This is a genomic window from Caulobacter sp. GW821-FHT09A05 (assembly GCF_059418465.1).
Genome location: NZ_JBWKPX010000014.1, coordinates 30088 through 84336 on the forward strand (window position 1 = coordinate 30088; position 54249 = coordinate 84336).

The following is a 54249-nucleotide window of genomic DNA, read 5'->3' on the forward strand; positions in this document are numbered from 1 at the left end:
CGGCGAGGGCTGAAACAGCGCCCCGCGACGAGGAGGCGGCTTATGGCAGAGCGCCTTGCGGTTGGCAAGCGGTCAAAGCGGGGTTGTTGGGGATGAAACCCCCTCAGTCGCTTCGCGACAGCTCCCCCAGAGGGGGAGCAGCCCGCACGGCGTAGATCCTCCCCCTCTGGGGGAGGTGGCCCGAAGGGCCGGAGGGGGTTGCGCGAACGATCGTTTTGCCCGTCAATCGCCGTTCGTTTCGGGGGACTTGAGCGTCTTGCGTCTGTTCGTGTTCGGATTGGGCTATGTCGGCCAGGCCTTCGCCGAGGCGCTGATGGCCCGGGGCTGGAGCGTCGCGGCGACGGCGCGCGACGCCGAGCGCGCGGCCCAGCTGCGCGCCCAGAGGATCGAGCCCGTCGACGCCGACGACCGCGCCGCCATGACGACCGCCCTGACCGGCGTCAACGCCGTGCTGGTCACCGCCCCGCCCACCGCCGAGGGCTGTCCCGGCCTGGAGGCGACGATTCCCGCCCTGGCGGCCGCCCAGGCCTTCCCCGACTGGATCGGCTACCTGTCGACCACCGGCGTCTACGGCGACTTCGAGGGGCGCTGGGTGTTCGAGAGCTCGCCCCTGAAGGCCCAGTCGGTCGAGGGCGCGCGCCGCGTCGGGGCCGAGCGCGACTGGCGCCAGGTCGGGCGCGGCATGGGCCTGACGGTGACCACCTTCCGCCTGCCCGGCATCTACGGCCCCGGCCGCAGCGCCCTGGACCGTCTGCGGGCCGGCGAGGGGCGCCGCATCGTCAAGCCGGGCCAGGTGTTCAGCCGCATCCACCTGGAGGACATCGTCTCGGGCCTGCTGGCCTCGCTGGACCGCCCCCGGGCCGGCGGCGTCTACAACCTGGTCGACGACGAGCCGGCCCCGCCCCAGGACGTGATGGAGCACGCCGCCAGCCTGCTGGGCGTCCCGGTGCCGCCCGACCTGCCGTTCAACGAGCTGGGCCTGTCGCCCGCCACCCGCCGCTTCTACGCCGAGAACAAGCGCGTCTCGAACGCCCTGGCCAAGGCCGAGCTGGGCTGGCGGCCGAAATATCCGACCTATCGCGAGGGGCTGGCGGCGATCCTGGCGGCGGGGGGATAGGTGCGCGGCCTTGCCCTTTCAGCTATGCTGGCGACATGAAGGCCCGACTGTCAGCAAATGACGTGGATCAAGCTCGCCAGCGTCGGCTGGGCGCCATGCGGTTGCAGGAGATCGAGGGCAACCCGCTGTCGAGCGATGACATCGCGATGTTCGAGATGTTCGAGCGCGAAGCCTGGTCGCACGACCGGCGCCTAGCTTACATCCTCGCGGCGGTGGCGCCGCTACCGGCCGAGTGAACGGACGAGACCCTTACCTCCACTCCTTCCACCCGGTGCTCAGAAATAAACTTGGCATTTTAGACACCCATCGATTGGCGCAAGTCGAGCGACGCTTGGTGACGCAACGCATCGCCGAGGGACCGCCCTCGGGCTTGTTCGACTTGGCGCATCTGCGCGCCATACACCGTCACCTGTTCCAGGATATCTATGACTGGGCTGGAGAAGTCCGGACCGTCGAGATCGCCAAGGACGGCCATCAGTTCCAGTTTCGGCGCTTCATCGCGATCGGCATGGCCGATATCCACCACAGACTCGTAGCGGCGGACTTTCTACGCGGCTTGACTCGATGGAACTTCGCCCAGGCGGCGGGCGTCATCATCGGCGACTTGAACTACGTGCACCCGTTTCGGGACGGCAACGGTCGAACTCAATTGCAGTACCTCGACGGATTGGCGCGGCAGGCCGGTCATCCGCTTGAGCTTGCGCGGCTGTCGCCCGAGGGCTGGCTGGCGGCCTCCCAGGCGGCGTACAACGGCGACTATCGGTTGATGGTCGATGAAATCGACAGGGCTGCCGGCGGCTAACCTCATTCCTCCTCCGCGCTCGCCCACGGCGCCGGCGCCAGCGCCTCCAGGTTCGGGGCGCCGCGCAGGCGGGCGGCGCGGGCCAGACGGCGGGAGACCAGGTCGCCCTCCCCGTCCAGTTCGACCAGCGACCGCGCCTCGGCCACCGCCGCGACCAGCCGCTCCAGGTCCTGGGGCCGCGACAGCCGGTGGTCGCCGTCCTTGACCAGGGTGAAGACCACGTCGTCCGAGGTCAGGCCGTTGGCCAGCTCCAGGGCGTGGGTCCAGGGCACGTCCGGATCCGCCCCGCCCTGCAGCACCCGCACCGGAACGTCGATGGGCACGGGTCCCGGCAGGATCGACCACCGCGCCCCGTCCTCCAGCAGGTCGCGGGTGATCGGATAGCCGCCGTCGTCGTACTCGGACGGCCGGATCCAGCGGCCGTCGCGAGCGATCGCCGCCCTGGCCTCTTCGGACAGTTCGGGGGCCATCAGCTTCTCGGTGAAGTCCGGCGCGGGGGCGACCAGCACCAGGGCCTTGACCCGGTCGGGGCGCGCGATCGCGGCCAGGCAAGCCAGCCAGCCGCCCATCGACGAGCCCACCAGAACCAGGGGCCCTTCGGTCAGCGTGTCGATCACCGCCAGGGCGTCCTCGCGCCAGCGGGTGATCGTGCCGTCCTCGAAGGCGCCGTCCGACTCGCCGTGGCCGAAATAGTCGAAGCGCAGGTAGCCGCCGCCGGTCGCCCGGGCCTGGTCGGCCAGGACCTGGGCCTTGGTTCCGGTCATATCCGAGTGGAATCCGCCGAGCCATACAACCGTGGGACGGTTTCCGGTAATCTCGCGGTACGCCAACCGCAGATTGTCGTCGCGAACGAGGTGCTGAAGGGAATCGGTCATGGCGCGGCCTTGTTCGTTTCGGTAACTACGACCCCTCAAACCTCGTTAGGGCGCCGCGTGTCCATCCTCCCCGAAGATTTCACGCTTTTACAGGTGACTCCGGAACTGGAAACCGGCGGCGCCGAGCAGACGACCATCGACGTGGCCCACGGCGTGATCGCCCAGGGCGGCAGGGCCCTGGTCGCCACCAAGGGCGGGCGCATGGCCGCGCGGCTGGAGGCCGACGGCGGCCGCCTGGCCCAGATGCCGGCCCAGTCGAAGAACCCGCTGATCATGCTGGGCAACGCCGCGCGGATGATCGACCTGATCCGCCGCGAGAAGGTAACCCTGGTCCACGCCCGCTCGCGCGCCCCGGCCTTCAGCGCCCTGTGGGCCGCCCATGCGACCAAGGTGCCGTTCGTGGCCACCTATCACGGGGTCTACAACGCCAAGTCCAACCTCAAGCGCTGGTACAACGCGGTGATGACCAAGGGCGACCTGGTGATCGCCAATTCGGAATATACCCGCGCCCATGTGATCGCCGAGCACGGCATCCCCGCCGATCGCGTGGTGGCCATCCCGCGCGGCGTCGACCTGACCCGCTTCGAGCCGGGCCTGGTCTCGGCCGAGCGGGTCAGGGCGCTGCGCGAGGCCTGGGGCGTCCAGGCCGAGGACCGCCGGCTGAAGGTGCTGCTGGCCGGCCGCCTGACCCGCTGGAAGGGCCAGGCCCTGGTCATCGAGGCCATGGCGCGGCTGAAGGCGGTCTCCGACACCCGCGTCCTGCTGCTGTTGGTCGGCGACGACCAGGGGCGCAAGGCCTATCGCGCCGAGCTGGAGCACATGATCGCCCAGGCCGGGCTGCAGGACAGCGTCCGGCTGGTGGGCCATTGCGACGACATGCCGGCCGCCTATCTGGTGGCTGACCTGGCCATCGCCCCCTCGCTGGAGCCCGAGGCCTTCGGCCGCACGGCGGTCGAGCCGCAGGTGATGGGCAAGCCGGTGATGGCCGCCAACCACGGCGCGGCGCGCGAGACGGTGGTCGACGGCGAGACCGGCTGGCTGGTCGCCCCGGGCGACGTCGAGGCCTGGGCCGCCGCCCTGTCCAACGCCTGCGAGTCGGGGGCCGCCCGGCGCCAGGCCATGGGCATGGCCGCCCGCGCGCGCGCCCGGAAACTGTATTCGGTTGACGCGATGGTCGAAGCAACGCTCAAGGTCTACGCACGCGTTCTGGAGACGAAGAGTTGAGCAAGGAAATCAAGAAGGTCCTGGTCATCAAGCTGGGCGCCCTCGGCGATTTCGTTCTGGCCCTGGCGGCGATGAAGAAGATCCGCGAAGCCCATCCGCGCGCCAAGATCACGTTGCTCACCACCCCGCCCTTCGAGGCCCTGGCCAAGCTGTCGCCCTACTTCAACAGCGTCGAGACCGACGGCCGGCCCAGCGACTTCGGCGACCTGACCGCGATGCTGGGGCGCCTGCGCGAGGCCCGCTACGACCGCGTCTACGACCTGCAGACCAACAGCCGCACCAACTGGTACTTCCAGGCCCTGCGGCCGTTCCCGCCGCAATGGTCGGGCATCGCGGCGGGCTGCGCCCTGCCCCAGCGCGGCAAGGCCCGCTACCACATGCACACCCTGGAACGGCAGGCCGACCAGCTGAAGCAGGCGGGCATCTGGCCCGACGCCCCGACCGAGCCGGGCGGCGCCCCGGCCCCGGACCTGTCCTGGATCCTGCGCCGGACCAAGGAGCCGCGCCCCGTGGCGGGCGCCCCGGCCCCGCGTCCCTACGTGCTGCTGGTGCCGGGCGGCTCGGCCCACCGGCCCGAGAAGCGCTGGCCGACGGAAAGCTACGCCCAGCTGGCGGCCCTGCTCAAGGCGCGGGGGCTGGACATCGTGGTCATCGGCGGCCCGCAGGAAAGCGCCATGGCCCGCCAGATCCAGAAGGCCGTGAGCCAGGCCCGCGACCTGACCGGCCGCACCGACTTCGCCCAGCTGGCCGTGCTGGGCGCCAAGGCGGCCCTGGCCGTCGGCAACGACACCGGCCCGACCCACCTGCTGGCCGCCGCCGGAGCCCCGACCATCGCCCTGTTCTCCGACGCCTCGGATCCCGCGCTGTGCGGCCCGCGCGGCCACGTGACGGTGATCCGCTCGCCGGACCTGAAGGCCCTGCCGGTCAGCACCGTGGCCAGCGCGGCGATCTCGCTGCTGCCGCACTGATAAATCCTCCTCCGTGGGCAGGGCTATCGCCTATGGATTTGCTCTGAAAAGATCTGTCATCCCGGACAAGCTCGGCGAAGCCGGGCGCCGATCCGGGACCGCCGGAAGCTCTGAGCTCACGCCCCGGTCCCGGATCTTCGCGCTGCGCGCTCGTCCGGGATGACAATCGTTTTGAGGCATAGGCGATAGCTCTCCCCGGTGGGGAGGACCTACTCAATACCCCTCGTACCGCCCCGGCTTGTGGTAGGCGATGATCACCGCGCTCAGCGCCACGGCCGAGAGGATCGACAGCAGCAGCTTGTCCCAACTGATCACCGCGAAGGCCGCGGCGACGATCAGGCAGTCGGACGCCATCTGCACCTTGCCGGCGCTGATCCCACGCTTCTCGTGGAGCCACAGGGCCAAGACCCCGATCCCGCCGACGCTGGACTTGTGCCGCGCCAGGGCCAGGATGCCCATGCCGATGATCGTGCCGCCGAAGATCGCGGCGAACAGCGGATCGACCGTGGTGATCTTCAGCCAGGCCGGCAGGCCCAGGGCCAGGCCGGCCAGCAGCAGGTTGGTGACCAGGGTCTTGCCGGTGAACACCCAGCCCAGGGCGCGCTGGGCCAGCACGTAGAACGGTATGTTCAGCAGGAAGAACAGCACCCCGACCGGCCAGTGGGTCAGGTAGGAGAGGATCAGCGCCACCCCCGCCATCCCGCCCGTGGTCAGGCCGGCGGCCTTCAGCAGGGTCAGGCCCACGGCGATGAAGCTGGAGCCGATCAGCAGGGCGTGGACGTCCTCGATCGGGGTATGGCGGGCGGCGGAGGGCGGCGTGCTCATGGAGAGGTAAAACGGGTCGCGGCTGGAGGGGAAGGTCGGCCCGACCCCGGCGTTTCGCTCCCCGGATCCCTTGTCGGCGCGCCCAACGCCTTAAAAGGCGGGCCTTGGACACGCATGCGCCTTGATAGCGCGGGACTCCTTCGTCATATATCACTTGCGAACGCGGCGTCCCCCGGACTCCGCGCGAACTCATTCAACGATACGCCTCCGGATCATCAGGTCCGGCGGCAAAAAGCCCTTGAACAACACCGGAGCCGCCCTATTCGCCGTCCTATGCAAACGCCGCCCGTCAAGGATGGTCCGCGTATCAACGAAGACATTCGGGTCCCCCGCGTCCTGCTGATCGACCAGAACGGCGAGAAGCAAGGCGAGATGCCGATTTCCGCCGCCCTCGAAGCGGCAGAGGAAGCTGGCCTGGACCTGGTCGAGATCGTGCCGAACGCGAACCCTCCGGTCTGCAAGATCCTGGACTACGGCAAGTTCAAGTTCCAGGAGCAGAAGAAGAAGAACGAGGCTCGCAAGCGGCAGAAGATCGTCGAGCTCAAGGAAATCAAGCTGCGTCCCAACATCGACATTCACGACTACGACGTGAAGGCCAAGTCGATGCACCGGTTCTTCGAGGAAGGCGACAAGGTCAAGGTGACCCTGCGCTTCCGCGGCCGGGAAATGGCGCACCCCGAACTGGGCATGAAGCTGCTGCTCAAGGTCAAGGCCGACTTCGAAGAAGTGGCCAAGGTCGAGTACGAGCCGCGCATGGAAGGCCGCCAGATGATCATGATCCTGGCCCCGCGCTAGAGGATCGGCGCTTCCGCCAAGCTTTTCGAGACGCCCCGGCCCGCAAGGCCGGGGCGTTTTTCTTGCCCCCTCGCGCAACCGGACGATGCGAAACAAGCTCGACAGTAAGGCGAGCTTTGCTAATTTACGCGGAGTTTGGGGGATCTACGCGTGTTGAAGAGTGGGTTGGCCGCCGCGACGGCCGGTTTCGTCATGACCGCGGCCGTTTGCGCCAGCGCCGCGTCGACGGCGATCCCAGCGCTTTCGGTCTATGGCGGCCTGCCGAACCTGGAACAGGTGGAAATCTCGCCCGACGGCAAGCTTCTGGCCATTTCCGTCACCGACGGCGAGAAGCGGATGATGGTGATCCGCGAGGCGGTGGAAGGCGGCAAGGCGCTGGCCGCCCTGAACTTCGGCGACAAGAAGCTGCGCGCCCTGCAATGGGCGGGGTCCGAGCATGTGCTCGTCACCACCTCGATGGCGGCCGAGGTGTTTGGTCTGGCCGGGCCGAAACGCGAATACCTGATGGGGTTCGACTACAATCTGGTCACCCACAAGCAAACCGCGCTGATGGCCAACCAGGAAAACGCGATGAACGTGATCCTCGAGACGCCGGACGTCCGGTTTATCGACGGCGCGCCCTACGCCTTTGTCGAGGGCGTGCATTTCAACGACAATCGCGGCTGGAACACGCTCTACAAGGTCAACCTTAAGACCGGCGTCACCCGGATGCTGGACAGCGGCGGAAGCGACGACACCGACGACTGGCTGGTCTCGCCCGAGGGGCAGCCGCTGGCCCAGTCGCTCTACGACCAGAAGCAGGGCGCCTGGAGCCTCAGGATCAAGACCGCCAAGGGCTGGATCACGGCGGAGAAGACCATCTCCAAGATGGGCTCCCGCGGGCTCAGCGGCATCGGCCGCGACGGCAAGACCGTGCTGGTCTGGATGAACGACGGCGAAGACACCGACAAGACTGTGCTGCATGAATACGCCCTCGACGGCAGCCATGCCGTCGTGCCCGACAGCGACACCTATGACAGCCTGATTCACGCGCCGGACGGCTCCCGCCTGGTGGGCGGTTTCAGCCTGGTGGGGGACGAGCGCCGCTACACCTTCTTCGACGCCAAGGCCCAGGCCAGTTGGAACGCCGTGGTCAAGGCCTTCGCCGGCGATCAGGTTTCCCTGATCTCGTGGTCCGACGACCGGCGCAAAGTGGTGGTCCAGGTCGATTCCCCGACCATGGGCCCCGCCTACGCCCTGGTCGATCTCGACGCCAAGAGCGCCCGCTTCCTCGCCGAAGTCTACAAGGACCTGACGCCCGAGGGCGTGTCGGAGGTCAAGCCGATCAAGTACAAGGCGGCCGACGGCCTGGAGATCACCGGCTACCTGACCTTGCCGCGTGGCAGGGCGGCCAAGGACCTGCCGTTGGTGGTCCTGCCGCACGGCGGTCCGGAAGGCCGCGACACCCTGGGCTTCGACTGGTGGAGCCAGGCCCTGGCCTCGCGCGGCTATGCGGTGCTGCAACCCAATTTCCGAGGCTCGGAAGGCTTTGGCTGGAAGTTCGTCCAGGCCGGCTTCGGCCAATGGGGCAAGGCCATGCAGACCGACCTGTCGGACGGTGTGCGCTTCCTGGCCAAGCAGGGGACGATCGATCCCAAGCGCGTCTGCATCGTCGGCGCCAGCTATGGCGGCTACGCCGCCCTGGCGGGCGCGACGATGGACCGCGGCGTCTATCGCTGCGCCGCCTCGGTAGCCGGGCCCGCCGACCTGAAGCGGATGCTGGTCGACAGCAACAGCCGCTTCGAATCCAGCAACAACTCGACCTTGCGTTACTGGCTGCGGTTCATGGGGGCCGACGGCCTCAAGGACCCCGACCTGGCCGCGATTTCGCCGGCCAAACTCGCCGACAAGGTCGAGATCCCCCTGCTGCTGATCCACGGCAAGGACGACACCGTCGTGCCCTATGTCCAGAGCACGATCATGGCCAGCGCCATGAAGAAGGCCGGCAAGCCGGTCGAGCTGGTCACCCTGCCCAGCGAGGACCACTGGCTGTCGCGCGGCGCCACCCGCCTGCAGATGCTGACCTCCGTGGTCGGCTTCCTGGAGAAGAACAACCCGCCGAACTGAGGGGACCGACTCGGAGGATCGCCGCCTGAAATTTCAGATAGCGGTCGCCACGGCGGGCGATGAGGCGTAAACCGCGCCGCCTGATGACTACGCCGACCGCTCCGCCCGCCCCGACCGCCGTGAAGACGCCGGACGCCAGTCCGCGCGCGCTCTATGTCCTGCTGCTGGTGGTGTTCATCAACCTGGTGGGCTTCGGCCTGGTCATCCCGCTCCTGCCCTTCTACGCCAAGTCGCTGAACGCCGGCCCCTGGCAGGTGACGGCGATGTTCTCGGCCTATTCGCTGGGGCAGTTCATCGCCGAGCCGTTCTGGGGACGCCTCAGCGACCGCATCGGCCGCCGGCCGGTGCTGATCGTCACCATCCTGGCCAACACCCTGTCCTACGTGGCCCTGGCCTTCGCCCCCAACATCGCCTGGGCCTTCGCCATCCGCCTGGCCAGCGGCTTCGGCAGCGGCAACATCTCGACGATCCAGGGCTACATGGCCGACGTCACCCCGCCGGAGAAGCGCGCCAGCCGCATGGGCCTGCTGGGCGCGGCGTTCGGCATGGGCTTCGTGGTCGGCCCCACCCTGGGCGGTCTGCTGCCGGGCCTGGCCAAGGCCTTCGGCCATTCCGACACCGGGCGCCTGGCCTTCCAGATCCCGTTGCTGGCCGCCGCCGCCCTGGCCGCCGTCGCCGCCCTGGGCGTCTTCCTGTTCGTGGTCGAGAGCCGCGCGCCCAGCCACAAGGACGCCCCCGTGGAGCGCCGGCGCGATCACCTGGCCGCCGCGGCCGGCCATCCGGTGCTGTCGCGGGTGCTGCTGGTGACCCTGATCTCCACCGCCGCCTTCGCCGGCATGGAATCGGTGTTCGGCCTGTGGACCCAGGCCCGGTTCGACTGGGGTCCCAGGCAGGTGGGCCTGTGCTTCGCGGTGATCGGGATCATCGCCTCGGTCGGCCAGGGCCTGATCACCGGCCGGCTGGCGCGGCGGTTCGGCGAGGCCAGGGTGCTGACCGCCGGCCTGGCGATCATCGCCGTCAGCCTGAGCCTGACGCCGCTCGTCCCCACCCCGGCCTTCGTGCCGTTGGTCGTGGGCTGCACCGCGTTCGGCCAGTCGCTGGTCTTCCCCTGCGTGGCCGCCCTGATCTCGCGCGCCACCCCGTCCGACAAGCAGGGCGCCATGCTGGGCCTGAACATGGCCGCCGGCTCGCTGGCCCGAATGGCCGGACCGATGCTGGCCGGGCCGTTGTTCGGCCTGGCGATCGGCGGTCCCTACTGGCTGGGCGCGGTGCTGATGCTGCCGGCGATCGCCTTCGCCTGGACGATCGAAAGCCGGGTCAATGCCGCCGCGTGACCCTCGACAGCTTCACCGTGCGTCGCTAATCCTTGCACGTTGAGTTGGGGGTTCTGCATGTTGAAGTTGTTCGCCGGCGTCGCCTTGACGGCGCTGGTTTCGTCGGCCACGGCCCTGGCCGGGCCGCTCGAAGCCTACGGCCGCCTGCCGGCGATCTCGGACGTCGAAATCTCGAGCGACGGCGCCAACCTAGCCTATATCGCCCATGACGGCGGAGCCAGCCGGGTCATCATCCAGCCGCTGAACGGCGGAGAGGTGCAGTCCGTCGACTTCGGCAAGGTCAAGATGCGCGGAGTGATGTGGGCTGATCCTGGACACGTAGTGGCCTTGGTCTCGCGCACCGGCTCGGTCGAGAACCAGACCTGGGTTGGCGAAATGTTCCAGGCCACGAGCATCAACATCAAGACTGGCGCCTCGGTCCAATTGCCTAAGAAGGCGTATGAGACCGTCCAGAACATTCTCAGCTCCAATCCGGTGGGCGGCGTGGTCGGCGGCAAGCCGACGGTGTTCGCCCAGCTCTATGCGGGCGAGCAGACCAATTCCTGGCAGGCCGGGCGTTTCGACCTCTACCGCATCGATCCGGACACCGGCATCGCGGCGATGGTGCAGATGGGCGACATCGACACGACCGAATATCTGTTCAAGACCGACGCGACGGTGGTGGCGCGCACGCGTTACCACCGCGACAATTCTCGCTGGACCATGGAGTTGCGCAAGGATGGCAAGTGGGTCGAGGCCTACGCCGCCACCGCGCCGATCGACGGCCCCTCGATGCTGGGCCTGTCGCTCGACGAGAAGTCGGTGGTGATGTCCATCTTCGACGGCCAATCCAAGGACTACCGACTGGCCAACATCGACATCGCCACCGGCAAGCTGGGCGAGGTCTATGGCCCGAACGAACCCTTTGAGATGATCTATGACAACGCCAACCACGTCATCGGTCGCGTCACCGAAGCCGGCTACAAGCAGTACGCGTTCGACGAGCCGCGACTAGCCGCGGCGTGGGGCATGATCACGGGCGTCTTTCCAGGCCGCCAGCTGACCCTGTCGTCGCATACCGCCGACTATTCGAAGATCGTGTTCTATGCGGAGGGCACCGGCGAGCCGGGCGGCTACTACCTGCTCGACATGAACGCCAAGAAGCTCAGCAAGGTCGGCGCGGCCTATCCGGGCCTGACCGGCGCCGATGTCGCCGAGGTGCGGGCGATAACCTACAAGGCCGCCGACGGCCTGCTGATCCACGCCTACCTCACCCTGCCCCAAGGCAGGGCCGCCAAGGACCTTCCGCTAATTGTCTTCCCACACGGCGGCCCCGAGGCGCGCGACGAGGCCGCCTTCGACTGGTGGTCCCAAGCCATGGCCTCGCGCGGCTACGCGGTGCTGCAGCCTAACTTTCGTGGCTCGACCGGCTACGGCGAGAGCTTCATTCGCGCGGGCGACGGCGAGTGGGGCGGCAAGATGCAGACCGACCTGTCGGACGGCGTACGCTTCCTGGCCAGCAAGGGCCTCGTCGACCCCAAGCGCGTATGCATCGTCGGCGGCAGCTACGGTGGCTACGCAGCCCTGGCCGGCATCACGCTGGACAAGGGCGTCTACCGTTGCGCGGCCTCGGTGGCAGGCATCAGCGACGTGTCCGAGCTGATCAAGTTCGACACCCTGCGCAACGGCGAGGAGAGCACGATCGTGCGCTATCGCAAGCGCTGGTTCGGCGTCGCCTCGATCTCGGACCCCAAACTGGACGCGCGTTCGCCCGCCCGCCACGCCGCCCAGGCCGACGGCCCAGTGCTGCTGATCCATGGCAAGGACGACACACGCGTGCAGTACAGCCAGAGCACCGCCATGCGCGCGGCCCTGGAAAAGGCGGGCAAGCCTGTGGAGTTCGTCACTCTCCGCGAGGAGGATCACTTCTTGTCGCGGGAAGCCACGCGGCAGCAGATGCTGGCGACGCTGATCGCCTTCCTCGAGAAGAACAACCCGCCGACCTAGCTGGATTGCTCCGCCATCGGAGCGCGGAGACGGCGCTTGCCTTCTCCGCCCCTTTCCCGTACTAACCCCGCCTTTCCGGAACCGCCTGGCCAGTTTGGCATGCCATGGCGGTTCGTCATGCTATCTCAAGAGGACGGGGCCGGAAGGCTCCGACGCGAAATGCCTAAGTTGAAGACGAAGTCGGGCGCTAAGAAGCGCTTCAAGATCACCGCCACGGGCAAGCTGAAAGCCGGCGTCGCCGGCAAGCGCCACCGTCTGATCGGCCACAACGGCAAGTACATCCGCCAAAACCGCGGAACGAAGGTGATGAGCGAGGCTGACGCCAAGACCATCCGTTCGTACCTGCCCTACGGCCTTTAAGAGGAGCGCTGACACATGGCTCGCGTTAAACGTGGCGTCACCGCCCACGCCAAGCACAAGAAGGTTCTTGAACAGGCGAAGGGCTTCTACGGCCGCCGCAAGAACACCATCCGCACCGCCAAGGCCGCCGTCGACAAGGCCGGCCAGTACGCGTACCGCGACCGCAAGGTGCGCAAGCGCGCCTTCCGCTCGCTGTGGATCCAACGCATCAACGCCGGCGCTCGCGTCGAGGGTTTCACCTACTCGCAGTTTATCCACGGCCTGGACGTGGCGGGTATCGTGATCGACCGCAAGGTCCTCTCGGACATCGCGGGCAACGACCCGGTCGCGTTCAAGGCCATCGCCGACAAGGTCCGCGCCGCCCTGGCCGCTTAAGGTCTTCCATCGGGTCCGTCCCGATTGCGATCTGAAGAGCCCTCCGGCGCGAGCCGGAGGGCTTTTTGCTGCGCGTCGTGCGGCGAAAAACCCCCTCCGGCCCTTCGGGCCACCTCCCCCAACGGGGGAGGATCTAGCGCGACGGATGCTCCCCCTCTGGGGGAGCTGTCGCGAAGCGACTGAGGGGGTCTCGCACCCCCGCCCCAAATCCTCTAGACGGAACCCCGTCATGACCGATCTCACCACTCTCGAAGCCGACGTGCTGGCGCAAGTCGCCGCCGCCGGCGATCTCGCCGCCCTGGACGCCGTGCGCGTCGCCGCCCTGGGCAAGACCGGCTCGATCTCGGGCCTGCTCAAGACCCTGGGCGCGATGAGCCCCGACGAGCGCAAGGAGCGCGGCGCGGCGATCAACCTCCTGCGCGACCGCGCCCAGGCGGCGCTGAACGACAGGAAGGCCGCGCTGGAAGCCGCCGCCCTCGACGCGCGCCTGGCCAGCGAGACCCTGGACCTGACCCTGCCCGCCCCGCGCCGCCGCAAGGGCGGCGTCCATCCGACCATGCAGACCATGGACGAGATGATCGCCATCTTCGCCGAGATGGGCTTCGCGGTCGCCGAAGGTCCGGACATCGAGGACGACTTCCACAACTTCACGGCCCTGAACTTCCCCGAGAAGCACCCGGCCCGCGAGATGCACGACACCTTCTTCTTCAACCCGAAGGAGTCGGGCGAGCGCATGCTGCTGCGCACCCACACCAGCCCCGTTCAAGTGCGGACCATGGTGTCGCAGAAGCCGCCGATCCGGATCATCGCGCCCGGCCGCACCTATCGCTGCGACAGCGACGCCACCCACACGCCGATGTTCCACCAGGTCGAGGGCCTGGTGATCGACAAGGGAATCCACATGGGCCACCTGAAATGGACCCTGGAGACCTTCATCGCCCGGTTCTTCGAGACCGACGCGGTGACCACCCAGTTCCGGCCGCACCACTTCCCGTTCACCGAGCCGTCGGCCGAGATGGACGTGCAGTGCGACCGCTCGGGCGGCGAGATCAGGATCGGCCAAGGGACCAGCTGGCTGGAGATCCTGGGCTGCGGCATGGTTCACCCCAACGTCCTGCGCGCCTGCGGCATCGATCCGGACGAGTATCAGGGCTTCGCCTTCGGCATGGGCGTCGATCGGCTCGGGATGCTGAAATACGGCATGCCCGACCTGCGCGACATGTTCAGCTCGGACGGCCGCTGGCTGGACCACTACGGCTTCTCGGCGTTCGCCGCGCCGAACGCCGCATCGGGCCTCAGCTGATGACCCAGAGCTTCCAACGCGGCGGCCGTCCGGGCCGCATCCCGACCGACGCCCTGGCCAAGGTGTTCGAGAGCGTCGACCTGTCGCTGTACGACCTGTACCGCGCCACCTTCGCCTCGGGCGCGCGGACGATCACGGGCCGCACCTTCCGCAACTGCCGGATCGAGGGTCCGGCGGTGATGCTGGTTCTGGACAACGTCAATTTCGACGCCACCAACTTCGGCCCCAACGGCGGCGACGTGCGCAACCTGGTGCTGCGGCCGGCCAGCCCGACCTCGGTCATCGGCACGATCCCTGTCGAGGACTGCCAATTCATCAACTGCGAGTTCTTCGGCCTGGGCTTCACCGGACCCAGCCAATTCCTCGATCAGTTGCTGGCTCTGGAAATCAAGTAGATGAAATTCACCCTCTCCTGGCTCAAGGATCACCTCGACACCGAGGCCTCCGCCACCGAAGTCGTCGCCGCCATGACCATGGCCGGCCTCGAGGTCGAGCACGTCACCGATCCGGCCTCGAAGCTGGCCGCCTTCACCGTGGCCAAGATCGTCGAGGCCGTGCAGCATCCCAACGCTGATCGTCTCCGCGTCTGCCAGGTCGACACCGTCGACGGCCGCAAGGAGATCGTCTGCGGCGCGCCCAACGCCCGCCCGGGCCTGACCACCGTCTACGCCCCGATCGGCGCCTATGTGCCCGGCCTGGGCGTGACCCTGGTCGAGAAGCCGGTGCGCGGCGTGGTCTCCAACGGCATGCTGTGCTCGGGCTCCGAGCTGGAGGCCGACGACGGCTCCGAGGGCATCCTGGAACTGTCGGGCGACCTGGCCGTCGGAACGCCCGCCGCCCAGGCCCTGGGCCTGGAAGCCGTGATCGACTTCGAAGTCACCCCCAACCGCCCCGACTGGCTGGGCGTGGCCGGCATCGCCCGCGACCTGGCCGCGGCCGGCGTCGGGACGCTGAAGGACCTGTCGATCGCCCCCGTGCCGGGGACCTTCCCCTGCCCGATCAGCGTCAAGGTCGACGGCGACGCCTGCCCGGTGTTCAGCGGCCGCCTGATCAAGGGCGTCAAGAACGGCCCGTCGCCCAAGTGGCTGGCGGACCGGCTCAAGGCCATCGGCCTGCGCCCGATCAACACCCTGGTCGACATCACCAACCTGATCACCTACGACCGCGCCCGCCCGCTGCACGTCTATGACGCGGCCAAGCTGGTCGGGACCGTGATCGAGGCGCGCCTGGGTCGCGGCAAGGCCGAGGTCACCCCCGGCGACCAGCCCACGCACGCCGAGCACCACGACGAGCAGCTGATCGCCCTGGACGGCAAGACCTACGACATCAGCCCGGAAATGAGCGTGATCGCCGACGCCGACGGCAACCGGCCGATCGGCCTGGGCGGGGTGATGGGCGGCGAGAGCACCGGCTGCTCCGACGACACCGTCGACGTCTTCCTGGAAAGCGCCTGGTTCGACCCGATCCGCACCGCCCAGACCGGCCGCACGACAGGCATCAACAGCGACGCCCAGTACCGGTTCGCCCGCACGGTCGACACCGGCTCGCTGGTCCCCGGCCTGGAGCTGGCGACCCGGCTGATCCTGGAACTGTGCGGCGGCGAGGCCTCGGAGATCGTGGTCGCCGGCGAGGCCCCGGCCGCGCCGGGTCCGATCCTGTTCGACCCGGCCTATGTCGAGGCCCTGTCGGGCCTGGCCATCGCGCCGGAGCGCACGCTGAAGATCCTGACGGACCTGGGCTTCACCCTGTCGCCGCCGACCGACGTCTCGACCGCCGACTTCGCCACCCACGCCGAGAGCCTGGTCTGCGTCACCCCGCCGACCTTCCGCCGCGACGTGCAGGGCAAGGCCGACCTGGTCGAGGAAGTGGCCCGCATCGCCGGCTACGCCGCCCTGCCCTCCACCCCGCTGCCGGAAACGGCGCGGGCGGTCGGCGGCGTGCTGACCCCGCGCCAGGCCCGGGCCCGCATCGCCCGCCGCGCCCTGGCCGCCGCCGGCTACAACGAGGCGGTGACCTGGAGCTTCACCAACCAGAAGATCGCCGCCCTGTTCGGCGGCGGTTCGCCCGAGCTGGTGCTGGCCAATCCGATCGCCTCGGAACTGGACTGCATGCGCCCGTCGATCCTGCCCAACCTGATCGAGGCGGCCGGCCGCAACGCCCGCCAGGGTTTCCCGGACGTCGCCCTGTTCGAGGTGGGCCCGGTGTTCTTCGGCGACCGCCCGCAGGACCAGAAGATCACGATCGCCGCCATCCTGGCCCCGCGCGCGCCGCGCGGCTGGGACAAGGCGCCGGCCGAAGACGTGTTCACGGTGAAGGCCGACCTGATGGCCCTGCTGGAGGAGATCGGCGCGCCGGTCGCCTCGCTGCAGACCGCCCAGGGCTCGGCCTCGTCCTGGTGGCATCCGGGGCGTTCGGCCCGCCTGCAGCTGGGGCCCAAGGCGGTGCTGGCCGAGTTCGGCGAACTGCATCCGGCGGTGCTCAAGGCCCTGGACGTGGCCGGCCCGGTCTATGGCTTCGAGATCACCCTGGAGGCCGTGCCCGAGCCGAAGAAGAAGTCGGTCAAGACCAAGCCGGCCTTCACGCCCTCGCCGCTGATGCCCCTGACCCGCGACTTCGCCTTCGTGGCCGACAAGGCCAAGGCGGCGGGCGACCTGGTCAAGGCCGCGGCCGGCGCCGACAAGGCGCTGATCGCCGCCGTGCGGGTGTTCGACGTCTATGAGGGCCCCGGCGTGCCGGAGGGCTTCAAGTCGGTCGCCCTGGAGGTGGTGATCCAGCCGCGCGACAAGACCCTGGCCGAGGCCGAGATCGAGGCCCTGTCGGCCCGGATCGTCGCGGCGGTCGAGAAGGCCGGCGGCAGGCTGCGGGGGTAGGTTCCTTCTCCCCTTGCGGGAGAAGGTGGCAGCCGTAGGCTGACGGATGAGGGGTCGCACCGACGAAGGCCGTGCGGTCCCTTTTTCGTTAGGCGTTTTGCGTTTGAGATACCCCTCATCCGACCTCGCTCCGCGAGGCCACCTTCTCCCGCAAGGGGAGAAGGGCCAAGGATCTGTTCGGTTTCTGGGCAATCGTGCTCGTTAGCGGGAAAACCTGCCGCCAAGTGCGACCAACCGCCTCTGAATGCGGCAAAGCCTTGCGCTTGCCCCACGCCCACGCTACCTGTGTAGACGCACACGGAGTTTCCACGCCATCATGCTCTCGCAGCTGGCCATGAACGTTCTGATCGCCACCGGCCTGACCGCCGGCGTCGCGATCGCGTGCGCGCGCACCATTATGATGCAGGCCAAGATTAAAACCGTTCGTGTGCGAACGGGGCAGCACAGGCGCGCGGTCGACTAGACGACCAACAAGCCGAAAGATCGCAAGATCCGCAAAGCCCCGCTTCCCACCAGGAGCGGGGTTTTTGCTGTGCGGTCATCGGTCCCCTCGAAACCAAAGGACCTTGAACCCATGAGCTACCTGCCTTCCCCACCCGCCTTCAACTCCGACCACGAAGGCGTCACCGTCCACCAGCTGCTGCTGGCCGCCCAGGACGCGCCCTCGGCGCTGGAAGCCGTCCGCCAGGGCCTGGCCGACAGCGGCGCCGAGCTGTGCGCCCTGTCGATGAAGCCGGTCGGCCAGATCGTCGAAGGCTCCCTGCGGGTCCGCCACCTCAGCGACCAGGCCGCCCGCCTGCTGGCCCGGGACCTGGCCGCCTGGCCCGGCGTCACCTCGGCCAGCGTCGAGCATCAGTGGGTGCGGCCGTGAGCGATCCGAAGGCGGAAGAGGACAAACGCCGGCTGTTCCTGGTGATCGCCGACGACACGCCCGACGCCCTGATGCGGGTGCTGGGCGTGGCCAACGTCCAGCAGACGCGCCTGCGGGCCCTCAGCGCCCAGCCGGACGGCGCGGGCCTCAGCATTCGGCTGGAGCTGGACGACCAGGGCGACGAGCGGGCCCGGATCCTGGCCGCCCGCCTGTCGGCCTGTCCCTCGGTGCGCGGCGTCGGCTTCGGCTGGCGCTAGGGTGTAACCTTCGGGCCGCCTGATCCGTATCCAGGGATACATCCCCCGGAGTTCTCCCGATGATCCGCCGCCTGCTCGTCCTGGTCGCCAGTTTCGCCGCCATCCTGCTGCCCGCCGACGTACTGGCCGCGTCCAAGCCCGCCCCGCCCGCGACCGCCGTGTTCGCCGGCGGCTGCTTCTGGTGCATGGAGAACGACATGCGCGGCATCCCCGGCGTGCTGAAGGTCGAGAGCGGCTACACCGGCGGCCATGTCGACCGGCCGACCTACCGGGACGTGACCAGCGAGACCTCGGGCCACTACGAGTCGGTGCGCGTCACCTACGATCCGGCCAAGCTCGACTACGGTTTCCTGCTCTACAGGTACTGGAAGCTGGTCGATCCCACCGACGACGGCGGCCAGTTCTGCGACCGCGGGCCATCCTACCGCCCGGCCGTGTTCGTCACCCCCGCCCAGCGCCCGATCGCCGAAAAGTCCCGCGCCGAGGCCGCCAAGCGGCTGAAGACCGGCGCGATGAAGGCCCAGATCCTGCCGCTGCGGACCTTCTGGCCGGCCGAGGCCTATCACCGCGACTACGCCAGGAACCACGCCGTCGAATACCACGCCTATCGCATCGGCTGCGGCCGCGACCTGCGGCTCAAGCAGGTGTGGGGCGGGTAGGAACGTTCCAAAATCCGCTCATCCCGGCGAATGCCGGGACCCAGATCCCGAAGCGGCGTGGATGATTGGAAGAGCTCGGAGCCCTTGGCGTCAACCTCAAAGCTATTCCATCTGGGTCCCGGCATTCGCCGGGATGAGCGGATCAGAATAGAAGTTCACACCTGTAAATTCACACTCGACTTCCGGCTGAACGCGTGAAACCTTGAGCGCCAAAATCGGGAGGCGCTCTTCATGTTCCGTCACGCGTTGCTGGCCACGGCCGCTCTTGCGCTCAGCACCACCGCATACGCCCAGACCGCCCCCAAACTGTCCGTGACGATCTACAACAACGACCTGGCCCTGGTGCAGGACGTGCGCGAGATGACCCTCGCCGGCGGCCGCCAGAAGCTGGAGTTCAAGGACGTCTCGGCCGCCATCCGTCCCGAGACCGTCAGCCTCTCGGCCGCCGGCCTGTCGGTGGTGGAGCAGAACTTCGACTACGACCTGCTGACCCCCGACAAGCTGATGGAAAAGGCGGTCGGCCAGCAGGTGAAGATCGTCCGCACCAATCCCGGCGACGGCAAGGAGACCACCGAGACCGCCACCGTCCTGGCCGCCAACGAAGGCGTGGTGCTGAAGATCGGCGACCGCATCGAGGTGCTGCGCGACGACGGCGTGCCCACCCGGGTGATCTTCGACAAGGTGCCCGAGACCCTGCGCGCCCGCCCGACCCTGTCGGTGACGGTCGAGGCCGACAAGGCCGGCCCGCGCCCGGCGACGCTCAGCTACCTGACCACCGGCCTGTCGTGGAAGGCCGACTACGTGGCGATGTTCGACGAGGCCAAGGGCGCGCTGGACTTGCAGGGCTGGATCACCCTGGGCAACCAGTCGGGCACGGCCTTCGTCGACGCCGAGACCCAGCTGGTGGCCGGCTCGGTCAACACCCTGGCCAGCGGCGGCGGCCGGCCCCGTCCCCCGCGCCCGTCGATGCAGTCGGCCGGAACCGAGAGCGGAACCGGCGAGCGGGTCGCCGACTACTATCTCTATCCCCTGCCCCACCGCACGACGATCGCCGCCAACCAGAACAAGCAGGTCGGCTTCCTCAGCGCCCAGGGCGTGGCGGCCAGGAAGGTCTACGAGATCCGCCAGGACTGGTTCTCCAGCCAGGCCCAGCCGGAATCCGCCACCGTCGCCATCCAGTTCAGCAACGCCCGGCTGGCGGGCCTGGGCAACCAGCTGCCGGCGGGGGTGATGCGGGTCTATGTCCGCGACAAGGCCGGCGACCCCAAGTTCATCGGCGAGAACGCCATCGACCACACGCCGGCCGGCTCGGAGCTGTCGATCAAGACCGGCGACGCCTTCGACGTCACCAGCCAGGGCACGCTGGTCAGCGACGAGAAGGTGTCCAAGACCCGCTCGCGCTACACGATGAAATATCTGATCCGCAACGCCCGGCCCGAGCCGGTGACCGTCGAGCTGCGCCAGAGCGGTCTGTGGCGCGACGGCGAGGTCAAGGCCGAGAGCCTCAAGAGCCGCCGCATCGACGCCCGCACCCTGGGCTGGAGCGTGCCGACCCCCGCCAACGGCGAGACCACCCTGACCTTCACGGTCGAGACGGGCTGGTGAGCAGCCAAGCCTTCACGAGATCGAGCTTCTCCTTCCTTCTCCCCTTGCGGGAGAAGGTGGCGGCGAAGCCGACGGATGAGGGGTCGACGGGCGATGACCGGTCGGCGTCGAGAGCCAGCCGGACAAGGCGACGCGCCCCCTCATCCGACCTCCTGCGGAGGCCACCTTCTCCCGCAAGGGGAGAAGGAAGGCGGGGGATCGTCCTCGCCGGCCTGCTAGCGCTGGCCTCCCCCGCCCTGGCCGACACCATCGCCTCGCCGGGCCCGGACAAGGTCTCCGTCACCCTCTACCGCGGCGGCGACGGGCCGTTCCAGGCGCTCGACGAGTGGGAGCGCGAGGAGGCCATGGAGAAGGGCCTGATCCTGGTCACCGAGACGCGGACGGTGTTTCTGCCCGCCGGCCGCCACACCCTGCGCTTCGACGGTGTCGCCGACGCCCTGATCCCCCAGAGCGCCGCCGTGGAGGGCCTGCCCGGCCCGGCCATCGAGCGCAACTACGACTACGCCCTGCTCAGCCCTGGAACCCTGGTCGAGCGCTCGCTGGGCCAGGCGGTGAAGATCGTCCGCACCAACCGCCGGACCGGCCGCCGGACCGAGGAACCGGCCACCCTGCGGCAGGGGCCCGACGGGGTGGTGCTGCAGACCGCGGGCGGCGTCGAGGCCCTGGGCTGTTCCGGCGGCGCCGAGGCCCTGGTGTTCGACAAGGTCCCGGCCGGCCTCTCGGACAAGCCGGCCCTGTCGACGGTGGTCGACGTCGCCGCCCCGACCCAGGCCACCCTGACCCTGTCCTACCTGGCGATCGGGGTGAACTGGCAGGCCGACTATGTCGCCCGCATCCACCCGAACGGCAGGACCCTGGACCTGACCGGCTGGCTGACCCTGGTCAACGCCAGCGGGACCAGCTTCGCCGACGCCCCCACCCAGGCCGTGGCCGGCAAGCTGGCGCGCGAGGAGGTGGATGTGAACCGGGGCGAGGCCAAGCCGGTCACGCGCAAGTGCTGGCCGATGGACACCACTCATCGCGGTCCGCGTCCCGTCCCTCCGCCGCCCCCACCCGCGCCGGCGATGGCGATGGCGGGCGCCATGGACATGCATGACAGGGGGCTCGAGGAGATCGTGGTCACCGGCAATCGCGCCAAGCTCGCCGAACAGTCCGACCTGGGCGACTACAAGCTCTACACCCTGCCCGAGCCGGTCACGGTCGCCGCGCGCCAGACCAAGCAGGTAGCCTTCCTCGACCAGAAGAACGTCGCCTTCCAGCGGCTCTACGTGTTCCGGCTCGACACCTGGAACGACTACGACCAGCCCGACGAGACGCCGGCGGCCACGGTCACGCTGCGGCTGGACAACAAGCCGGCCGACGGCCTGGGCAAGCCCCTGCCGTCGGGCGCCCTGGCGGTGTTCGAGACGGCCGGCGGACGCCCCGCCTTCGCCGGCGAGCAGGCCCTGCGCGACGTTCCCGTCGGCCAGCCCTTCGACCTGGCGATCGGCGAGGCCATGGACGTGCGGATGCGCCCGCGCCTGGTCGCCGAGCAGGATCGCGGCCAGGACCGCGTGCGCCGGGTCTACGAGGTCGACATCGCCAACGCCAAGACCGTCCCGGTCGTCGCCGAGGTGCGGACGCCCACGGACCAGCAGGGCTTCAAGGTGGTCGCCGAACCCTTCGCCCACGACGTCCGCGACGGCGCGGCCGTCTGGCGCGTCGCCCTGCCGGCCAACGGCCGCAAGACCCTGCGGCTGGTGGTGGAGTACGACGACTAAACGTCTCCTCCGCAAAAGGGGCCGCCGGCTTTCCGCCGAACCGTGCGAAGACATCAGCCTCGGCCGAACCGCTGAACCTCGCGCCCCGCGAGCCGTTGTCTGGGCTGAACGAAGGGGCGGACCATGCGCGTGCATGTCGAGGCGCGGCTGGACTACGACTTCCCCGAACGGGTGGAATCCCTGCTGCAGATCGAGGCGGCGGTCGCCGACGACCAGGCGGTGCGCGACGAGCGGCTGGTGTTCGACCCGCCCCTGGCCTTCACCCGCCGCGACGATCCGGACACCGGCGAACGGCGCGTGGCCTTCACCCATCAGGGACGGCTGGCCATCGCCTATGACGCCGTGGTCGAGATCGCCGACCGCGACATGGCCCTGGCCGAGGCCGCCCAGCACGCCATCGCCGACCTGCCGATCGGCGCCCTGCCCTATCTGCGCGGCAGCCGCTACTGCCCGTCCGACACCTTCGAGACCATCGCCGACCAGAAGTTCGGCGGCTTGCGCGGCGGCGCGCGGGTGGCGGCCATCGTCGACTGGATCATCGGCCACCTGGAATACCGTCCGTGCAGCGACGCCCGGACCACCGCCCTGGAGACCTACGTCCAGCGGGCCGGCGTCTGCCGCGACTTCGCCCACCTGGCCGTCACCCTGTGCCGGGCCAGCGACATCCCGGCCCGGGTGGCCAGCGTCTACGCCCCAGCCCTGGAGCCGCCGGACTTCCACGCGGTGGCCGAGGTCTTCGTCGGCGGCCGCTGGCGACTGCTGGACCCCACGGGCCGGGCGCCCGTCGACGGCCTGGTCCGCATCGCCTACGGTCGCGACGCGGCGGACGTGGCCTTCCTGACGATCTTCGGCAAGGCGACGATGGTCAGCCAGAGCGTGGCGGTGACGAGAGCCTGACCCTTCTCGCGCAAGAGGGGCAGGGCCATCGCATATGCCTCAAAACAATTGTCATCCCGGACAAGCTCGGCGAAGCCGGGCGCCGATCCGGGACCGCCGCAAACGCTGAGTTCACGCCCGGTCCCGGATCTTCGCGCTACGCGCTCGTCCGGGATGACAGATTTTTTCAGAGCAAATCCATAGGCGATAGCCCTGGAGAGACGGCTCAAGCCGCCTTCTTCCGCCGCGGCTTCGGCTTCTTGCGAAACACCCGCTCGAACAGCACGAAGGCGGCCGGCAGGGTCAGCAGGAACGACGCCAGTCCCGCCCCGCCCTTGGCGACCAGCACCGTGGCCTTGGGCACGCCGTAGATCGTGAACACCGTCACCGGCAGCAGGATCTGCGGATCGCTGCCCTGCGCCTGGCCGTTGGCCGAGACCGGAACCGCCTTGAACGTGGCCGGGCTGACGTTGAACCGCACCAGCAGCACGTGGTCGCCCTCGGTCTTGGGCGAGACGATCCACTTGACCCGCTCGACGCCCGTGGCGGCGATGCGCTGGACGTCGAACTGGTGGGTCGGGGCCGGGGTCAGGGCCAGGTCCGCGCCGCTGAGCTCGACCTTCAGGCCGGCCGGCGGCTGGACATCGCCGTAGCCATAGGCGTCGCCCGTCTTCCAGGACACGCCGCCGGTCGTGTATTCGGCCTCCAGCACCCCCTCCTCGTTCTCGCGGATCGTGCGGGGGTACTTGATGTTCAGCCAGCCGATGGCCGCGCCGCTGGGATCACGGACGACGAAGCGCGGCGCGACGGCGGGGCCTGGCGCCGCCGGAAGCGGGCCCCGGGCCGCGACGGCGTCGATCGCCCGGGGCGCCAGCACGGCGCAGGCGATCGCCAGCGCCAGCCAGACGAACCAGGTACGCTTGAGCCACTGCGACATGGCGTTTCCTCGCGTCGGGCGCGCCGTTCGGCGCGCACCGGCCGCCGCGACCCGACGTCGCCGCGCGGCCGGACCTTCCCGTGAAGATTGATAATGACGAGGAACTCGCGCGAATCCAAGCGTTCGGATTCCGGGCGCGTCCTGGCCCTGGTCGGAGCGCCTCGCGGCTAGGCGCACCTAGGGTCCGTACTCAATCGCGTGTCGGTGATACCCAAGCGAAATCAGCGCTCTAATTCGTTGTCATCCCGGAAAGCGCAGAGCGCTTGTCCGGGACCCAGGGGCCGGCGCAGTGCGGTGGCCCCTGGGTCCCGGCTCTACGGTCCGCCAGGCGGACCTTCGGCCGGGATGACAACTGAAAATCAACGACCCTATTGAGTCCGGCCTCTAGGGTTGGGCTATCGCATAAGATCCAGAACGGCTGTCATCCCGGACGAGCGCGCAGCGCGAAGATCCGGGACCGACGCATGAGCGCAGCGCTTCCGGCGGTCCCGGATCGGCGCTCGGCTCGGCCGAGCTTGTCCGGGATGACAGGTTTTTCAAAGCGGATCCATAGGCGATAGCCCTGCCTCCAGGGGAGCGGCGGAGCCGAGCGCCTCGCGACCTCAGAACGGCAGGATGTTGCGCTGGCGGCTATAGGCCAGGTAGCCGACATTGGCCCCCAGGCGCAGGCCGACGCCGGCGCGGATCGGGGCCAGGGTGATGGTGTCGGCGCGCTGGTAGTTCACGCCCAGGCCGCCGACCAGATAGGCCGTGCCCTCCACGCCCGGGAAGCGGCGGAAGATGGCGTCCGGATACTGCAGGTTATAGCACAGGGTGAAGACCCGGCTGGCGTTGCCGCCCCAGTCCCAGCCCACCGACGGACCCTGCCAGAACACCTCCTGGGTGTCCTTGCCCTTCATGTACAGCAGGCCCCGGCCGTAGCGCAGGCCCACGGCGATGGCGCCCGACCCCTCCTCGCCGGCGATGTAGCCGGTGGGCTGGCCGTTGTCGCGGAACGCGCGCTCGATCACCGCGCCGATGCTTTCGGCGGTCACGCCCAGGAAGTCCGAGCCGCTGCGGATCATCTCGTCGGCCGAATAGGTCTGGGCCCGGCCGGTGTCGTACTGCGACCGCGGCGGCGGGTCGCCCGGACGTTCCTGCGCGGTGCTGGCGCAGGCGCTCAGCCCGGCGGTGGCCATGCCCGAAAGGATCAGCTTGCGGCGGTCCATGTGCTCTCTCGCGATTCCAACAGCCTAGACTGTCTCAACCCTTTGAGTCGGGTTTGCGGCTTGAAGCTTAACGGCGAGTTAACCATGACCGTTCCTCCCCCGGGTGGGATGGAACGACACTCGCGAAACCCCGCAAATATGCTAGACGCACCCCCATGACTTCGACGCCTCTCGACAAGATCCGCAACTTCTCCATCGTCGCCCACATCGACCATGGCAAATCCACCCTGTCCGACCGCCTGATCCAGGAGACCGGCGGCCTGACCGCGCGCGAGATGAGCGCCCAGGTCCTGGACAACATGGACATCGAGAAGGAACGCGGGATCACCATCAAGGCGCAGACCGTGCGCCTGCGCTACAAGGCCGACGACGGCGAGACCTATGTCCTGAACCTGATGGACACCCCCGGCCACGTCGACTTCGCCTACGAGGTCAGCCGCAGCCTGGCCGCCTGCGAGGGCTCGATCCTGGTCGTCGACGCCAGCCAGGGCGTCGAGGCCCAGACCCTGGCCAATGTCTATTCGGCCATCGACAACAACCACGAGATCGTCCCGGTCCTCAACAAGATCGACCTGCCGGCCGCCGAGCCCGAGCGGGTGCGCGCCCAGATCGAGGACCTGATCGGCCTGGACGCCAGCGACGCCGTCCTGGCCAGCGCCAAGTCGGGCCTGGGCATCCACGAGGTGCTGGAGGCCATCGTCACCCGCCTGCCCGCCCCCAAGGGCGACGTCAACGCGCCGCTGAAGGCCCTGCTGGTCGACGCCTGGTACGACGCCTATCTCGGCGTGGTCGTGCTGGTCCGCATCTTCGACGGCACGCTGAAGGCCGGCCAGCAGGTGCGGATGATGCAGACCGGCGCCACCCACCGCATCGACAAGGTCGGGGTGTTCACCCCCAAGGCCACCGACGTCGACCAGCTGGGCCCCGGCGAGGTCGGCTTCTTCACCGCCTCGATCAAGGAAGTGGCCGACGCCGCGGTCGGTGACACCATCACCGACGAGAAGAAGCAGACCGCCCAGGCCCTGCCGGGCTTCAAGGAAGTCCAGCCGGTGGTGTTCTGCGGCCTGTTCCCGGTCGACGCCGCCGATTTCGAGGACCTGCGCGCCGCGGTCGGCAAGCTGCGCCTCAACGACGGCAGCTTCACCTACGAGATGGAAAGCAGCGCCGCCCTGGGCTTCGGCTTCCGCTGCGGGTTCCTGGGGCTGCTGCACCTGGAGATCATCCAGGAGCGCCTGAGCCGCGAGTTCGACCTCGACCTGATCGCGACCGCCCCCTCGGTGGTCTACAAGATCCACATGCGCGACGGGACCGAGCTGGAGCTGCACAACCCCGCCGACCTGCCCGACCCGATGCAGATCGAGAGCATCGCCGAGCCCTGGATCAAGGCGACGATCTTCACCCCCGACGAATATCTGGGCGGGGTGATCAAGCTGTGCCAGGACCGCCGCGGCATGCAGCGCGAGCTCAGCTATGTCGGCAGCCGCGCCATGGTGGTCTACGACCTGCCGCTGAACGAGGTCGTCTTCGACTTCTATGACCGCCTGAAGTCGATCTCCAAGGGCTACGCCAGCTTCGACTACCAGGTCGAGGACTACAGGGTCGGCGACCTGGTCAAGATGTCGATCCTGGTCAACGCCGAGCCGGTCGACGCCCTGTCGATGCTGGTCCACCGCGACCGCGCCGAGAGCCGCGGCCGGGGCATGTGCGAGAAGATGAAGGACCTCATCCCGCAGCACATGTTCGTCATCCCCATCCAGGCGGCGATCGGCGGCCGGATCATCGCCCGCGAGACGGTCCGCGCCCTGCGCAAGGACGTCACCGCCAAGTGCTACGGCGGCGACGCCTCGCGCAAGCGCAAGCTTCTGGACAAGCAGAAGGCCGGCAAGAAGCGCATGCGCCAGTTCGGCAAGGTCGAGATCCCGCAGGAAGCGTTCATCGCGGCGCTGAAGATGGACGGAGATTGATCGGGGGGCTGCGGAGCCGTCTCAATCTACTGCAACCGGACACTCAAACCACTGTTTGGCAATGGTATGCGAATATCCGGGTCCACCCCCTTCGTCCTGCGAAGTTCGTCGAGGACGAGCTGGGCATCAATAACTGTACCGATCAATAACAAAGAGCTGGTGCGCGGCACCTCCACCTCTTTAGCCCTATAAACCAGAAGTCCTTTAGCGCCCGCCGCTAAGTCGCGCAGGGCCAAGGATCGCATATAGTACATATTGAATTGGGCCTCGGCCATGGTGTGGGCGGCTGTGTAAGGCACCGCAGCCATGGTCGTTCCACCCTTGGGCTTGTTCTTGGAGTAGTGTGTCTCCAACAGTCCCTCAGCCAGAACCGCGGCCAGAGTATCGTCTGTTCCCTGCTGAACCGCCTGCCGCGTTGCATCAGCCCATTGGTCTTTTCCACGGGTGTTGAGAAAACGACTCACGTACATGCCATCGCGTGCCAAATCGTAGCCGATCTCATCTAGCATTAACTGGCGCGTTTCAGCATCCAGCTCTTCATACCGAAGACCCATTTTTATGTCCCTTTATTATATGAACGACCTCGCGCTGCAAAAATCGTAGAGTCAAATCTATATTTTATTTATATCGTGCGTGAGATATCGACTAAAGGAACATACAAAGAACTATTCACTTATACAACTTAGAGAATTACTTGCGACAGCGAGTGAAGCGTCGCATTTAATCCCCATGGACACCCTAACCCCCGCCGAGCGCAGCGCCCGCATGGCCCGGGTCAAGGGCAAGGGGTCGAGCGCGGAGATGACCGTGCGGCGGCTGGTCCACCGGATGGGCTACCGTTATCGCTTGCACGGCGCGAAGCTGCCCGGACGTCCCGATCTCGTGTTCCCCGGCCGCAGGAAAGCGATCTTCGTGCACGGGTGTTTCTGGCATCGGCATCCCGATCCCGATTGCAAGCTGGCGCGACTCCCCAAATCGCGGCAGGACTTCTGGATCCCCAAGCTGGAGGGCAATCGCGCTCGCGATCTGCGCCAGCTCGAGGAACTCAAGGCCCTGGGCTGGAGCGCGCTGATCCTCTGGGAATGCGAGCTCAAGAACGAGGCTTTCCTAGAGAACGAAATTAGAACATTCTTGGATTCATGAAGTCGATCGAACTCTTCGCCGGGGCCGGAGGCCTGGGCATGGGCCTGTGCAAAGCGGGCTTCAAACCGGCCAAGGTGGTCGAATGGGATCGCTATTGCCGCGAGACCATCGGCGAGAACCGCGTGCGCGAAACCTCGCCGATGCATGGCTGGCCGCGGGTCGAAGGCGACGTGCGCGAGGTTGATTTCCGACCGCTGGCCGACAAGGTCGACTTGGTCTCGGGCGGCCCGCCCTGCCAACCATTCTCCATGGGCGGCAAACACAAGGCGTATGACGACGCGCGCGACATGTTTCCGCAGGCCATTCGGGCGGTGCGCGAGACGCGGCCCCGGGCCTTCATCTTCGAGAACGTGAAGGGCCTAACGCGGGCGACCTTCCGCAATTATTTCGAATATATCCGGCTGCAGCTGGAGCACCCCGAGGTCGTCGCCAAGCCCGACGAGGATTGGGCCGATCACCTGTCGCGGTTGGAGCGGCATCACATTCACGGCTCACGCGATGGCCTCAATTACCGCCTGGTGTCGCGGGTGCTAAACGCCGCGGACTATGGCGTGCCGCAAAAGCGCGAACGGGTGATCTTCGTGGGCTTCCGCGACGATCTTGACGTGGAATGGAACTTCCCAGTCGAGACCCACTCCTCCGACGCCCTGCTGTGGGCGCAATATCGCGACGGCTCCTATTGGGATGCGCACAAGGTCGCCAAGCGCGATCGCCCGGACGCGAGCGACGCGCCGGTCCGCGCGATACGGTTGGACGGGAAGCCGCCGACCGTTCCCTGGCGCACCGTGCGCGACGCCACGGCCGATCTACCCGATCCCGAGTTTCATCCTCGACTAGCTTCCGCCTTCGCCAATCACCGCTTTCAGCCCGGCGCGCGAAGCTATGTCGGCCATACGGGCAGCCCCTTGGACGAACCCGCCAAGACATTGAAAGCCGGCGTCCACGGCGTGCCCGGCGGCGAGAACATGCTGGCCCGGCCCGACGGCACGGTGCGCTACTTCAGCGTTCGCGAAAGCGCCCGCCTTCAGACCTTCGCCGACGACTTCATCTTCCACGGCTCGTGGAGCGAGACCATGCGCCAACTCGGCAACGCCGTGCCGGTGCGGCTGGCGGAAGTTATTGGCAAGGACGTCGCGAGGAAGCTACGCTACGCGGCGTGAAGAAGCGCATATCTTTAGCGGTCGAGGTTTCAGCTCTTCGCGAGCGCGTTGCAGCCCTGACAGAACTCATAGCGGCCGCGCCGCAAACTCTGAAGGCTCGCCGACAGGGTGACGAGGAATTGCGAGCGGCGATCCGTGAACTGGAAGCGGCGGCGCGCAAGCTCGACCCAATCGCAATGCCGCAGTCTCTGTTCGACCCTAGCAATCCCAAAGTGATTGGCCGCTTCACCGCGCTAGCACTGGTCGCTCAGGACCGAGTTAGCCTTGCTTCTATCGATCAGTTTTATGGATCAGGTGTCTACGCGATTTACTATCGCGGGAAGTTCCCGCTCTACGCACCGCTGTCGGGGTCAGAAACACCGATCTACGTAGGCCAGGCCTCCCCCGGTGACCGAGGTGCCCATACGCCCAGGGATCAGGGACCACGCCTCGCAGCTCGCCTCAACGAGCATCGCAAAAACATCGTCAAAGCCAAGACCACACTCGATATCGCCGACTTCGACACCCGCTTCTTGGTGGTCCAATCGGGTTGGGAGACGGCGGCCGAAGACTATCTGATCCACTTGTTCAAGCCGATTTGGAACAACGAGACCAACGTCCTCTATGGCCTAGGCAAGCACGGTGACAGCGCCACTACCCGCGCCAACAAGCGTTCGCCTTGGGACACGCTTCACCCCGGACGCGCATGGGCCGCAAAATCGAAGCTGGACGCCCGCGCGCCCGAACAAATCATGGCGGAGGTGCGCACCCATTTTGAACGCCACCCACCCAGTATGGACCGAAGCGCCCTGCTGGAAACCTTCTTCGCGGAACTGCGCCAGAGCTGAATCCACCCGGCTGCGTGGTGCTGATATCGCCCAGTGGCGTATCACGCGCGTCGCAGCTAAACCCAACACCATGCTCCGCATCTCCGACCTCAAGCTTCCCCTTGGCCATCCGCCTGAAGACCTGACCCCGGCCATTTGCGCGCGCCTCGCCATCCCCACCGAAGATCTGCTCCACCACACCATCGCCCGCCGCGCGCACGACGCGCGGAAGAAGGCGGCGATTCTGATGGTCTATACGGTGGACGTGGCGCTGCGCGACGAGGCCGACGTGCTGGCGCGGTTCGCGGGGGACAGCCAACTCAGGCCGACACCAGACACCGCGTATCGGCTGGTCGCCCAGGCGCCCAAAAACTTCACCCGCCCCGTGGTGATCGGCGCCGGGCCCTGCGGGCTGTTCGCCGGGCTGATCCTGGCCCAGATGGGCTTCAAGCCGATCATCCTGGACCGGGGCAAGGTCGTGCGCGAGCGGACCAAGGACACCTGGGGTCTGTGGCGGCGCGGCGAGCTGGACCCGGAGTCCAACGTCCAGTTCGGGGAGGGCGGGGCGGGCACCTTCTCGGACGGCAAGCTCTACAGCCAGGTCAAGGACCCCCGCCACCTGGGCCGCAAGGTGCTGGAGGAGTTCGTCAGAGCCGGCGCGCCGGAAGAGATCCTGACCGAAGCCCATCCGCACATCGGCACCTTCCGCCTGGTGACCATGGTCGAGAGCATGCGGGAAACGATCGAGGGCCTGGGCGGCGAATACCGCTGGGGGCGCCGGGTCGACGACTTCGACATCGAGACCGCCGCCGACGGGCGGCGGAGGCTGAAGGGTCTGCACCTGTCGACCGGCGATTATCTGGCGGCCGACCACGTGGTGCTGGCCGTCGGCCACAGCGCCCGCGACACCTTCCAGACCCTGTACGACCGGGGCGTCCACATCGAGGCCAAGCCGTTCTCGATCGGGGTGCGGATCGAGCACCCGCAGTCGTGGATGGACAAGGCCCGCTTCGGGGCCTGCGCCGGCCATCCGGACCTGGGGGCGGCCGACTACAGCCTGGTGCATCACTGCAGCAACGGCCGCGCGGTCTACAGCTTCTGCATGTGCCCGGGCGGCACGGTGGTGGCGGCGACCTCCGAGCCGAACCGCGTCGTGACCAACGGCATGAGCCAGTATTCGCGCAACGAGCGCAACGCCAACTCCGGCTTCGTGGTCGGCATCGACCCGGAGCGCGACTATCCGGGCCACCCGCTGGCTGGCATCGACTTCCAACGGAAGTGGGAGAGCCTGGCCTATGTGGCCGGCGGCTCGACCTACGCCGCCCCGGCCCAGAAGGTCGGCGACTTCCTGGCCGGCAAGCCGTCGGAGGCGCTGGGCGAGGTGCAGCCGTCCTACCGACCGGGCGTCACGATGACCGACCTGGCCCAGTGCCTGCCGGCCTTCGCCATCGAGGCCATGCGCGAGGCCCTGCCGGTGTTCGGCCGCCAGATCGCCGGCTACGACCATCCCGACGTGCTGCTGACGGGCGTGGAGACCCGCACCTCCTCGCCGGTGCGCATCACCCGCGGCCAGGACTTCCAGAGCCTCAACGTCGCCGGCCTGTTCCCGGCCGGCGAAGGCGCGGGCTACGCCGGCGGCATCCTGTCGGCGGCGATCGACGGGATCAAGGTCGCCGAGGCGGTGGCGCGCGCCTATCTGGGGGAAACGGCCACGGCCTAGAACGGAGACCCGTCCATGCTCAAGATCCTCGGTCGCACCTCGTCGCTGAACGTCCGCAAGGTGCTGTGGACCTGCGACGAGCTGGGCCTGGCCTATGAACGCGAGGACTGGGGAACGGGCTTCGCCTCGACCCGCAGCCCCGAGTTCCTGGCCCTCAATCCCAACGGCCTGGTGCCGGTGCTGATCGACGAGCAGGGCGCGCTCTACGAGAGCAACACCATCTGCCGCTACCTGGCCGCCCGCTATGGCCACGGCCACCTGCTGCCGGTCGAGCCGCGCCCGCGCGCCGGGGTCGAGCAGTGGATGGACTGGCAGGCCACGACCCTCAACCCGACCTGGGGCTACGCCTTCCTGGCCCTGGGCCGGCCGACGCCGGGCTATGACGACCCGGCCAGGATCGCCGCCAGCGTCGCGGCCTGGAACGCGGCCATGGCCATCCTCGACCGGCGCCTGGCCGAGACCGGCGCCCACGCCGCCGGCCACGACTTCACCCTGGCCGACATCGTGCTGGGCGTCTCGACGCACCGCTGGAAGGCCACCCCGATCGACCACGCGGACCTCCCGGCGGTCGAGGCCTACTACGCGCGGCTGAAGGCGCGTCCGGAATTCGGGCGATGGGCGCTGGACGAGGTTCCTTAAGGCGTCGTCTCGTCCCGCGCCCCGCGCACGCGGAACACCCGCGCCTCGCGCGCCACGTCGTACAGGCGGTGGACGACGAAGGCCTCCGGCTGGGCCGCGCGCAGGGCGTCCTCGGCCGCGGTCAGGCGGAACGGCGTGGCCGGGCCGCCGGTGGTGGTCTTGACCACGATGCGGCGGGGCGCGCCGGTGCGGCTGAAGCTGACCAGGTCGCAGCCTTCGTCGCCCTCCCGTTCGTTGATCGGCGGCAGGGCCAGGCGGACCTCGGCGGCAAGGTCCGGGCGGCCGCGCTGCTCCAGCCGGCGCTGCTCGTGGACCAGGGCGGCGGCGGCGCCGATGCGGGCCAGCATGCGGGCGTCCTGGTCGCGGGCGGCGGGGTCGAACTTGGCGACCAGGCGCTGGGCGCGCTGGCCGGCCGGAGCGTGATGGATCGGCGGCGGGGCGCCCTCGGCCAGGATCGGGGCGGCGGCGCGGCCCAGCAGGGCCGGCGGCTGGGCCAGGTCCCTGAGGACGCCGGGCCTGGCGCTCAGGCGGCGATCCACCGCGTCGACCAGGCCGTCGCCGAAGTCCCAGCGCGGCGGATGGTCGTTCAGCGTGGGCAGGCCGACCAGGGTCAGCACCGCCGAGATCTCGCCCTGCAGGAAGGCGATCGCGCCGCCCGAACGGTTGGTGACGAAGCGCAGGGCCCGCTGGTGATTGGCCGGGTCGTAGGCGCGGCCGGTCATCGTCTTGTCGAGCATGACCAGGTAGTCGCCGATCACCAGGTCCTGCTCGGCCTCGTTCCAGGTCCTGCCGTTGATCGCCGAGTCGCCCACGCGGCGACGATGCCCCAAGCGTGGCCGTGACGCCAGGATTCGGCTCGGGCGACCGGCGCGCCGGCCGGGACGCAAGGGGCCAACCGTGCTAGAAGCCCGCGCATGACCGACAAGACCGACAAGACCGACGACCAGCCCGAAATCCCCGGCGAGACCCCGATCCAGCGCGCCCTGCGCCTGAAGAAGGCCGCGCTCGCCGCCAAGCCGCAGCCGCCGCGCGGCGGCCGCTTCCAGCGCGAGCAGGCCGCCGCCGCGGCCTCGAGCAGCAAGAGCAAGCCCTGGATGACCCGCTAGGGCCAGGACGCCCGCGCGTTTCCCGCAAGCGGCGCCTTGAGAACGCCGCGCTTTGACCACACGTTGGGGACCATGCGCGCTCCTCTCCCCGTCCGGTCGCCCGCCCGAGCCTGGGCCCTGATCCTGCCCCTGTGCCTCGCGGCTGGCCCGGTGCTGGCCCAGGCGACGCGCCCGCCGGCCGAGACGTCGACGCCGGTCTCGCCCGTCACGGTCATGCCGCCGACCCAGAAGCCCAAGGTGGTCGCAACCTGGCCGGCCAACGGCCAGGCGATCGCGCCGGGCGTCCTGGTGCTGAAGGTGGTGTTCGACCAGCAGATGACGCCGCGCGACTTCGCCTATGGCCTGGGAACGGGCGGCGACAGGCTGGACTGCCTGAAGACCCCGCGCCTGCTGAACGACAACAAGACCTTCGTCCTGCTGTGCACGACCCTGCCCGGCAAGACCTACGCCATCGCCCTGAACCCGGACGCGCCCAGCGGCCCCGCCTTCAGCAACCTGGCCGAAAATCGCGCCGAGCCCGGCGCCCTGACCTTCACCACCGGCACGGGCGAGCCCGTCACCAAGCTGCGCGACGCCATCAAGGCCGCGGGGCTGGGCGACCTGGACATGCCCGTCGAGGAGGCCCCGGACCCGCCCCGGTCCGCGACCCAGACGGCGCCCTGACGGAAGGGTCTTTGGGGGAGAACCGGCCGAATTCGTGCGTCGGGACACCCCGGCCGGCTCTCGGCCTGCGGTCGGACCCGCCTGGTCGGAAACAGGCGGCCGGCGCGTCGAAGGCCATCGGGGGGGAGGACGCCTCGACGCTCGCAAGCCCGCGCAGGTTGCGGCGCCGCCCGCCTCGCCGCCATCGGGTAAAACCCTAGATGCGGTCGTTCAGTCCCGGCCGGGCCACAACGGGATGACCTGGTGCTCCTGGTCGGTGTCGAGCAGCAGCCGCACGGTCAGGCCGATGCCGCTGGACTCGTAGACCAGGTCCGCGCCGAGCTGGCGGGCCAGGCCGCGCACCACCCGAAAGCCCAGGCCGCCATCGCGATGCGGGTCGAAATCCTCGCTCAGCCCCACGCCGTCGTCGGTCACCTCGACCACCAGGCCGCGGCCGGTGGATCGGCACGACACCCGGATCCGGCCCGCCACCCCGGTGGGATGGGCGTATTTCAGGGCGTTGGTCACCAGTTCGCTGACGATCAGGGCGACCGGGGTGGCCTGGTCGGCCCGCACCAGGCAGCCGCCGGAATCCCTGTGGGTGATGGTGGTGTCGCCGGCGAAGCTGACGGTCTCCATCAGGCTGGCGCACAGCTTGGCCAGGAAACGCCCCAGGTCGATGCCGTTCTCGCCTTCCCCGGGGGCGCCCGACAGCAGGCGGTGCAGTTCGCCGACCGTCTCGATCCGGGCGGCCACCTCTTCCAGGGCGATGCAGGCCTCGCGGGCCGACAAAGGCTGGCCGGCCTTGTGCAGGCGGGTGGCCTGCAGGCGCGTATAGCCCGCGATCAGGGCCAGGTTGTTGGCGATGCGATGCTGGGCTTCGCTGAGCCGGTCGTCAGACCCGACATGGCGAACGACCGCATCGCCGAATTCTCGGCGTTCGACGTCCATGGCTCGGGGGCTTTCGGTAAGGCGGCAGGATATTCCGTCCCCACCAATGAAGCACAATTCAAGCACAAAGGCGAATATTTTGTTTGCAGAAGAATCCCCGTTTTATTTATCGGCCATCAACTTGACCCGTTCTGTCGGAAACTCGACTGAAAAGAGACTTAAATTCCGCCGCTATATAACTTGACGCTCACTTAGCGGTCCACGCCTAGTCCGCTTAATGAGTAAGTGGCATATTTTGGGCCAGGTAGGGTTTTTGCGCTTGATGGAACCCAAGGGCGGCGCTCGTGCGTTAGCTCCACCGGACAAAAGGAGAGCCGCCCCTTTTCCGGGGGCCGAGACCAATGAACGACCTGACCCGACCAGAACGCCTGCAGATCATGCTCACGCAGGAGGAGCTCGCCGCGTTGGACGATTGGCGCTTCTCGCGCCGCATGCCCAGCCGCGCCGCCGCCGTCCGCGAACTTCTCAAGCGCGGCCTGGAAGCCGAGGGCGTCCAGTCGGCCGACGGCAAGATGCGCTCGCGCGATTTCGGCGTGGTCGACGGCCCGTTGCGCTCGAAGGCGTCCGGAGACGGCGACGGCGCCTGACGCTCGCCGTTTTCGGCCTGGACCTCGCCAGCCCGCCACCCAGGTCATGATCGCGCTGAGGGCGTACGCAATCCGAAAATCCGTTGTCATCCCGCAAGCCCCGCAGGGGCTGTCCGGGATGACAACAATGGAGAAGCAGAAAGTGAGCCAGGGCTTGGCGATCCGCCTCGCGGCGCCATGACTTCGCCGCGGTGACACGCTTGAACGCAGCCTTGGGCCAAGGTTAAGGTCCGAGGCCATTTCTCCAACTTCAGAGACCTCCCCATGCGCAAGATCGTGATCCTCGCCACCGTGGCCGCCGCCCTGATGGTTTCGGCCTGCAACACCGTCGCCGGCGTCGGCCAGGACGTGTCGGCCGCCGGCCGGGCCGTGACCAACACCGCCAAGGACGCCAAATAGTCGCAGGATCGAGGGTTGCGGACTTCGGGCAACCGGAGTCCGCGAACCGCGATATAGTTAAGCTACAGCGCGACGCGGCTCCGCTTGCGCTGGGTTTTTCCAGAACGCACGGCGACTTACCCACAGGGCGTTGCAATAGGTGTGGTTAACTGGTCCCGGTAACGACATTTGTATTGCTCGCCTTTCGAGCGAATTCTTCAGCCGGCGATCGTTCATCTCAACGAAATCTGATTCAAAATGGCGCATGCGACCGTGCGCCCTCTTTCGCTGGCCGCGCCGCGGAGTCATATCGACGCCCATGAACGAGCAGTCCTCTCCCTGCCCGCCTCCGGTCAGTATGCTGACCGGCATGAAGCGCGGCGTCCGCCACCGCTGTCCCAATTGCGGCGAGGGGCGGCTGTATACGCGTTACCTGAAGGTCGACCTGGACTGCGAGGTCTGCGGCCACGACCTGGCGCGCTATCCGGCCGACGACGGCCCGGCCTATTTCACGATCCTGATCATCGGCCACCTCGTCGTCGCCCCGCTGCTGCTGTTCCCGTTCATCTGGAAGATGTCGCCCGTGCTGGTGGTGCCCCTGACCGTGCTGCCGCTGGCCGCCCTGACGCTGATGCTGCTGCCCCGCGTCAAGGGCGCGGTGATCGGCGCCCTGTGGGCCGTGGGCCTGCGCAAGGCCGAGGATTGCCCGGGCGGGTGAGATCACCCCCAAGAGTTGCCATGCCGAACTGATCGCGCAAAGATAGAGGCGCTCTCCGGGGAGGGTGCGGGTGCGCGATCTCTGGCGCTTTCTCTATCGACACATATCGACGGCCCTCTCCGCCATCGTGTTCGGCGGCCTGTGCCTGGTGGCCGCCGGCGTCCTGCTGATGTCGGGCGTCGACAAGCGCATGGCGACCAACGTCAAGCCGGCTTCGATGCTTTCGCCTTGCGAACGCGACGCTTCGGACCCGGCGTGCGACATCGCGGCGCGAGAACGTTACCTGGCGGATCTGGTCCGCCGGCAAGTCCGCAAGATTCCCGTCGTCGTGGGCTGGCGCGACCAACTTCCGTGGGGCAGGCAGACTCCCATCACGGCCGTCATCGCTTCGGCCGACCGCGCGGCGGCGCAAGCCTCCCTCTCCGTCGCCTTTCCCGGCGGCCACGTCGAGCAGCGGACCGTCGCGATCGGCCGCAAGGTGCGCGCCGAGTTGTCGGGCCCGAACGTCGAGATCACCAAGCCGGAACAGACGGTCCGTGACGTCTCGGCCCTCCAGAACGTCACCTTCGAATGGCTGGTGAAGCCGACGCGGCCAGGCAAGACCGTCCTGACCCTGCGGGTTTTCAACGAGTTGGTCACGCCTGGCGGCCTGGTGGAATTGGAGCACCCCGCCCTGGTCCACGAAATGTCCGTGAAGATCGGCCTTCTGGACTGGCTGACCTGGCAGATGGACCGGATGAAGGGCCTGCAATGGGTGGGCGGCGGCCTGCTCGCCGCTCTCGGCCTGGGGTTCGCCAATCGGGCCAAGCTACGCCGCTGGTGGCGACGTCGCCATGCCGTCGAACCCCCGCCCCCATCCGACGAGCCGCCCCAAGCCTGAAGCCACGCGCCGGAAGCGCTCACGGAACCTCTGCCGAACCTCTCGCATTCCTTCCGCCTGCCCCCATACGCGGGGCGTTCGGATGCAACGGAGACGGACATGCTCGGCACGATCCTCATCATCATCCTGATCCTGGCCCTGATCGGCGCCCTGCCGACCTGGGGTCACAGCCGCTCGTGGGGCTACTATCCCTCCGGCGGCCTGGGCCTGATCCTGGTCATCATCATCATTCTGGTCCTGATCGGCAGGATCTAGCGACACCCCGGACCGCGCCGGGGGACACGCGCCTGCGTGTGTCCCCGACCGTGCGGCGCCCTTCCCCCGGCGACCCATGTTCGCCTAAGGTCTCTCCCCAACGACACGGGGGGCGACATGACCGACACCGCCACGGCGACGCCGCCAGAGACGGCCGCGGCCCAAGCCGCCGCGCCCTTGAGCGCCTGGCGCCGGACCCGGGCCATCCTCGGCGGATCGGCCGGCAACCTGGTCGAATGGTACGACTGGTTCGCCTACGCCGCCTTCTCGATCTATTTCGCCAAGGTCTTCTTCCCCAAGGGCGACCAGACCGCCCAGTTGATGCAGACCGCCGCGATCTTCGCCGTCGGCTTCGGAGCGCGTCCCGTCGGGGCCTGGCTGATGGGCCTCTATGCCGACCGCAAGGGCCGCAAGGCCGGCCTGACCCTGGCGGTGGGCCTGATGTGCGTCGGCTCGCTGATCATCGCCCTTTGCCCCGGCCACGCCGCGATCGGCGACGCCGCGCCGGTGATCCTGCTGCTGGCCCGCCTGCTGCAGGGCCTGTCGGTCGGCGGCGAATACGGGGCCAGCGCCACCTATATGAGCGAGATGGCCGGGCGGAAGCGTCGCGGCTTCTGGTCCAGCTTCCAGTACGTGACCCTGATCATGGGCCAGCTGGTGGCGGCCCTGGTGCTGGTGGTCCTGCAAAACAGCCTGAGCAAGCAGGACCTGGCCGAGTGGGGCTGGCGCGTCCCGTTCTTCGTCGGCGCGGCCCTGGCCGTGGTGGTGTTCTGGATCCGCACCGGCATCGAGGAAAGCGTCTCGCACCAGAACGCCGGCGCCCGCGACCCGATCAGCCGTCGGCAGGTCGCCTGGGTCGGCGGCCTGCTGCTGGCGACGGTTGGCGCCATGATCGCGGGCTTCACCCAGGCGCCGTTCGCCGCGACCGCGCAGTACGGGGCGGTCGTGTTGCTGGTCGCCACCTACGTGGCCCTGGCCGCGCCCCTGGTCTCGCGCCACCCCAAACAGACCCTGGCGATCATCGGCCTGACCGCCGCCGGCTCCTTGGCCTTCTACGCCTACACCACCTACATGCTGAAGTTCCTGGTCAACACGGCGGGCTTCGACAAGGCGACCGCCGGGGCGATCAACCTGGCCACCCTGGCCGGCTTCATGCTGATCCAGCCGCTGTTCGGCTGGGCGTCGGACAAGGTCGGCCGCAAGACCATGCTGGTCTTCGCCTTCGGGATGGGCGCCCTGATCGCCTGGCCGGTGTTCAGCCTGACCGCCAAGGCCACCAGCCCCGCCGTCGCCTTCGGCCTGATCTTCGCGGCCCTGTTCGTGCAGTCGGGCTATACCGCCATCAGCGCGGTGGTGAAGGCCGAGCTGTTCCCCGCCCATGTGCGCGCCCTGGGCGTGGCCCTGCCCTACGCCATCGGCAACGCCGCGTTCGGCGGCACCGCCGAATATGTCGCCCTGTGGTTCAAGCACGAGGGCATGGAGAGCGGGTTCTACCTCTATGTGTCGGCGATCATGGCGGTGGGTCTGACCGTCTCGCTGCTGCTCAAGGACACGGGCAAGACCAGCCTGATCCTCGAGGATTGACACCGCCCTTTCACCGACTCTCGTTCCGGCCTTAAGTTCGCCCCATGCCCTCCTCGCTCTCCCACGCCCTGTCCAAGCAGTTCCTGGCCCTGCCGGTCATCGACCTGCTGGTCCTGGCGTTCTTCCTGTTCTGCTGGCTGTTCTACGAGCCGCTGCTCAAGCGCCTGGGCAAGGAGCGGAACGTCATCAACACCGACATGACGGTGATCCGCCGCCGGTGGATGGCCGAGATGGCGGTGCGCGAAGTCGCCCTGCTGGACGGCCAGCTGCTGGGCCACGCGATCAACTCGGCCTCGTTCTTCGCCTCGTCCAACCTGATCCTGATCGCCGCGGCGGCCGGGGTGCTGTTCGGCGGCGACAGCGCGCTCAAGAGCATCGAGGGCCTGGCCGTCCTGGCCCCGGCCTCGACCCTGGTGTTCCAGATCAAGCTGGGCGTGGTGCTGGTGGCCCTGGCCCGCGGCCTGCTCGACTTCATCTGGGCGATCCGCCAGATGAACTACTGCCTGGCCGCGATCGGCGCGACCCCGATGTGGTCGCCGCGCGCGGTGCTGGACGAATACGCCGAGGCGGCCGGAGCCATCCTCAACCCCGCCCTGTCGGCGTTCAACGCCGGGGTGCGCGGCTATTACTTCGCCCTGGCCGCGGCCGCCTGGCTGCTGGGGCCGGTCGCCTTCGCCGTGGCGACGGGCGGGGCCATGGCCCTGCTGCTCTGGCGCCAGCGCCGCAGCCCGGCCTCGGCCGCCGTGCGCAAGGTCCGCCAGATCCTCGAACGCCAGCCGGTGGTGATGGGTCCCCACCTGACCCGGAAGGACAGCGAGCAGGCCTAACGGAACGTCGGTTCCGGCTTCTCCTCCCCCGCCGCGCCAGGGCTATCGCATATGCCTCGAAACCATTGTCATCCCGGACGAGCGCGCAGCGCGAAGATCCGGGACCGGGGCGAGAGCTCAGAGCTTCCGGCGGTCCCGGATCGGCGCCCGGCTTCGCCGAGCTTGTCCGGGATGACAGGTTTTCTTCAGAGCAGATCCATATGCGATAGCCCTCCCCCGCGTTGCGGGTGAGGAGAAATCCCTACAGCCCCAGCTCCGCCCGCGCCTTCCGGGTCAGCTTGGCGGCGATCAGGGCGTGGGCCGTCTTCAGCCAGTCGACGACCTCGTCAGCGTCCTGGGCGGCCAGGTCGGCGAAATGCAGCCACCTGGCGCGGGCCAGATAGGGCGCGGGCGTGGCCCGCCCCGTCTCGCTCAGCACCTCGAACGCCACGTCCGAGGCCTTCAGCGAGAAGCCGTTGCGCCCGACCGCCCCGCCCAGCACGGCGAACATCTTGCCGCCCACCTTGTAGACCTGGTCGTCGCCCCACTGGACCGTCATGGTCGCGCCCGGCAAGGCCAGGGCGGCGGCGTCGAAGGCTTCGGGGGTCATGCCTTCGCTCCCGTTCCGATCGGGCAGGCCACGCCCGTGCCGCCGAGGCCGCAATAACCCTCAGGGTTCTTGGCCAGGTACTGCTGGTGATAGTCCTCGGCGAAGTAGAACGGCCCGGCCGCGCCGATCTCGGTGGTGATGGTCCCCAGCCCCTGGGCCTCCAGGGCCTGCTGATAGGCTTCCTTGCTGGCCACCGCCGCGGCGGCCTGGGAGTCGGAGGTCACGTAGATCCCCGAACGGTACTGCGTGCCGACATCGCCGCCCTGGCGCATGCCCTGGGTCGGGTCGTGATTCTCCCAGAACGTCTTGAGCAGGGCCTCGTAGGTGACCGCGCGCGGGTCGAACACGACCTGCACCACCTCGGTGTGACCGGTGCGTCCGGTGCAGACCTCCTCGTAGGTCGGGTTCGGGGTGATCCCCGCCGCATAGCCGGCGGCGGTCACATGGACGCCCGGGATCTTCCAGAACAGCCGCTCCACGCCCCAGAAGCAGCCCATGGCCAGGATCGCGATCTCCGTCCCGTCGGGATAGGGCCCCTTCAGGTCATGGCCGTTGACGAAGTGGGTCCGGGCCGTCGGGATCGCGGCCGCGCGCCCCGACAGGGCGGTGTCGACGGTCGGCATGTCGAGGGTCTTGGACGCGGGAGGCATGGTGAAATTCCGGGAGCGCAACAGGACCATCGATACTAAGGCGTTCGCGATCTCGTTTCACCTCGTATGGCCGCTTGCTCCCGCAACCTTCCTGAGTATATTGCGCCCCTTCCTGCGTCGGGGGTCTCAACCGCCTTCCGCATCTGGTGCGCATGGTGAGGTGGCCGAGTGGTTGAAGGCGCACGCCTGGAACGCGTGTATAGGGGAAACTCTATCGAGGGTTCGAATCCCTCTCTCACCGCCACCGCCCCGCCCATCACGGACTCTCGCCGTCGCGCCAAACGCGGCTAGTCGTTGGCGTCGGGCCTGGCGCCCTCGAGCCGGATCGCCATGTAGCCCAGACTGCGGAGCGCCCGGATGGTCACGTCGGCCCCCAGGTCGGCCATCTTGCGCCGCACCCGGTGGACGTGAACCTGGATGGAGTTGTCGGTGTAGTCCTGGTCCAGGCTGTGCAGGCTCTCGCCCAGCTGCGTCTTGGTGACCACCCGGTCGGGGTGGCGCAGGCAGCGCTCGAGCACGATGCTCTCGCCGCGCGACAACGGCAGGCGGGCGCCCCCGACGCTGATCTCCCGCGCCCCCTGGTCATACTCCAGCTCGCCATAGCGCAGGACGCCGCCGGCGGTCAGGGCCGGGCGACGCGCCAGGGCGCGCAGGCGCGCCACCAGTTCCTCGATGGCGAACGGCTTGACGAGATAGTCGTCCGCGCCGCCCTCCAGGCCCCGCACGCGCTGGTCGACGCTGCCCAGCGCGGTCAGCATCAGCACCGGCGTGCGCAGGCCCGCGGCGCGGGCGCGGGCCAACAGGTCGAGGCCGCTGTCCTCGCCCAGCATGATGTCGAGGATCACCGCCTCGTAGGGCACGCTGCGCCAGGCGTGCCACCCGTCCTCGAGGGTCTCGAACAGGTCGACGGTGAAGCCGGCCTTGACCAGCGACCGCGCGGTCGCCTGGCCAAGCCGAACATTGTCCTCGATCAGCAGGGCGCGCATGGCCGTCAGAAGCTGTAGAAGAGCGCCACGGCGAACCGCCCCTGGTCGGCCGAGCCTTGACGGTCGACTATGGGGCTGTCGGCGGCGCTGTCAACGAGCCGGGTGTAGCCGCCGTGGGCCAGGGCGCTCCAGCGGTCGTTGATCCGGTAGCGCAGCGTCGCCCCGACCTCGACGCTCTCAAGCCCCTTGTCGGCGGCGTAGGGCGAAAGGCCGCTGGCCAGGGCGCCCGATCCGGAGACGCCATAGTAGGTCTGCATGTACTTGCGGTCGCCGAAGGTGGCCGACAGGCTCGCCCCCACGGTCCAGCGCTCGCCCAGGGCATGGTCGTAGTCCAGCCCGACATTGGCCAGCACGCCCTCGTGGACCTTTCCGGTGTCGGTCAGGGCCTCGGCGCCGATCTTCAGCTCGCCCCCGGCCAGTTCGAAGCGCTTGCGCACGAAGACCCCGGCGTTGACCGCCGCGTCGATCTCGCCCAGCCGCCGCACCGCCAGGTTCTTGATGTCGTCCTTGCGCCCGCGCTCGTAGGCCAGGACCGGGCCGGCCTCCAGCCAGCCGCCCGGCAGGATGTTGGCCCGCAGGGCGGGCCCTTCGAGGCTGACGTAGAAATCGCCCCGGCCATAGCGGAAGCCGACGAAGGGCAGAGGCGCGGCCTCGTAGTCCTTGGAACCCTTGTATTCGGGCCGATAGACGCCCCCCGCGCCGAGCGAGAGGTGCAGGCCGTCGCTTGCGCCGTCCTGCGCCCAGGCGACGCCACCGCCGGCGGCCGTGACAATGCTGACGAGACAGAGGGTCGGAAGGTGCGGTTTCATCTTGGGCCAGGTCTCCAACGCCGCTTGCGTGCGGGCTGGCGGGCCTATGCGGGCCCAAGCTTGCGCGGACCTTTCGTCCCGGGCGGTTTTGCGCCGGAAACCGACCTTTGGTCCGCATCCGCGGCGGGTTCGGCGGCCAACCGGGCGTTACCAAGATCCGCCTGTGTATGACATCCTAACTTCACTGTTTACAAATGTCTTACATCGCGCCAAGTTCCACCCATGGTCGCGCTGAACACGCCCTTGAGCGTCAGGCTCTCCGAGGAGGACTCCACCTTCCTGGCTCAACTGGAGCTGGAAGGCGCGGTGACGTCCAGCGACAAGGTGCGCGGGCTCATCCGCCTGGCGCGTCAGCGCAACGAACGACCAGACAGCTTCGCCGGCGCCCTGGCCGCGAGCCATGAGGCGCTGGGTCCCGCCCTGCGCACGGTGCGCGAAGCCGAGCAAGCGGCCGACCTTCGTTCCGGCGTCGTGGTCGGGCTGCTGACCGCCGTGGAGGAATTCCTGGCGCTCGGCCTGTCGACCCCCGCCGAAGTGACCGGCGCCGACGCCGATCGCATGGCCCGCCATGAGGCCCGGCTGGTCGACTGCGCCGCACGCATGACCGAGCAGCTGCTGCGCTGGGCCGTGACGCCCAGCGCCCCGGCCTACGACCCCGGCGTCATCACCCGACGGTTGGCCGCCCTGAACGACCTGATGACCCTGATCACCTCGGCGGCCCGGCCCGCCGCCGCCGAATGAGGAAGCTCATGGCCGACACCCTGGGGGCCCGCGTGGGCCGCATCGTCGCCGGCGGGGCCCACGCCATCGTCGACGCCATCGAGGGCGTGCTGCCCGACGCCCTGGGCCAGCAGGCCCTGCGCGAGGTCGACCAGGCCGTCGACGAGGTCCGCGCCGAGCTCGGCAAGACCATCGCCGCCCGCCACCTGGCCGCCAAGCGCCTGACCGAGCAGAGCGGTCGCCACGACGAGCTGTCGGCCCAGATCGACCTGGCCTTGAGCCAGGGCCGCGAGGACCTGATCCGCGCCGCCCTGGAGCATCAGCTCGACATCGAGGCCCAGGTTCCGGTGCTGGAAGCCGCCGTCGCCAACACCGCCGCGCGCCAGGCCGAGCTGGAGGGCTACCTGTCGGCCCTGCAGGCCACGCGCCGCGAGATGAGCGAGGACCTGCAGAGCCTCAACGCCACCCGCGCCGCGCCGCCGCCCGGCGAGGCCGCCGACCTCGAACGCGGCGCCAAGCTGTCGGAACTGGACAAGCTGGCCCGCCGCCATCGCGTCGAGGAACGGCTGGCCGCCCTGCTCGCGCGCGTCGGCCAGCCGGGCTGATCGCGGATGCTGGCCTTCCTCACCTCGGGCGACAACGTCCCGTTCTTCGCCGCCCTGCTGCTGATGCTGCTGATCGGCCTGGTCGAGGCCCTCGGCCTGGGCGCCGGCGCGGCGCTGGGCGACGGCGCCGACGCCGATCTCGACGGCGACGTCGACGGCCACGCCTCGCTGCTCAACTGGCTCAATGTCGGCAAGCTGCCGCTGCTGATGCTGATCGTCGTCTTCCTGTTCAGCTTCGGCCTGGTGGGGCTGATCCTGCAGCAGGTGATCGCCGGGATCTTCGGCCGGCCCGGCCCGTGGTGGCTGGCCGCGCCGCTGGCCGTGGCCGCCGCCCTGCCCTTCACCCGCCTGTTCGGCCGTGGGGTCTCGAAGATCCTGCCCAGCGACGAGACCACCGCCGTGGCGCGCGAGACCCTGGTCGGCCGCTGGGCCACCATCGTCACGGGCAAGGCCGAGGTCGGCAGCGCCGCCCAGGCCCGGGTCCGCGACGTCCACGGCCAGACCCACTACGTGATGATCGAGCCCGACGACGCCGGCGAGGTCTTCGAGGAGGGCTCGGAAGTGATCATCGTGCGCCACGCCGGGGCCCGCTTCTTCGCCATCCAGAACACCAGCGCGTCTCTGCGCGACCTGTAAATTCGTCCAGTACCTAGGGGGTATCCATGAACATGCCTGCTCTGATCGAGATCGCCATCATCGCGGGGGGCGGGCTCGTCGCCCTGCTGATCCTGGGCCTGATCTTCGCCCGCCTCTACAAGCGCGCGTCCAAGGAGACGTCGTTCGTCCGCACGGGCTTCGGCGGCGAGAAGGTGGTGATGAACGGCGGGGCCCTGATCCTGCCGGTGCTGCACGAGACCATCCCGGTCAACATGAACACCCTGCGCCTGGCCGTCGAGCGCAAGAACGAGCAGGCCCTGATCACCAAGGACCGCATGCGCGTCGACGTGCTGGCCGAGTTCTACGTGCGGGTCCAGCCCAGCGCCGACGCCATCGCCTCGGCCGCCCAGACCCTGGGCATGCGCACCATGCATCCCGAACAGCTGAAGGACCTGGTCGAGGGCAAGTTCGTCGACGCCCTGCGCTCGGTGGCCGCCGAGCTGACCATGACCGAGCTGCACGAGCAGCGCACCCACTTCGTCCAGAAGGTGCAGCAGGTCTCCAGCGAGGACCTGCTCAAGAACGGGCTGGAACTGGAAACCGTCTCGCTGACGGGCCTCGACCAGACCGCCATGGAATACTTCAACCCGTCGAACGCCTTCGACGCCGAAGGCCTGACGCGGCTGACCGAGGAGATCGAGCTGCGCAAGAAGCTGCGCAACGACATCGAGCAGGACACCCAGGTGCAGATCCGCACCAAGAACCTGGAAGCCCAGCGCCGCACCCTGGAGATCAGCCGCGACGAGGAATACGCCAAGCTGGAACAGGAGCGCGAGCTGGCCATCCGCCGCGCCGCCCAGGCCGCCGAGGTCTCGCAGCAGGAAGCCGAGAAGTCTCGCGAGGCCGAGGGCGCCAAGATCACCGCCGAGCAGCAGATCCAGACGGCCAAGATCGACGCCGACCGGGCCGTCGCCCAGCAGCGCATCGCCATGGAGCAGGAACTGGGCGAGCGCGAGATCGCCAAGGAACGCGCCGTCGACACCCAGAACATCGAGAAGGCCAAGGCCATCGAGCTGGCCGAGCAGGATCGCTCCATCGCCGTGGCCGAGCGGTCGCGCGCTCAGTCCGAAGCCCAGGCCGAGGCCGACAAGGCCCTGGCCATCGCCGTCGCCGCCGAGGAACAGGTCAAGACCGTCCGCGAACGCGAGGGCGCCGAGCGTCAGAAGACCATCGAACTGATCGAGGCGACCAAGGAGGCCGAGCGCGAGGCGATCGCCGTCAAGGTGGCCGCCGAGGCCCAGAAGACCGCCGCCGCCGACCAGGCCGAGGCCCTGCGCGAGGAAGCCAAGGGCGCGGCCGACAAGACCCGCATCGAGGCCGAAGCCGCCGGCGAGGCCGTCCGCGCCGCCGCCGAGGCCGCCCGCGTCCGCTACGCCGTCGACGCCGCCGGCCAGAAGGCCCTGAACGAGGCGGCCAACCTGCTGTCGGCCGACCAGGTGGCCATGGCCATCCGCATCAAGCTGATCGAGAACCTTGACCGGATCATCGCCGAGTCGGTGAAGCCGCTGCAGGCCATCGACTCCATCCGCATCGTCCAGATGGACGGCGTGGGCGGCGCGGTCGCCAACGACGCCGGGAGCGCCCTGAACGGTGGAGGCGGCAACCTCGCCGACCAGGTCGTCAGCGGCGCCCTGCGCTACCGCGCCCAGGCGCCCCTGCTGGACCAGTTGATGGCGGAGGTGGGCCTGTCGGGCGGCGACATCAACGGCCTGACCGGCGCGCTGCGCCAATCGACGCCTCCCGGCGAGACCCAGGCCGTCGTCGCCCCCCTCCCCGCCGCCAAGTCCCGCAAGGGCAGGACCATCCCCGCCGTGGTCGAACCCATCGAGCTCGTGGCGGACGAAGTGGAGGATGAGGAAGACTCCGAGGCCTAAGCCGCCACGTCACCTAGAACGGAACGCCCCCGTCACCTGCGTGAACGGGGGCGTTTTGCTTGCCGGCCCTCTTTCCACCCGCCCCCCGGGCCCGCCGCCCTGGCGCCGCTCCGTGTTCTCGTCGCGCGCCAGGCTTGTGAAGGTTGCTCGCATCTTCTAAGGCTGCGGACGCATCAAGAGTCGGGCTTGGCCCGACGCCAACCTGCTTCCCGAGCAAGGTGGCGCTCCCGCTGGGAGGATGTGGCCGAGGCGGCAACGAAACGGGTTATCCGAGCACCGCCCCGCGCCTGACCGAGGACGAAGGGGCAGCATGCCGATCAAGATTCCAGACACCCTGCCCGCGCGAACCACCCTGGAGGCGGAGGGCGTCGTGGTCATGCGCGAGGCCGACGCCGCGCGGCAGGACATCCGACCGCTGCGCTTCGGCCTGCTCAACCTGATGCCGGACAAGCCAAGGACCGAGACCCAGTTCGCCCGGCTGCTGGGCGCGACGCCCCTGCAGGTCGAGCTGACCCTGGTGCGGTTGGCCGGCCACACGCCCCGCGGCACGCCGGCCGAGCACATGTCGGCCTTCTACCGGTCCTGGGACGAGGTGATCGACAAGCGCTTCGACGGCTTCATCATCACGGGCGCCCCCGTCGAGACCCTGCCCTTCGACCAGGTCACCTATTGGGACGAACTGCGGCGCGTCTTCGACTGGACGCAGGGCCACGTGCACAGCTGCCTGACCATCTGCTGGGGGGCGCAGGCGGCGCTGCGGCACTTCCACGGCATAGACAAGCAGGTGCTGCCGGCCAAGCGTTCGGGTGTCTACGCCCATCGCGTGGTGGAGCCGGCCTCGCCCCATCTGCGCGGGTTCTCGGACGAGGTCGATATTCCGGTGTCGCGATGGACCGAGACTCGCCGCGAAGACCTGCCGCGCGCCGGCCTCAAGGTGCTGCTGGATTCCGACGAGGCCGGGCCCTGCCTCGTCGAGGACGCCGAGCGCCGGGCGCTGCACATGTTCAACCACCTCGAATATGACGCCACCACGCTCGCCGACGAGTTCGCCCGCGACCGGGCGAAGGATCCGGCGACGCCCGCCCCGGCCCATTATTTTCCGGACGACGACCCGGCGCGCCCGCCGAAGAACCGCTGGCGTAGCCACGCCCACCTGCTGTTCGCCAACTGGATCAACGAGATCTACCAGACCACGCCGTTCGATCTGACCGCCATCGGCGCCGGTGAAACGCCGGGCTAACGGAAACGGGCCGGGCCAGCCGAAAGGTTCGCGCAAGCCACGCCGCGCATAGCCGAGGGACGCCCCACGGAGTCCTTCGTCATGACCTTGGTCCTTCCTTCCCGACGCGCCCGCCGGCTGGTGGCGCTCACCGGCGCGGCCCTTCTCTGCGCCGCCTCCCGCCCCGTCCTGGCCCAGCCAGCCATCGACGCGCCCGCCGGTGACGCCGCCGCGCCCAACGATCCCTGGGAGGGCTTCAACCGCAAGGCCTTCGGATTCAATCGCGGTTTCGACCGGTTTCTGATCGGACCGCTAGGCCGCGGATACATGAAGGTGACGCCGCGCGTCGTCCGCGGCCGCGTCTCCTCGTTCGTCAGCAACCTCGCCGAGCCGCGCACGGCCATCAACGACTTGGCCCAGGGGCGTCCCCGCGCGGCCGGCGTGACGGCGTCGCGCTTCCTGATCAATTCGACGGTCGGCGGCCTGGGCCTGTTCGATGTCGGCGGCAAGCTGGGACTTGAAGGCCATGAAGGCGACTTCGGCCAGACCCTGGGCCGCTACGGCGCGCGGCCGGGCCGCTACCTGGTCCTGCCCCTGATGGGACCCACCACGCTACGCGATGGGGCCGGCAGGCTGATCGACATGATGACCGATCCGGTCGCCTTGGCCACCGCCGGGGGCCCCAAGGCCTTTGGCTCGATCCGGTCGACCGCCACGGTCCTGGATGGGCGCGCGAACGCCGACGGCTTCCTGCGCGCCCTCGATGACGCGGCCGACCCCTACGCCATGATGCGGTCGGCCTATCTGCAGAACCGCGCCGACATGGTCAGGCAGGCCAGGGGCGGCGTCCAGGTCCTGCCCGACTTCGACGCGACGACGAGCGAGCCCTGATCCCGGCATGGCCTATCGCCTGAGCCCCTGGTCGACCCTGATGGAGAGCCTGCCGCCGGCGATGGTCGCGCCCGGCGGGCCGGACGCCGAGGCGTTCGTCCAGAACCGCGTCCACCGCCTCCTGGGCCTGCTGGCCGACACGACCCGGACCGACCTCCAGAGGGCGGGCGCCTTCCGCGCGGCGGTCCGCCGCCTGACGGATGTTCCGCACGTCACGAACCGGGTCCTGGGGCCGTACGGGCAAGCGCTGCCCCCGGACCAGCGGCGCCGCCTCGCCCTGGCGTTCGGCGCCTACGCCGCGCGGGTCTATGACGGGCGCCCGTGGCCTGGACGCGCCGGCCGCGTCACGATCCTCGGCTCGACCTGGCATGGCCCGGGCGAGGTCGTCGTCGCGTTCGCGATCACCTCGGGGCGGGACGCCGCGACGACCCAGATGGCCTGGCGGGTGCGGAACGCCGTGGACGAGTGGCGCCTGGTCGACGTGAAGCACCGTGGAACCTGGCTGGTCGACGCCCACCGGCGCGCGCTCGGCGTCGCCATTCGCGACGCCGGCGACGACATCGAAGCGCTGATCGGTCGCCTGCACGGCGGGATGGCCGGCGCTCGGCGGGTTCGATGACGTCTCGACGGCCGCTCTTCCCCGTCGGATCTATCGTCATCGGCCAGCGCGGCCGTATTGGAGGAGCGATCCGATGACACGCCTGGTCCAAGGCCTTCTCGCCCGCCGGCGTCGCCGCCCCTCCTTGATGCGGATGCTGTTTCCGCTGGTCCTGTTGGCGGTGGCCGCGACCATGCTGTTCGCCATCGCGCACGGCGACTCCGACACGCCGGGCCTGTCCATGATGGATCGCCTCGGTCCGGCGCGCTTCCTGGCCGAGATCAACGACAGCCTGCCGGAGATCTTCCTGCTGATCAGCCTGCTGATGATCGGCGTCTACCTGACCCTGCACATGGGCCTTCGCCCGTTGCGTCGCCTGTCCCAGCTGGCCGGCGACATCGGTCCGGCGACCATCCAGGCCCGTCTTCCGGTCGAGACCGCGCCGCGCGAGGTGGCTCCGCTGGTCGAGGCCTTCAACGCCGCCCTCGACCGGCTGGAGGCGGGCTGGCGCGCGCAGCGGGACTTCTCGGCCAACGCCGCCCACGAGCTGCGCACGCCGCTGGCGACCTTGCGCGCCCAGGTCGAAAGCCTGCTGGAGCCCAGCGAGCGCCGGGCGGCCAGCGAGGAGTTCGAGCGCCTGGCGCGGCTGATCGCCCAGCTCCTGTCCCTGGCCGAGGCCGAAGGCGCCGCGGCGGATCCGGCGGCGCATTTCGATGTCGTGGCCCTGTCCCGCGCGACGGCCACCGACATGGCCGGCTTCATCCTTTCCAGCGGCCGCAGCCTGGGTTTCGACAGCAAGACCGAGACCCTCCTGGTCGACGGTCACCCCGGCCTGGCCGAGACCGCGCTGCGCAACCTGCTCGAGAACGCCGTTCGCCACACGCCGTCCGGCTCGGCGATCCTGGTGACCGTCGACGCCAACGGGGTGGTCCGGGTCAGCGACGATGGTCCGGGGGTTCCCGCGGAGATCAGGGCGCGCGTGTTCGAACGCTTCACCCGCGGCGATCCGCGCGGCGCCGGCGCGGGCCTGGGGCTGTCGATCGTCCGCCAGATCATGGAGCGGAACGGCGGCGCGGCGCGGTTGTCGCCCGCGGATCGCGGCGCCTGTTTCGAACTCGCCTTTCGGCGCCGGGTCCACCGTGAGGGTCATTCGTCAGGATCGGCGCGCCCGCCGTCCGACCACGCGCCCCCGTAGTCGTAGCCGGGTCGTCGCCCCGCCCTTCAGTCGCCCTTCCCCGCGGGACCGGACGCGGCGGGGATCGGCGTGATCCTGACGCTGTGCAGCGCCCACATCGGATCGATCGTCCGGCTTGCGAAGGTGAAACAAAGGTCGCCCCTGCCCCGGGGCGGAACCTCGACGTCCAACGTGGTGAGCGCGGGGTTGGCGGCGGCCGGGGCCAGGGACACGGTCGCCAGGCGAGGACCCTTGCAGCCGAAGCGCACCTCCAGTTCGCCCTCCGGACGCGACGGCGGCTTCACGGGCAAGGGTTCCAGCTTGTTGCCGAGCTGGAAGTTGAACGGCAGCTGCCCGACCGTGACGCTGAGGCGCGCGCCGGCGCCGAGGTCGACATCCTTCCAGATCCAGCACGGGTTGAGGATGTCCAGCATGAAGGTCGCGCGCTGGCCCTTCTCGTCGGCGCCGTCGTCCTCGAGGTTCAGGATCAGGCCTTCGGTGCAGCGCGTCAGCTGATGCGAACGCCGGGTCATCGCGGTTTGCGGCGTGACGCGCCACGATCGCGCGCGGCCCAGCGGATGATCGTTCAGGAAGGTGCGCGCGCGCAGCTCGGCGCCCGTCCGCACATCCAGGGGATCCTGGTAGCGGCGCGAAGCGGCGGTCGGCTCGGTCCCGTCGAGCGTGTAGCGCACCTGGCCGATCGAGAGCCCGGTGTCGAGCTGGGTGACGATCCGCCCGTCCGCCGGGGCGGAAAAGGACGCCTGGGGCTCGAAGGGGGCGGTGTCGTAGGACAGGCCCAGATCCGTCATGCGATCGAGCGTCGCCGGCAGTCGATTCACGAATCCCTCCCAGCTCTGGTTCCCGCGCGGCGTCCAGGCGTTCTCGGCCAGGGCGGCCAGCCGCGGGAACAGCATGGCGACCGCGCGGTCGTCGGTCCGGATGTGCTCGCTGAACATCGTGGCCTCGACGCCGAGCACGTGCTTGTGCTCGGCCGGCGTCAGGCCGGGGGGCTCGGCGTCGAAGGCGTAGACGCTCTTGAGCGTCGAGAGCTTGCCGCGCCCAGGCGGCTCGTCGGCCGAAGGACTCTGGCGATGGTCGAAATAGAGAACGGGTCCAGGCGCCAGGACCGTGTCGTGGCCCTGCCGCGCGGCCGCGACGGCGCCGTCCAGCCCGCGCCAGGACATGACGGTGGCGTTGGGGGCCAGGCCGCCTTCGAGGATCTCGTCCCAGCCGACCAGCCGCCGCCCCTTGGCGTTGAGATGCCGTTCGATGCGCTGGACGAAATAGCTCTGCAGCGCATGCTCGTCGGCCAGGCCCAGGGCCTTCATCCTGGCCTGGACGACCGGACTGGCTTCCCACTGGACCTTCAGCGCCTCGTCGCCGCCCACGTGGATGTAGGGGCCGGGAAAGATCGCCATGACCTCGTCGAGCACATCCTCGAGGAAGGCGAAGGTCGCGTCATCGACGTTGAAGATGTCCGGATAGACGCCCCAATCGGCCATGACCTGTGTCGCCGCCGGACCCGCGCCCAGCCGCGGATAGCTGGAGATCGCCGCCTGGGCGTGGCCCGGCATCTCGATCTCGGGCACGACGACGATGTTGCGGGCGGCCGCGTAGGCGACGATCTCCCGCGCCTGGTCCTGGGTGTAGACGCCGCCGTAGCGCACGGGGTCGCCGGAGGCGGTGCGGCCGGCCGCCCCCGCCGGCCGGCGCCAGGCGCCGTGCTCGGTCAGGCGCGGGTACTTCTTGATCTCCAGCCGCCAACCCTGGTCGTCGGTCAGGTGCCAGTGCAGCACATTGAGCTTGAGGCTCGCCATGCCGTCGATGATCCGCTTGATGGTGGCGGGGCTCTGATAGTGGCGCGCGCTGTCGAGCATCAGGCCGCGCCAGGCGAAGCGGGGGGCGTCCTCGATCCGGACGCCCTGGACCCGCAGCGGCCCGCCCGGCTTGGGCCGGGCCGCCAACTGCCAGAGCGAAACCGCGCCGTAGAAGAGCCCCGACCGATCCCTGGCCCGGATCTCGGCGCGCCGCGACGACACGTCCAGCGCGTAGGCCTCGCCCTCCGGGCCGCCCCTGAGCAGCACCACCCCGCCCCTCGCCGTTGGCGCGCCTTCCCGGATCGCCAGCCGCACGCCGCGGGTGCGCGCGAGGGTGTCGGACAGCCACTGGGCCACGTCGCGAACCTCGCTGTCGGCCGGCGGGATCCAGATCGCCTGGCCCTCGCCCAGGGTGAGCGCGCCTTCCGCGACGCTCTGATGGACCGGCGCCGGCGTGAGCGAGACCGGCGCGGCCGCGCGCGCGAAGGTCGGCGGCAAGGCCGCGGCGATCAGGGCGACCGCCAGCGCGCCGCCGAAAAAGCCGCGTCGCCGGACGCATGGAGTCATCGAAACCTCTCCGGGTTGAAACAGGTCGCGCGCCTCAGACGACAAGGCTCATCCCCAGCACGCAGAGCAGCCCCACCACCCCGACCACGCTTTCCATCACCGTCCAGGACAGCAAGGTCTGCTTCAGGGTCAGGTTGAAGTACTCCTTGAAGAGCCAGAAGCCTGGGTCGTTGACGTGGGAGAACATCAGGCTGCCCGCGCCGATGGCCAGGACCATCAGGTTGGGGTCGACGTGGCTGGAGGCGACGACCGGCTGCAGGAGGCCCGCCGCCGTCAGTCCGGCGATCGTGGCCGAGCCCAGGGCCACGCGGATGGCCATGGCGATCAGCCAGCCCAGCACGAGCGGATGGAGCGGCAGGGCGCCCAGCCAGCCGCCCAGCGCGCCGCTGACCCCGCTGTCGACGAAGACCTGCTTGAGCGCGCCCGCGCCGGCGAGGATCAGCAGGATCCCGGCCACGTCCTTGAGGGAGTCGCCATAGCGCTGCATCTGGACGGTGATGGACGCCCCGCGCAGGACGCCCAGGCTGAAGGTGGCGTAGATCAGGCAGAGCGTCAGCACCACGGCGGGCTGGCCGATGAAGCCGACGACGTCGCGGATCGACGACGGTTTCAGTACGGCC

At 68.8% G+C, this 54249-nt stretch carries 57 protein-coding genes, 1 tRNA gene, 1 pseudogene and 1 riboswitch (1 of these 60 only partly in view); of the genes and pseudogenes, 45 read left to right on the plus strand and 14 right to left on the minus strand.

All coding sequences use genetic code 11. The features are described 5' to 3' along the window. Positions 1–256: 256 nt before the first annotated feature. The 3 genes from AC07NX_RS14750 (at position 257) to AC07NX_RS14760 (ending at position 1919) form a co-directional block, all read left to right on the plus strand. Complete coding sequence (locus AC07NX_RS14750) at positions 257–1117, plus strand: SDR family oxidoreductase (RefSeq protein ID WP_494642898.1); 861 nt, start codon at positions 257–259, stop codon at positions 1115–1117. Positions 1118–1152: 35 nt separating this feature from the next. Continuing rightward, entirely contained in the window at positions 1153–1353 is a 201-nt protein-coding gene (locus AC07NX_RS14755) for a hypothetical protein (protein WP_494642775.1), read from the plus strand. A 98-nt stretch (positions 1354–1451) separates the two neighbouring features. Next, entirely contained in the window at positions 1452–1919 is a 468-nt protein-coding gene (locus tag AC07NX_RS14760) for a Fic/DOC family protein (RefSeq protein ID WP_494642900.1), read from the plus strand. Positions 1920–1921: 2 nt separating this feature from the next. On the opposite strand, the gene AC07NX_RS14765 is transcribed toward AC07NX_RS14760, so the two are convergent. Then, positions 1922–2794, minus strand: a complete 873-nt coding sequence (locus AC07NX_RS14765) for an alpha/beta hydrolase (RefSeq protein ID WP_494642776.1) — start codon at positions 2792–2794, stop codon at positions 1922–1924. Between the two features lie 57 nt (positions 2795–2851). On the opposite strand from AC07NX_RS14765, the gene AC07NX_RS14770 reads away from it, so the two are divergent. Continuing rightward, positions 2852–4018, plus strand: coding sequence for a glycosyltransferase family 4 protein (locus AC07NX_RS14770; protein WP_494642777.1), 1167 nt, complete (start codon positions 2852–2854; stop codon positions 4016–4018). Next, positions 4015–4986 carry a glycosyltransferase family 9 protein gene (locus AC07NX_RS14775; protein WP_494642779.1) on the plus strand — a complete coding sequence of 324 codons (972 nt, stop codon included), beginning with the start codon at positions 4015–4017 and terminating at the stop codon, positions 4984–4986. Before AC07NX_RS14770 ends, AC07NX_RS14775 begins: the two co-directional genes overlap by 4 nt. A 213-nt stretch (positions 4987–5199) precedes the next feature. Here AC07NX_RS14775 and AC07NX_RS14780 read toward each other — a convergent pair whose 3' ends face one another. Continuing rightward, the gene (locus AC07NX_RS14780; protein WP_494642780.1) at positions 5200–5811 is read right to left on the minus strand and encodes a YitT family protein; all 612 of its coding nucleotides are present in this window, start codon (positions 5809–5811) and stop codon (positions 5200–5202) included. Between the two features lie 273 nt (positions 5812–6084). On the opposite strand from AC07NX_RS14780, the gene infC reads away from it, so the two are divergent. The 16 genes from infC (at position 6085) to AC07NX_RS14860 (ending at position 22989) form a co-directional block, all read left to right on the plus strand. Then, complete coding sequence (gene infC, locus AC07NX_RS14785) at positions 6085–6606, plus strand: translation initiation factor IF-3 (RefSeq protein WP_035072784.1); 522 nt, start codon at positions 6085–6087, stop codon at positions 6604–6606. Positions 6607–6798: 192 nt separating this feature from the next. Continuing rightward, entirely contained in the window at positions 6799–8712 is a 1914-nt protein-coding gene (locus AC07NX_RS14790; protein ID WP_494642901.1) for an alpha/beta hydrolase family protein, read from the plus strand. An 83-nt stretch (positions 8713–8795) separates the two neighbouring features. Further along, entirely contained in the window at positions 8796–10046 is a 1251-nt protein-coding gene (locus AC07NX_RS14795; protein ID WP_494642782.1) for an MFS transporter, read from the plus strand. Positions 10047–10103: 57 nt separating this feature from the next. Further along, positions 10104–12032 carry an alpha/beta hydrolase family protein gene (locus AC07NX_RS14800; RefSeq protein ID WP_494642784.1) on the plus strand — a complete coding sequence of 643 codons (1929 nt, stop codon included), beginning with the start codon at positions 10104–10106 and terminating at the stop codon, positions 12030–12032. Positions 12033–12191: 159 nt separating this feature from the next. Next, positions 12192–12392 (plus strand): 50S ribosomal protein L35, encoded by a 201-nt coding sequence (gene rpmI, locus AC07NX_RS14805; RefSeq protein ID WP_018061454.1) that lies wholly within the window; start codon positions 12192–12194, stop codon positions 12390–12392. Positions 12393–12407: 15 nt separating this feature from the next. After that, positions 12408–12767: a 50S ribosomal protein L20 gene (gene rplT, locus AC07NX_RS14810; RefSeq protein WP_035072778.1), complete on the plus strand. Its 360-nt coding sequence runs from the start codon at positions 12408–12410 to the stop codon at positions 12765–12767. A gap of 229 nt (positions 12768–12996) precedes the next feature. After that, the gene (gene pheS / locus AC07NX_RS14815) at positions 12997–14070 is read left to right on the plus strand and encodes a phenylalanine--tRNA ligase subunit alpha (RefSeq protein ID WP_494642786.1); all 1074 of its coding nucleotides are present in this window, start codon (positions 12997–12999) and stop codon (positions 14068–14070) included. Further along, a complete protein-coding gene (locus tag AC07NX_RS14820; RefSeq protein WP_494642788.1) occupies positions 14070–14465 on the plus strand; it encodes a hypothetical protein in 396 nt (131 codons plus the stop codon). Before pheS ends, AC07NX_RS14820 begins: the two co-directional genes overlap by 1 nt. Continuing rightward, entirely contained in the window at positions 14466–16940 is a 2475-nt protein-coding gene (gene pheT / locus AC07NX_RS14825; RefSeq protein WP_494642789.1) for a phenylalanine--tRNA ligase subunit beta, read from the plus strand. A 316-nt stretch (positions 16941–17256) separates the two neighbouring features. Beyond that, positions 17257–17403 (plus strand): hypothetical protein, encoded by a 147-nt coding sequence (locus tag AC07NX_RS14830; protein WP_167337017.1) that lies wholly within the window; start codon positions 17257–17259, stop codon positions 17401–17403. A gap of 111 nt (positions 17404–17514) precedes the next feature. Next, entirely contained in the window at positions 17515–17811 is a 297-nt protein-coding gene (locus tag AC07NX_RS14835) for a hypothetical protein (protein WP_035072771.1), read from the plus strand. Further along, positions 17796–18068 carry a hypothetical protein gene (locus tag AC07NX_RS14840; RefSeq protein WP_051963886.1) on the plus strand — a complete coding sequence of 91 codons (273 nt, stop codon included), beginning with the start codon at positions 17796–17798 and terminating at the stop codon, positions 18066–18068. The genes AC07NX_RS14835 and AC07NX_RS14840 overlap by 16 nt, the downstream gene beginning before the upstream one ends. Positions 18069–18130: 62 nt before the next feature. Next, the gene (msrA, locus tag AC07NX_RS14845; protein ID WP_494642903.1) at positions 18131–18727 is read left to right on the plus strand and encodes a peptide-methionine (S)-S-oxide reductase MsrA; all 597 of its coding nucleotides are present in this window, start codon (positions 18131–18133) and stop codon (positions 18725–18727) included. Between the two features lie 231 nt (positions 18728–18958). Beyond that, positions 18959–20332 (plus strand): DUF4139 domain-containing protein, encoded by a 1374-nt coding sequence (locus AC07NX_RS14850; protein WP_494642792.1) that lies wholly within the window; start codon positions 18959–18961, stop codon positions 20330–20332. A 344-nt stretch (positions 20333–20676) separates the two neighbouring features. Further along, a complete protein-coding gene (locus AC07NX_RS14855; RefSeq protein WP_494642793.1) occupies positions 20677–22092 on the plus strand; it encodes a DUF4139 domain-containing protein in 1416 nt (471 codons plus the stop codon). Positions 22093–22215: 123 nt separating this feature from the next. Beyond that, positions 22216–22989 carry a transglutaminase-like domain-containing protein gene (locus AC07NX_RS14860; protein WP_494642794.1) on the plus strand — a complete coding sequence of 258 codons (774 nt, stop codon included), beginning with the start codon at positions 22216–22218 and terminating at the stop codon, positions 22987–22989. 205 nt (positions 22990–23194) lie between these two features. Here the strand turns inward: AC07NX_RS14860 and AC07NX_RS14865 are convergent, their stop codons facing one another. The 3 genes and pseudogenes from AC07NX_RS14865 to AC07NX_RS14875 form a co-directional block, all read right to left on the minus strand. Continuing rightward, positions 23195–23905, minus strand: a complete 711-nt coding sequence (locus tag AC07NX_RS14865; RefSeq protein WP_494642796.1) for a hypothetical protein — start codon at positions 23903–23905, stop codon at positions 23195–23197. A 221-nt stretch (positions 23906–24126) separates the two neighbouring features. Further along, positions 24127–24277, minus strand: a pseudogene (locus AC07NX_RS14870) (hypothetical protein). Between the two features lie 230 nt (positions 24278–24507). After that, entirely contained in the window at positions 24508–25113 is a 606-nt protein-coding gene (locus tag AC07NX_RS14875) for a DUF1134 domain-containing protein (RefSeq protein ID WP_056762884.1), read from the minus strand. 155 nt (positions 25114–25268) lie between these two features. Here AC07NX_RS14875 and lepA point away from each other — a divergent pair, with 155 nt between their 5' ends. Then, positions 25269–27077: a translation elongation factor 4 gene (lepA, locus tag AC07NX_RS14880; protein WP_494642797.1), complete on the plus strand. Its 1809-nt coding sequence runs from the start codon at positions 25269–25271 to the stop codon at positions 27075–27077. Between the two features lie 26 nt (positions 27078–27103). Here lepA and AC07NX_RS14885 read toward each other — a convergent pair whose 3' ends face one another. Then, positions 27104–27631, minus strand: a complete 528-nt coding sequence (locus AC07NX_RS14885; RefSeq protein ID WP_494642798.1) for a hypothetical protein — start codon at positions 27629–27631, stop codon at positions 27104–27106. Positions 27632–27806: 175 nt separating this feature from the next. Here AC07NX_RS14885 and AC07NX_RS14890 point away from each other — a divergent pair, with 175 nt between their 5' ends. The 5 genes from AC07NX_RS14890 (at position 27807) to AC07NX_RS14910 (ending at position 32545) form a co-directional block, all read left to right on the plus strand. Then, positions 27807–28220, plus strand: coding sequence for a very short patch repair endonuclease (locus AC07NX_RS14890; RefSeq protein ID WP_494642800.1), 414 nt, complete (start codon positions 27807–27809; stop codon positions 28218–28220). A 38-nt stretch (positions 28221–28258) separates the two neighbouring features. Continuing rightward, the gene (locus AC07NX_RS14895; RefSeq protein WP_494642904.1) at positions 28259–29380 is read left to right on the plus strand and encodes a DNA cytosine methyltransferase; all 1122 of its coding nucleotides are present in this window, start codon (positions 28259–28261) and stop codon (positions 29378–29380) included. After that, entirely contained in the window at positions 29377–30207 is an 831-nt protein-coding gene (locus AC07NX_RS14900) for an Eco29kI family restriction endonuclease (RefSeq protein ID WP_494642801.1), read from the plus strand. Before AC07NX_RS14895 ends, AC07NX_RS14900 begins: the two co-directional genes overlap by 4 nt. A gap of 70 nt (positions 30208–30277) precedes the next feature. Further along, positions 30278–31906, plus strand: a complete 1629-nt coding sequence (locus AC07NX_RS14905; RefSeq protein WP_494642803.1) for an NAD(P)/FAD-dependent oxidoreductase — start codon at positions 30278–30280, stop codon at positions 31904–31906. 15 nt (positions 31907–31921) lie between these two features. Beyond that, entirely contained in the window at positions 31922–32545 is a 624-nt protein-coding gene (locus AC07NX_RS14910; RefSeq protein ID WP_494642805.1) for a glutathione S-transferase family protein, read from the plus strand. On the opposite strand, the gene AC07NX_RS14915 is transcribed toward AC07NX_RS14910, so the two are convergent. Then, positions 32542–33357, minus strand: a complete 816-nt coding sequence (locus AC07NX_RS14915; RefSeq protein WP_494642807.1) for a protein NO VEIN domain-containing protein — start codon at positions 33355–33357, stop codon at positions 32542–32544. The two genes, AC07NX_RS14910 and AC07NX_RS14915, sit on opposite strands and share 4 nt — an antisense overlap. 102 nt (positions 33358–33459) lie before the next feature. Between AC07NX_RS14915 and AC07NX_RS14920 the strand changes: the two genes are divergently transcribed. Both AC07NX_RS14920 and AC07NX_RS14925 read left to right on the plus strand, forming a co-directional pair. Continuing rightward, on the plus strand, positions 33460–33651 hold the full coding sequence (locus AC07NX_RS14920) for a hypothetical protein (protein ID WP_494642809.1): 192 nt from the start codon (positions 33460–33462) through the stop codon (positions 33649–33651). A 72-nt stretch (positions 33652–33723) separates the two neighbouring features. Further along, the gene (locus tag AC07NX_RS14925; protein ID WP_494642811.1) at positions 33724–34314 is read left to right on the plus strand and encodes a hypothetical protein; all 591 of its coding nucleotides are present in this window, start codon (positions 33724–33726) and stop codon (positions 34312–34314) included. Positions 34315–34524: 210 nt separating this feature from the next. Here AC07NX_RS14925 and AC07NX_RS14930 read toward each other — a convergent pair whose 3' ends face one another. Beyond that, on the minus strand, positions 34525–35244 hold the full coding sequence (locus AC07NX_RS14930; RefSeq protein ID WP_494642812.1) for a sensor histidine kinase: 720 nt from the start codon (positions 35242–35244) through the stop codon (positions 34525–34527). A gap of 341 nt (positions 35245–35585) precedes the next feature. Here AC07NX_RS14930 and AC07NX_RS14935 point away from each other — a divergent pair, with 341 nt between their 5' ends. The 7 genes from AC07NX_RS14935 to AC07NX_RS14965 all read left to right on the plus strand — a co-directional run bounded on the left by AC07NX_RS14935 (position 35586) and on the right by AC07NX_RS14965 (position 40473). Continuing rightward, on the plus strand, positions 35586–35831 hold the full coding sequence (locus tag AC07NX_RS14935) for a hypothetical protein (protein ID WP_035072736.1): 246 nt from the start codon (positions 35586–35588) through the stop codon (positions 35829–35831). Between the two features lie 264 nt (positions 35832–36095). Continuing rightward, positions 36096–36230: an entericidin A/B family lipoprotein gene (locus tag AC07NX_RS14940; protein WP_018061959.1), complete on the plus strand. Its 135-nt coding sequence runs from the start codon at positions 36096–36098 to the stop codon at positions 36228–36230. A 298-nt stretch (positions 36231–36528) separates the two neighbouring features. After that, entirely contained in the window at positions 36529–36927 is a 399-nt protein-coding gene (locus AC07NX_RS14945) for a DUF983 domain-containing protein (protein ID WP_494642813.1), read from the plus strand. 70 nt (positions 36928–36997) lie between these two features. Beyond that, a complete protein-coding gene (locus tag AC07NX_RS14950) occupies positions 36998–37807 on the plus strand; it encodes a hypothetical protein (RefSeq protein ID WP_494642815.1) in 810 nt (269 codons plus the stop codon). Between the two features lie 99 nt (positions 37808–37906). After that, complete coding sequence (locus tag AC07NX_RS14955) at positions 37907–38062, plus strand: DUF3309 family protein (RefSeq protein ID WP_019848444.1); 156 nt, start codon at positions 37907–37909, stop codon at positions 38060–38062. A gap of 117 nt (positions 38063–38179) precedes the next feature. Continuing rightward, positions 38180–39646, plus strand: coding sequence for an MFS transporter (locus AC07NX_RS14960; RefSeq protein WP_494642816.1), 1467 nt, complete (start codon positions 38180–38182; stop codon positions 39644–39646). A gap of 44 nt (positions 39647–39690) precedes the next feature. Continuing rightward, entirely contained in the window at positions 39691–40473 is a 783-nt protein-coding gene (locus AC07NX_RS14965) for a DUF599 domain-containing protein (RefSeq protein WP_494642818.1), read from the plus strand. 241 nt (positions 40474–40714) lie between these two features. On the opposite strand, the gene AC07NX_RS14970 is transcribed toward AC07NX_RS14965, so the two are convergent. Further along, positions 40715–41062 carry an MmcQ/YjbR family DNA-binding protein gene (locus tag AC07NX_RS14970; protein ID WP_494642820.1) on the minus strand — a complete coding sequence of 116 codons (348 nt, stop codon included), beginning with the start codon at positions 41060–41062 and terminating at the stop codon, positions 40715–40717. Then, positions 41059–41712, minus strand: coding sequence for a peptide-methionine (S)-S-oxide reductase MsrA (msrA, locus tag AC07NX_RS14975; RefSeq protein WP_494642822.1), 654 nt, complete (start codon positions 41710–41712; stop codon positions 41059–41061). The genes AC07NX_RS14970 and msrA (AC07NX_RS14975) overlap by 4 nt, the downstream gene beginning before the upstream one ends. 154 nt (positions 41713–41866) lie before the next feature. Between msrA (AC07NX_RS14975) and AC07NX_RS14980 the strand changes: the two genes are divergently transcribed. Next, positions 41867–41956: transfer RNA gene (locus AC07NX_RS14980), tRNA-Ser, on the plus strand. Between the two features lie 43 nt (positions 41957–41999). Here the strand turns inward: AC07NX_RS14980 and AC07NX_RS14985 are convergent. Both AC07NX_RS14985 and AC07NX_RS14990 read right to left on the minus strand, forming a co-directional pair. After that, positions 42000–42698 carry a response regulator transcription factor gene (locus AC07NX_RS14985; protein WP_494642824.1) on the minus strand — a complete coding sequence of 233 codons (699 nt, stop codon included), beginning with the start codon at positions 42696–42698 and terminating at the stop codon, positions 42000–42002. A gap of 5 nt (positions 42699–42703) precedes the next feature. Beyond that, positions 42704–43507: a MipA/OmpV family protein gene (locus tag AC07NX_RS14990; protein WP_494642826.1), complete on the minus strand. Its 804-nt coding sequence runs from the start codon at positions 43505–43507 to the stop codon at positions 42704–42706. Positions 43508–43729: 222 nt separating this feature from the next. On the opposite strand from AC07NX_RS14990, the gene AC07NX_RS14995 reads away from it, so the two are divergent. The 8 genes from AC07NX_RS14995 (at position 43730) to AC07NX_RS15030 (ending at position 51266) form a co-directional block, all read left to right on the plus strand. Next, positions 43730–44248, plus strand: a complete 519-nt coding sequence (locus AC07NX_RS14995; RefSeq protein ID WP_494642827.1) for a hypothetical protein — start codon at positions 43730–43732, stop codon at positions 44246–44248. 8 nt (positions 44249–44256) lie between these two features. After that, complete coding sequence (locus tag AC07NX_RS15000) at positions 44257–44832, plus strand: PspA/IM30 family protein (RefSeq protein WP_494642828.1); 576 nt, start codon at positions 44257–44259, stop codon at positions 44830–44832. Positions 44833–44838: 6 nt separating this feature from the next. Further along, positions 44839–45468, plus strand: a complete 630-nt coding sequence (locus AC07NX_RS15005) for a YqiJ family protein (RefSeq protein WP_494642829.1) — start codon at positions 44839–44841, stop codon at positions 45466–45468. A gap of 26 nt (positions 45469–45494) precedes the next feature. Further along, positions 45495–47363 (plus strand): flotillin family protein, encoded by a 1869-nt coding sequence (locus AC07NX_RS15010; protein ID WP_494642831.1) that lies wholly within the window; start codon positions 45495–45497, stop codon positions 47361–47363. A 165-nt stretch (positions 47364–47528) separates the two neighbouring features. Continuing rightward, a riboswitch (SAM-I-IV-variant riboswitch) is annotated at positions 47529–47633 on the plus strand. Between the two features lie 40 nt (positions 47634–47673). Next, entirely contained in the window at positions 47674–48603 is a 930-nt protein-coding gene (locus tag AC07NX_RS15015) for a homoserine O-succinyltransferase (RefSeq protein WP_494642832.1), read from the plus strand. Positions 48604–48684: 81 nt separating this feature from the next. Continuing rightward, positions 48685–49473 carry an MlaA family lipoprotein gene (locus tag AC07NX_RS15020; RefSeq protein WP_494642833.1) on the plus strand — a complete coding sequence of 263 codons (789 nt, stop codon included), beginning with the start codon at positions 48685–48687 and terminating at the stop codon, positions 49471–49473. Positions 49474–49480: 7 nt separating this feature from the next. Beyond that, positions 49481–50092, plus strand: coding sequence for an ABC transporter substrate-binding protein (locus AC07NX_RS15025; RefSeq protein ID WP_494642834.1), 612 nt, complete (start codon positions 49481–49483; stop codon positions 50090–50092). Positions 50093–50165: 73 nt separating this feature from the next. After that, on the plus strand, positions 50166–51266 hold the full coding sequence (locus AC07NX_RS15030; protein WP_494642836.1) for a HAMP domain-containing sensor histidine kinase: 1101 nt from the start codon (positions 50166–50168) through the stop codon (positions 51264–51266). A 26-nt stretch (positions 51267–51292) separates the two neighbouring features. Here the strand turns inward: AC07NX_RS15030 and AC07NX_RS15035 are convergent, their stop codons facing one another. After that, positions 51293–53629, minus strand: a complete 2337-nt coding sequence (locus tag AC07NX_RS15035; protein ID WP_494642837.1) for a beta-N-acetylhexosaminidase — start codon at positions 53627–53629, stop codon at positions 51293–51295. 34 nt (positions 53630–53663) lie between these two features. Further along, on the minus strand, positions 53664–54249 hold the end of the coding sequence (locus tag AC07NX_RS15040; protein WP_494642838.1) for a GntP family permease. Its footprint extends 737 nt past the window's final position; the window shows 586 of its 1323 coding nt (coding positions 738–1323); its start codon lies off the right edge, out of view; its stop codon occupies positions 53664–53666.

What these genes read in the sequence shown, in the direction of transcription:
- AC07NX_RS14860 (WP_494642794.1), top strand. Translation starts at nt 22,216, where the DNA reads ATGCGCGTGCATGTCGAGGCGCGGCTGGACTACGACTTCCCCGAACGG.
- AC07NX_RS14990 (WP_494642826.1), bottom strand. Translation starts at nt 43,507, where the DNA reads ATGAAACCGCACCTTCCGACCCTCTGTCTCGTCAGCATTGTCACGGCC.
- AC07NX_RS15030 (WP_494642836.1), top strand. Translation starts at nt 50,166, where the DNA reads ATGACACGCCTGGTCCAAGGCCTTCTCGCCCGCCGGCGTCGCCGCCCC.
- AC07NX_RS14995 (WP_494642827.1), top strand. Translation starts at nt 43,730, where the DNA reads ATGGTCGCGCTGAACACGCCCTTGAGCGTCAGGCTCTCCGAGGAGGAC.
- AC07NX_RS14970 (WP_494642820.1), bottom strand. Translation starts at nt 41,062, where the DNA reads ATGACCCCCGAAGCCTTCGACGCCGCCGCCCTGGCCTTGCCGGGCGCG.
- rpmI (WP_018061454.1), top strand. Translation starts at nt 12,192, where the DNA reads ATGCCTAAGTTGAAGACGAAGTCGGGCGCTAAGAAGCGCTTCAAGATC.
- AC07NX_RS14795 (WP_494642782.1), top strand. Translation starts at nt 8,796, where the DNA reads ATGACTACGCCGACCGCTCCGCCCGCCCCGACCGCCGTGAAGACGCCG.
- AC07NX_RS14925 (WP_494642811.1), top strand. Translation starts at nt 33,724, where the DNA reads ATGCGCGCTCCTCTCCCCGTCCGGTCGCCCGCCCGAGCCTGGGCCCTG.
- AC07NX_RS14920 (WP_494642809.1), top strand. Translation starts at nt 33,460, where the DNA reads ATGACCGACAAGACCGACAAGACCGACGACCAGCCCGAAATCCCCGGC.
- pheT (WP_494642789.1), top strand. Translation starts at nt 14,466, where the DNA reads ATGAAATTCACCCTCTCCTGGCTCAAGGATCACCTCGACACCGAGGCC.
- AC07NX_RS15000 (WP_494642828.1), top strand. Translation starts at nt 44,257, where the DNA reads ATGGCCGACACCCTGGGGGCCCGCGTGGGCCGCATCGTCGCCGGCGGG.
- AC07NX_RS14755 (WP_494642775.1), top strand. Translation starts at nt 1,153, where the DNA reads ATGAAGGCCCGACTGTCAGCAAATGACGTGGATCAAGCTCGCCAGCGT.
- pheS (WP_494642786.1), top strand. Translation starts at nt 12,997, where the DNA reads ATGACCGATCTCACCACTCTCGAAGCCGACGTGCTGGCGCAAGTCGCC.
- AC07NX_RS14905 (WP_494642803.1), top strand. Translation starts at nt 30,278, where the DNA reads ATGCTCCGCATCTCCGACCTCAAGCTTCCCCTTGGCCATCCGCCTGAA.
- AC07NX_RS14835 (WP_035072771.1), top strand. Translation starts at nt 17,515, where the DNA reads ATGAGCTACCTGCCTTCCCCACCCGCCTTCAACTCCGACCACGAAGGC.
- AC07NX_RS14895 (WP_494642904.1), top strand. Translation starts at nt 28,259, where the DNA reads ATGGGCCTGTGCAAAGCGGGCTTCAAACCGGCCAAGGTGGTCGAATGG.
- AC07NX_RS14945 (WP_494642813.1), top strand. Translation starts at nt 36,529, where the DNA reads ATGAACGAGCAGTCCTCTCCCTGCCCGCCTCCGGTCAGTATGCTGACC.
- rplT (WP_035072778.1), top strand. Translation starts at nt 12,408, where the DNA reads ATGGCTCGCGTTAAACGTGGCGTCACCGCCCACGCCAAGCACAAGAAG.
- AC07NX_RS14910 (WP_494642805.1), top strand. Translation starts at nt 31,922, where the DNA reads ATGCTCAAGATCCTCGGTCGCACCTCGTCGCTGAACGTCCGCAAGGTG.
- AC07NX_RS14790 (WP_494642901.1), top strand. Translation starts at nt 6,799, where the DNA reads ATGACCGCGGCCGTTTGCGCCAGCGCCGCGTCGACGGCGATCCCAGCG.
- AC07NX_RS14875 (WP_056762884.1), bottom strand. Translation starts at nt 25,113, where the DNA reads ATGGACCGCCGCAAGCTGATCCTTTCGGGCATGGCCACCGCCGGGCTG.
- AC07NX_RS14930 (WP_494642812.1), bottom strand. Translation starts at nt 35,244, where the DNA reads ATGGACGTCGAACGCCGAGAATTCGGCGATGCGGTCGTTCGCCATGTC.
- AC07NX_RS14780 (WP_494642780.1), bottom strand. Translation starts at nt 5,811, where the DNA reads ATGAGCACGCCGCCCTCCGCCGCCCGCCATACCCCGATCGAGGACGTC.
- AC07NX_RS14960 (WP_494642816.1), top strand. Translation starts at nt 38,180, where the DNA reads ATGACCGACACCGCCACGGCGACGCCGCCAGAGACGGCCGCGGCCCAA.
- AC07NX_RS14985 (WP_494642824.1), bottom strand. Translation starts at nt 42,698, where the DNA reads ATGCGCGCCCTGCTGATCGAGGACAATGTTCGGCTTGGCCAGGCGACC.
- AC07NX_RS14965 (WP_494642818.1), top strand. Translation starts at nt 39,691, where the DNA reads ATGCCCTCCTCGCTCTCCCACGCCCTGTCCAAGCAGTTCCTGGCCCTG.
- AC07NX_RS14940 (WP_018061959.1), top strand. Translation starts at nt 36,096, where the DNA reads ATGCGCAAGATCGTGATCCTCGCCACCGTGGCCGCCGCCCTGATGGTT.
- AC07NX_RS14820 (WP_494642788.1), top strand. Translation starts at nt 14,070, where the DNA reads ATGACCCAGAGCTTCCAACGCGGCGGCCGTCCGGGCCGCATCCCGACC.
- AC07NX_RS15005 (WP_494642829.1), top strand. Translation starts at nt 44,839, where the DNA reads ATGCTGGCCTTCCTCACCTCGGGCGACAACGTCCCGTTCTTCGCCGCC.
- AC07NX_RS14935 (WP_035072736.1), top strand. Translation starts at nt 35,586, where the DNA reads ATGAACGACCTGACCCGACCAGAACGCCTGCAGATCATGCTCACGCAG.
- AC07NX_RS15035 (WP_494642837.1), bottom strand. Translation starts at nt 53,629, where the DNA reads ATGACTCCATGCGTCCGGCGACGCGGCTTTTTCGGCGGCGCGCTGGCG.
- AC07NX_RS15010 (WP_494642831.1), top strand. Translation starts at nt 45,495, where the DNA reads ATGAACATGCCTGCTCTGATCGAGATCGCCATCATCGCGGGGGGCGGG.
- AC07NX_RS14830 (WP_167337017.1), top strand. Translation starts at nt 17,257, where the DNA reads ATGCTCTCGCAGCTGGCCATGAACGTTCTGATCGCCACCGGCCTGACC.
- AC07NX_RS14955 (WP_019848444.1), top strand. Translation starts at nt 37,907, where the DNA reads ATGCTCGGCACGATCCTCATCATCATCCTGATCCTGGCCCTGATCGGC.
- AC07NX_RS15020 (WP_494642833.1), top strand. Translation starts at nt 48,685, where the DNA reads ATGACCTTGGTCCTTCCTTCCCGACGCGCCCGCCGGCTGGTGGCGCTC.
- AC07NX_RS14850 (WP_494642792.1), top strand. Translation starts at nt 18,959, where the DNA reads ATGTTCCGTCACGCGTTGCTGGCCACGGCCGCTCTTGCGCTCAGCACC.
- AC07NX_RS14765 (WP_494642776.1), bottom strand. Translation starts at nt 2,794, where the DNA reads ATGACCGATTCCCTTCAGCACCTCGTTCGCGACGACAATCTGCGGTTG.
- AC07NX_RS14890 (WP_494642800.1), top strand. Translation starts at nt 27,807, where the DNA reads ATGGACACCCTAACCCCCGCCGAGCGCAGCGCCCGCATGGCCCGGGTC.
- AC07NX_RS15025 (WP_494642834.1), top strand. Translation starts at nt 49,481, where the DNA reads ATGGCCTATCGCCTGAGCCCCTGGTCGACCCTGATGGAGAGCCTGCCG.
- AC07NX_RS14865 (WP_494642796.1), bottom strand. Translation starts at nt 23,905, where the DNA reads ATGTCGCAGTGGCTCAAGCGTACCTGGTTCGTCTGGCTGGCGCTGGCG.
- AC07NX_RS14800 (WP_494642784.1), top strand. Translation starts at nt 10,104, where the DNA reads ATGTTGAAGTTGTTCGCCGGCGTCGCCTTGACGGCGCTGGTTTCGTCG.
- AC07NX_RS15015 (WP_494642832.1), top strand. Translation starts at nt 47,674, where the DNA reads ATGCCGATCAAGATTCCAGACACCCTGCCCGCGCGAACCACCCTGGAG.
- msrA (WP_494642822.1), bottom strand. Translation starts at nt 41,712, where the DNA reads ATGCCTCCCGCGTCCAAGACCCTCGACATGCCGACCGTCGACACCGCC.
- infC (WP_035072784.1), top strand. Translation starts at nt 6,085, where the DNA reads ATGCAAACGCCGCCCGTCAAGGATGGTCCGCGTATCAACGAAGACATT.
- AC07NX_RS14855 (WP_494642793.1), top strand. Translation starts at nt 20,677, where the DNA reads ATGGAGAAGGGCCTGATCCTGGTCACCGAGACGCGGACGGTGTTTCTG.
- AC07NX_RS14885 (WP_494642798.1), bottom strand. Translation starts at nt 27,631, where the DNA reads ATGGGTCTTCGGTATGAAGAGCTGGATGCTGAAACGCGCCAGTTAATG.
- lepA (WP_494642797.1), top strand. Translation starts at nt 25,269, where the DNA reads ATGACTTCGACGCCTCTCGACAAGATCCGCAACTTCTCCATCGTCGCC.